The sequence below is a fragment of the Scytonema sp. PCC 10023 genome (assembly GCF_963920835.1).
GTDB lineage: Bacteria > Cyanobacteriota > Cyanobacteriia > Cyanobacteriales > Nostocaceae > Kalymmatonema.
In genome coordinates this window covers 1-57671 of the sequence record NZ_CAWUDP010000023.1, presented here as the reverse complement: position 1 = coordinate 57671, position 57671 = coordinate 1, and the positions used below count along the sequence as shown (strand labels likewise).

The window sequence follows — 57671 nt, the reverse complement described above, 5'->3', positions numbered from 1 at the left end:
TACCGATGCCTGAAAGCGTGACAGAATCAGAAGCAGTTACCCGAATGCTTCCCCCGCGTCCTTGAGCTGCAGGTAGATTTCGTGACGGTCGGAAAAGGCTTGACGAGATTTGAGAGCCATCTGTTACCAACACAGAGCGGGCTTGTATATCAATATCGCCAGCCTTGCCAACACCTCCAGACTCTACACTGGCTCTAATTTGGCTGGAGTTTGTCAGGGAAACAGCATCATTTACCGTCACAGATATGTTACCTGCATCTCCGCGTCCACTGGTAGCGGCATTGATGAGAGCATTATTGGACAAGGAGAATGTTCCGGATTTAACTTGGATATTTCCCCCTTTACCAACGCCACCAGATTCTACTGTGCTGTAAACTCCGCTAAAGCGACCATTGCTGCCTATGCCGTTGAAGGTAATGGCATCGCGAACATCAATAGTGATATCACCCGCATTACCCTGCCCAGCGGTAGCGGCACTGAGTTGCCCACCGTTGTTCAAAAATAAGGAACCAGTTGTGAGCTTGATATTTCCTGCATTGCCTACGCCTCCAGATTCTACTGTGCTGTAGGCACCACTGGAAGCTTGATTGCTGCCAGTGCCATCAAACTTAACAGTATCGCGGGCATCGATGGTGATATTACCGCCATTTCCCCGTCCAGCGCTGCTGGAAAGCAGTTGAGCGCCATTGCCTACTGTAAGGGAACCTGTTGTTAACTGGATGTCTCCTCCCTTGCCCGTACCTTCCAATCCCGTACCTTCCACTAATAATGAGGAAATCCAACTTGAGCTTCCGTTACTGCCTACCCCATCCATATTAATGGCATCACGGGCATTAATGGTGATATTGCCTGCATTCCCCTGCGCGGAGGTAGATATCTTACCACCATTAGTCAATGAGAGGGTTCCAGTGGTCACTAGGATATCTCCTCCATTACCTGGATATCCAAAGGTTTGTGCCCCGCTGTGGCTTCTTCCATTACTAGCTACGCCGTCAAAGGCAACTGTATCGCGGGTATCAATAATAATTTTGCCTGCATTACCCTGCCCGAAGCTATTAGCATTGAGTTGACCACCATTTTTTAAGAACAACGCCCTAGCATTCACGCGGATATCTCCACCATTACCTACACCATTACTTCCCAGCTCAGTGCTTGCACTGCTGCCATAAAGTTTATCCTTTCCTGTGCCTTCAAAGGTAACTGTATCTCGGGCATTAATGGTGATATTGCCTGCATTCCCTCGCCCATCCGTGTCGCTAGATAGTTGAGCGCCATTGGTAACAGAAAGGGAACCTGTTGTCACCCGGATGTCTCCCGCGTTGCCCACACCTCCAGTTATCAAACTGCTTTGGACACCACTAATTGCATTGCCTACTACGCCATCTAAATTAACTGTATCGCGGGCATCAATCGTGATATTGCCTGCGTCACCTTGCCCTGAAACGTTGGTATTCAGTTGAGCGCCATTAGTCAATGAGAGTGAGCCTGTTGTCACCCGGATGTCTCCGCCTTTGCCCACACCGCCAGAAAACACATTGCTTCGGGCATAGCTGCCACCTTCAAAGGTAATCGTATCGCTCGCATCAATCGTGATATTTCCAGCGTCGCCTTTTCCTAAGGTGCTGCTACTAAGAAATGCTCCATTGTTCAATGATAGAGTACCCGTTGTTACCTGGATGTCTCCGGCTTTGCCCTCGCCCCCTTGTCGTACAGTAGTGTTTGCACGGCTAAATATTTGCTCTCCCCTGCCGTCAAAAGAAATGCGATCGCGGGCATTGATGATGATATTGCCGCCATTCCCTTTTCCCGAAACCGTGGTAGACAGTTCACCTCCGTTTTGTACTGTCAGGGAACCAGCGTTAATGTTGATACTACCGCCATTGCCTTGTGCCCCTGTATCCACATTGCTGTAAATGCTGCTATTGTCAAGGGAAACAGAATCAGAAGCTTGGATAAATATACTACCAGCATTTCCTTTACCTGAAGTACTGGCAGTCAGTACAGCACCATCAGTTAAAGAAAAGGTTCCTGATTTGATACTGATGTTACCGCCATTACCTTCTGCTCCTGTTGTTACAGCGCTAAGAATTCCACTGGGAAATCCATCCTTGACCCCAGCAATGGTTACCGCACCACGAACATCAATGTTGACATTGCCCGCATTTCCACGACCTCCTGGGAGGTTATCCTGGGTATCAGCATTACGCAGTATAGTTTGTAGTTGGGCACCATCTTTTAACGACAGTGAAGAGGCAGTAATGTTGATATTGCCACCATTGCCTACTCCTCCAGCTTCTACATTGCTATAAATGCCGGCAAATGAGAGCGAGACAGCATCTCTAGCCTGTATCGAAACACTACCACTATCCCCTTGTCCGTAGGTGCTGACATCCAGTTCAGCGCCATCAGCTAAGGAAACTGAGCCAGCCTGTATATTGAGACTACCTGCCTTACCTACGGCTTGCGATTGTACAATGCTCACGATGGCACTAGCGGATCCGTTTTGATCTACTCCAGCCAAAGTCAGGGCATCGCGAACATTAAGATTTATGTTGCCACCATCCCCTTGCCCATAGTTGTTATTATTTAGGTAACTGCCATTGATAAGCCCAAGTGACCCAGTAGTAATATTGACATTGCCACCTTTACCTACAGATCTTTCTTGGGGAACATTGGCAATAAAGCTGCCATTAGTTAAAGTCGTTGCTCCTGTTGCATTAATGTCAATATCTCCTCCCTTGCTTTGGGGCGTACCCAATCCTGTGTCTATCCCTGCCCGTAATTTACTTTCTCCTGCCAAACTCAAGTTTTGAGTATTGATGGCGATGTTCCCGCCATCTGCACCACGGACATTGATCTCAGCCGCATTACTTAAGGATATATCGGCGCGAGGCAAATCGTTAGGAACACTGAAGCTGAGAGTATTGTCCGCCACATTTAGTCCTACGACTCCCGGTGCCGCCAATCCTGCCAACTCGATACGCCCACCATAAGCCCTGAGTGCGCCACCTTCAACGTTGATGTTTCCACCCCCCAGCAGCAAACTCTTGCCGTCTGGTACTTTCAAACCCGTAACTTCAACGCCCGCCGGATTTGTTCCTGCGGGTGCTATTGAACGGTTGGTAATGGCAGTCGGGAGTTGATTGAACAGCAATGCTGAAGGGTTTATTGTCAGCAATGGAGTGGGTGCATTCGGATTATCAGCGCTGAAAAAGCCAATATTGCCAAATTGGATCGCATTTGCCGTTGTTGCTACAAATGAACCACCAACATTGAGACTGGCATTTGGACCAAAGATAATCCCATTCGGATTAATCAAAAACAGGTTAGCCGTCCCTAAGGTGCGGATCAGCCCATCAATATTAGAAAATGACCCACCTGTGACACGACTAATGATGTTCGTAATGTCAACCGTATTCTTAAAGGAAGCTTCGCCACCAGTGGGAACAGAAAAATCTTTGAAACTGTGGAACAGATTACCGCCAGCTTGTGTTCCGCCTGTGATGTTGAAGATATTCCCGTTTATGTTGACGATGGAATTATTGGGTAAAGTCCCATCTGGTGTGATTTGAGCAACAGCGCAATGTGCATTGAAAGTATTTCCAAGTGCGATCGCAACCCCTAACAAGCAGCCCCAGCGACTTATCCCAAACATCACGCCTCCAGCTTTTTACAGCGTTTACATTATTACTCAGTAAACCATAACTAGTGGTATTTGCCGTAGTTACTTTAACAACTGGAATTGACTTTCAGTAGCAAACAAAACTTAATATTGTCCATGGTGAGGCGATCGCCCTTTAGGATGCTGTTCCTTGGGCGATCGCCTCCCTATCCAAACGGCATAATCTTACTTGTTGGATAATTTTTGCGCCCATTTTTTCGTAAAACTTGATTGCCGGAGTATTATTTACTGCAACTATCCAATCGATTCTTCCACCTTCTATTTTTTGGGTAATTTGACATAAACGTTTTATCAGTGCTTCACCAACTCCAAGCCTACGATATTCAGCTTTGATATATAAATCATCTAGCCAGATTCCTGGCTGAGCAAGAAAGGTGGAGTATATCCGGTGATAGGTTGCAAATCCAATTGCATTTCCGTTCATCTCAGCTAACAAAACAAAGGCAAGTGGATTTTCACAAAATAAAGTATCTTCTAGTTTCTTCGGTGTAGCCTCTAGAAAGTCAAGACACCCTTCAAACTCTGCCATAAGCCTAATTAGCTCCATAAGAGTAGAAATGTCGTTAGGATTCGCGTCTCGAATTAAGAACTGTTTGTTGTCCATAGCGTCAATTCAGTTACACGAAAATTTATTTGTATATTTTATTTTTTTCAAATTCTTGTGGGGTGGGCATCTTGCCCGCCCAGATAATGCAAGTTAAATGCGTCATAGCTTATTTATAAGTTTATTTATAACAAGTAAGGTTATTCAAACTTATCTTTTATCTTCGATTCCGCTAACTTAAATTGAACCCAATTAAACAGCGGTATGAAATATAAATAAACGGCATAAGGAATAAATCCTGAATCAGTCATTAATATAGTTGCTGGTACTAGTCCGGCAATATTCCAAGGAATGAGAGGTGAAAGTACAACAGCAGTGTTTTCGATATCAGTTGCTAATTGATAGTTGTCTAGCCTTTGTTGATACTTTTCCTTCACAAGCTGGTGAGTCATGAGAATCGCGAGCGTTTGAGTGCAACCAAAAGCGGCTGATGCTAACCCAACTATGGTGGTTCCTAAAAATAAGCGACTTCTGGAAGAAGCTTTTTTGATTAAATTCTCTACAGTTGCTAATGTTTTTGTTCCAATGATTAATCCTGATAGCGAAGTCGATAGGATGACGACTATCGAAACTCGGAGCATCGCAAAAATACCTCCTCCTGTCAGAACTTCACTTAAGTTTATTCTTGGTTCTAAATTAAAGCCAAATAAAACAAACTTCATCAGTTGGAAGAAGGAATAGCCTTGGACAAGTATCCCTAAAACGAATCCAATTCCAATACTCACTAGTAATGTGATTTTCACTTCTACTTTAAAAAGACAAAGAACTATAACAGCAAAGGCTGGAAGTAACACCAGTGGGTTAATTTTAAAAAAAGTAGGAATTTCTGAAATCAAATGACTATTTTTAAGTTCAACAGGATTGCTGATTGAAAGGATTAAATAAACAAGGCTAGAAGCCATTAAAGGCAACCAAGCAGTTGATATCATAGCTATTATGTTTTTATGTAGCTTGGTTTTGGTAATGCTAGCAACAAGATTGGCACTAGAAGACATAGGAGAACATCTGTCTCCAAAATAAGCTCCTGCGATGATTGCTCCAGCGACTATGTGAGGATTAATATCCTCTCCTTTCACCATAATCATTAGGGCAACTCCTACAGTACTGACTGTGCCAAAGGAGGTACCTAGTAGTACAGAGATAGAACTACTCAAGACAAAGGCTGAAAGAATGAAATATTGAGGATTGATGAGTTGGGTGCCATAGTAAACTAAAGCAGGTATTGTTCCGGCTGCCATCCAAACGGCTGTCACTCCTCCAATTAATAATAAAATTAGGATGATTGGAAAAGCTTTTTGACTACTGGCGAAACTCATTGCAATTAAATCTCTAACTGGAAATCCTTGTAAAGCAAAATTCAGAATAAGGATTACCAGAGAAAGTAAGAGTGGATAGACAATTAAATATCCTTGAATAACGCTAAACAGCAAAATAAAAAAGCAGAAAAATAGAGAAAATAATCGATTCATCTTCTTGGTAAGGAAATGCTTTATTTACCAACATTAGATAGTCTAGTGATTACGAAATTGGAAAGCAAATTATTCCTTAGATATGTTTTATCGATAAAATCGATAGATAGTCAAAAGCTTTTCTTACCTTGATGAGTGAAGTTAACGACAGTAAGTTAAAAATCTCTCAGTTGCGGGCTTTGGTGGCTATTGCCAACCACGGCAACTTCAGTTCGGCGGCTCTAGAGTTGGGGCTATCTCAATCAACTGTCAGTCATGCGATCGCCACACTTGAAGAAGAACTGGGAATTGTCTTGCTCTTTCGAGGTCGCCACGGTGCAACTTTGACGCCAATAGGAGAGCAGGTGATTCAGGAAGCGCGTCAAGTTTTGCATTTATTAGAGGTGATTCGGGAAAAAGCCAACCAAGAGAAAGGATTACAAACTGGACAAGTTCGGGTTGCTTGTGTTCGCAGCATTGCAACTAACGTACTCCCAAAAGTCATCGCTCGTTTTCGCGAGAAATTGCCAACGATTAGCGTTGTCATGACCGAGTGCGATCGCTATGCAGAGGTAGAACAGGCACTGCGAGAAGGTCAGGCGGACGTTGGCTTCACGTTGCTGCCAACTACTACGGAATTTGAGACGTGGGAGCTATTTCGAGATGAATTTGTTGCCCTGCTACCGCCTGGGTCGATTGCTCCTGGTGTGTCACTCAGTTGGGAACAGTTAGCAAAGTATCCAATGATTGTGAATCTTCGTAGTCCTCAACATAACAAAACAGTTAGCGCTCATTTTTTACAATTTGGTCAAACTCTCAAGATTGACTACGAGCTGAGGGAAGACTCGACGATTCTCAGTATGGTTAAGCAAGGATTGGGGGCGACTGTGATGGCTCGACTTGCGGCTGAACCCATTCTAAAAGAGATAGAAGTGAGGAGTTTGCCAGTACCGCTAGAGCGAGTGATTGGGGTAGCCATCCTAGCAGATGCTTTATTGCCGAGAGCAGTCTTTGCTTTTCTGGATATCGTCAAAGTTACTTGATGTCTTCGCCATAACCGTTGTAGAGACGTGCCATCCGAGAGTTCTACATTGTTTTTTGGAGAGGTCTATTACGTTGACAAGTTAGACGAGTATCAACGACTGGGTATTCCTGAGTACTGGATTGTAGATGATAAGGGCGATCGCCTCGGTGAAACTATCTTGGTAATCCCAAACTCCCGACAGTTTCTGTTTATCGGTTAGTAGGAGGCGAATATCAAGTCCAAAAGTTTACGAGTCATGAGCGCATTCTTTCCCCCACCTTTTGTGAACTAGAATTCACCGAACCTCCTCGCACCGGAAGCCCCTGTTTTCTAAACATGGGGAGGAAGGGGCGGGGGAATTTATTCCCCGTTCAAATATCCTAAAATCCATACGAATAGCCGTCCTTTTTGTGAATTGATATACAAAACCTGTGGCTAATACCTGCAACACGACCACTTTTGGTGGCAATGTCAAAGCTGCCAGTCTTGCGGCATAACACGCGACCAATATATGTACCAACCTTCTTCCCAGAAGTGACAACAGCTTTTATGATGTCGCCAGTCTTGAAACCAAAGTGAATTTGTTTGCGTTCTCTGTGACGGGTCCCAAACCCATACTTATCAGTGCCGCACATTTGACGAGTTCCCGCTCCCAGTACATTTAATCTTCAATGGCTGTTGGGTCAACAGATTCAAATTCTTAACTTCTCCGACACAAGCTGCATCAACCCAATGATGTTTGGCTAACTCAAACCTAGTTCGGTTGCCCACCGTTTGTCCACCCGTCCCTGTCGTCGTGGGTAAAATGTTTTTTAAGGTACGAAACAATGTCCAGCGGGTTGAGTTGACTGCTGCTGCATCTTTTAATGGTTGCTTGGCTTGGCGCTTTATTTTTTCTAACCTAGAGACATCTTTGTGAAGAAACTCGTCAATTGACTTAGTTCCTTTTTTGATGTTGCAGCGCTCACACGACAAAGTTAGATTGCTGACTCGGTTGCTACCACCCTTAGACCTTGCGCGAATATGCTCAATCTGAAGTGGTACACCAACATGATCGCAGTAAGCACACTTTCTACCCCACTTTTCGAGCAAATATTCTCGCACTTCATACCCAGCCAGTTCGCCTTGCTGATATTCGACACCGTCAACCTCCAGTTTTTGCATTTTTTGGGTGTCAAACTTGACTAATTCCATCGCTATTTGAGTAATGGGAGAATACAAACAAAGCCGTTTTACCCAAGTCTCAACAGTGAGAACACGATGCATCAATGATGGAGGTAGCCAGCCATCTGGACGTTTTCGGTTATCAAAACGAGCTTCTCTGTACCGAGTTTTGCGATTACGACGACTACGGCGTAACGAACGTCTAGATTCCAAAGAATCCTTAATCTGCCATCCTCGATGCTCCAATTCTGCCGCCCAAATAACTTTGTTTTCATCCAAAATTGCAATACCCGTGAATCGACTACCGGGGTCGAGCTTGATAGTTAATGGCTTGGGATTGGGGTTATCAACCACGTGTTTCAGAATGATTACAAACGGGTAAACCCGATATACAGCAGCTTTTTGTTTTGTGAGTAACTCTCTTGCCCGTGCTGGAGAGACTGGATTAAGTGGCTGTTTGTTTTGGTCAATAACGAAAACATGATTTTGCATTGCTGCATACTCCTTGCGGGTAAAGTTTGCTTCTCCCAAGGGGAGACGCTGCGCGAACGACATTGTTTAAGGTCGGTACTTTCCGAGCAACACTGGTTTATTCTCCGTAAGCCTGTTTAATTGTTCGGTTCTAGGGTTCAGGACTAGCAAGCATCCTGAAGTAGGTCTTTAACTCTTGCCTTAAACGAGTAGTCTGGTCAGGTGAGTCAACCGACAAGCCCCTGCCGATCTTGCCATGGGGTTGGCACTTAACGAGAGAACCCTGACTGTCGAACAAATTGTTAACGCTAGTCAAATGCGAAAACTCTGACCGAAGAGGGGGAAGGGGAGGGAGGGAGAGAGGGAGGGAAGGAGAGAGGGAGCAAATTCTTCCCTTTCCCCAATTGGTATCTTGCCCGTCCAGTGGCTACAAATTAAATGCACATTAGCTTATGTAAAATATTATTAATATGCTAAATTCCTACCGATAAACAGGAAATTAACAACACAAGTGATTTGGGGGGTCATAACAGTAGACCCATTTGAGAAGATTAGTGTCAAGATTTTTGTGGCGGGAGAAAAATGTGTAACATAAAACCCGCATCAAACTATTTGAAAGGAAAGCTATTATGGCAATTCCAAGCAAACAGGGGAAATCTACTATCGATTTTCGAGACAATCGACGCACCACAACTCGTATTACAGTTCGTATCCCCAAAGAGTTACACGAACAGCCAGTCATGTCACGGCTCATTTCTCATTGCGGCATCACAGTAAATATCGGTGCAGCCCAGCTCAATGGTCATGTGCCGCAACAAGGCTGCTTTGATTTGGAACTACGAGGAACTGTTTTCCAAATTGCCAGTGCCTTAACCTACCTGAATGAACTGAATTTAGAAATTTCGCATCGATTCATTACTGGAGAAGACGGTTGGTAAATAAGTCTTGACAAATAAGTAACGAGTGCTGAGTTAGCCAGCTACTCAGCACTCGGCAACAGCAGTCGCACCCCACTTGCACGCTTCTTGGGGGGGCAGCCCCAAGGGCGCAGTGGCTCCTCATTTACCTGTACTTATGCCATTTGATTTTCAATTGCCCACCGTGCTAGTTCAGTGCGATTGTGGAGATTGGTTTTGCCCAACATATTGGACACATGGCTTTCTACGGTGCGTTGGCTGACATTTAATTCTTCAGCTATTTCGCGATTAGCTAAGCCCCGAGCCACAAATTGCACGACTTTGAGTTCTGTTGGGGTTAACTGCACATCGAAGGGAACTTGGATGCGGGAACCGTTTTCTCCTCCTTTTGCTTGATGTTCTTTCCAGCGAATGGTCTGCTTCAGAGAAGATTCTACTTGTGCTACCAATTCTTCTGGCTCAAAAGGCTTAACCATATACACATCAGCACCTTTATTCAGACCTTTAACTCGGTCTGCGCTTTGTCCCTTAGCTGAAAGGAATAGAACGGGAATCCAGCTGGTGCGTTCGGTTTGCCGGACTTGTTCTACAAAAGTATACCCGTCCATTTCCGGCATCATCACATCGCAAATGATCATGTCTGGAATATCCTGCTCTAAAACTTCCAGTGCTTCTCGACCATTTTCGGCGGTGACGACATTATAACCCCGGAATTCCAAATAATCCTTCACCAGCAAGATGAGGTTAGGGTCATCATCAATAAGTAGAAGTCGTTTGTGATCTTTCATGCTGGGTTCTTTCATAGCAGTGGCACTTATCGCGCTTGATCCATCAAGGTCTTGAATAGTCATCCTCTCTGGTGGATTAAGGAGGTGTCGTGCTTTTTCTCACTTAACTTGCCCTTGCTGCATAAACTCCTAAAAGTGGATGTCACTTTCAAGAAATTCTGTACCAACGGCAAAATTCCAGTAAGGATACGTAGAGCAGTAGTATTCATAATGCGTTATTATATATCGCTTTGAAGGTTGCGGGTTAAAAAACACTGATAAAATAATAATTATTCAGGTTAACAAGTAACTGTTGGTCTCAAAATGCTCCCAAATTACAATTAACCCGCACTTTCATTTGTTTACTACTGTGCCATATCCTTGTTGGATGTTAAGCTTGATTGAGCTTTTTACGACAAACTTGGGAACTTTCTGGCAAAGGATGGGTTAAAAATGCATATTCTTCTACCACATTGTTGCCTAATAAGTGTTCTCGTATAATCCGACAATTACTTCCAGGATTGTTGGGCGATACCGCACAGCATCCGGAGAATCCTCTATTATCAGTCTAGAACAACAAACTTGCAAGCAGTTGGCTTTATTTCTAAAGAGGCAACTAGAATTGCTATCTTGTGGTAGGCGAAGATTGAGCTGTTTGAGGCGCTTTTTCAAGTATTTCCAAAATGGCAAACGAATTTGTTTTGAGAAGCATTTAGAAACTGTCTGGACAGCACAGATGAAAATGTCCGTTTGAATTTTTGACAGTCCTAAAGTTTCTAGAGAAATACTTAGGGCTTTCTTCGCTGGTGATGTCGTGGTCTGTGGTAGCTGAAGGCAGGACTGGATCACTGTAGTGTTACTCAATTCGCGGCTCCCTGATTACTGTTCTATATCAATATCCCAGCTTTGCAAACAAAGTTGCCCATATATCAATATTCGTCCATTACTGAATAAAACCTGAAAGCTAGGAAAAGTTGAGTATTTATACTTGAGTAGGATAGCACGAGCAAAGTTCGGGAACCCGTACAAAAGAAAATGTTGCCATTGCATGCTGGGTTTCGGTAAATTAGCACTCAGGAGTCGAGAGTGCTAACAAGGTGAGAAATTGGTATGGCAGCTGTATCTCTAAGCGTTTCTACAGTTAAACCTCTGGGCGATCGCGTCTTTGTCAAAGTAAGCGCCGCTGAAGAAAAGACCGCAGGTGGTCTGTATTTGCCCGACAACGCAAAAGAAAAGCCCCAAGTGGGCGAGGTTGTCGCTGTGGGTGATGGCAAGTTCAAAGATGACGGTAGTCGTCAGCCACTGGATGTCAAAGTGGGAGAAAAAGTTCTTTACTCCAAGTACGCTGGTACCGACATCAAACTTGGAACCGACGAATACGTCCTGCTCTCAGAAAAAGACATTCTAGCAATCGTTTCATAGTCATGAGTCCTTTGTCATGAATTATTGGCAAAGGGCAAAGGACAACTTACAAATTCGTACTGTTCTTTTCAAAATTCTTTGACAATTATGGCAAAGCGCATTATCTACAACGAAAACGCACGTCGTGCCCTCGAAAAAGGCATGGACATTCTGGCTGAGGCTGTTGCTGTAACCCTCGGTCCCAAAGGTCGGAACGTAGTGCTAGAGAAAAAGTTTGGCGCACCACAAATCGTTAATGACGGTGTGACCATTGCTAAAGAAATTGAATTGGAAGACCACGTCGAAAACACTGGCGTTGCTCTAATCCGTCAAGCGGCTTCCAAAACTAACGATGCTGCTGGTGATGGCACCACAACTGCGACCGTTTTGGCTCATGCAGTGGTAAAAGAAGGCTTGCGGAACGTTGCAGCAGGTGCGAATGCGATTTTGCTGAAGCGTGGTATTGATAAGGGTACCAACTTCTTAGTTGAAAAAATCAAAGAACACGCTCGTCCTGTAGAAGATTCCAAAGCGATCGCACAAGTTGGTTCAATCTCTGCTGGTAACGACGAAGAAGTCGGTCAGATGATTGCCGAAGCAATGGACAAGGTGGGCAAAGAAGGCGTGATTTCCTTGGAAGAAGGGAAGTCCATGACCACTGAATTGGAAATCACCGAAGGGATGCGCTTTGACAAAGGCTATATCTCTCCCTATTTTGCAACTGATCCCGAGCGGATGGAAGCAATTTTCGATGAACCTTTCATCCTGCTAACCGATAAGAAAATCGCTCTGGTACAAGACCTCGTACCTGTCCTTGAGCAAGTTGCTCGCGCTGGTCGTCCTTTGGTGATTATCGCCGAAGATATCGAGAAAGAAGCTTTGGCAACCTTGGTTGTCAACCGCCTACGCGGTGTGCTGAACGTGGCTGCTGTGAAGGCTCCTGGCTTTGGCGATCGCCGCAAAGCAATGCTAGAAGACATCGCTATCCTCACTGGTGGTCAAGTGATCACCGAAGATGCTGGCTTGAAGCTGGAAAGCACCAAGCTGGATGCGCTGGGTAAGGCTCGCCGCATCACGATCACCAAAGATAACACCACCATTGTTGCTGAAGGTAACGATGCTGCTGTCAAGGCTCGTGTTGAGCAAATTCGTCGTCAAATGGAAGAAACTGAATCTTCCTACGACAAAGAGAAGCTGCAAGAGCGTCTGGCTAAGCTAGCTGGTGGTGTGGCTGTCGTTAAAGTAGGCGCGGCTACCGAAACCGAAATGAAAGACAAGAAGCTGCGCTTGGAAGACGCCATCAACGCAACCAAAGCTGCTGTGGAAGAAGGTATCGTTCCTGGCGGTGGTACAACACTGGCTCACCTCGCTCCTTCGCTTGAAGAATGGGCAAACAGCAACCTCAAGGGTGAAGAGTTGACTGGTGCATTGATTGTCTCTCGCGCCTTGGCTGCTCCTCTCAAGAGAATTGCTGAAAACGCTGGTCAGAATGGCGCTGTCATTGCTGAGCGCGTCAAGGAAAAAGAATTCAACATTGGCTACGATGCTGCCAAGAACGAGTTCGTTGATCTGTTCGAGGCTGGTATTGTTGACCCAGCTAAAGTGACACGTTCTGCTCTGCAAAACGCTGCATCTATCGCTGGTATGGTCTTGACCACCGAGTGCATCGTGGTTGACAAGCCTGAGCCAAAGGATAACGCTCCTGCTGGTGCTGGCGCTGGTATGGGCGGCGGCGACTTCGATTACTAAGATTCTTGTTGGGTGGGTTTTGCCCACCTTTGATAAAACAGCTGCTTCCTTTGTGGAGGCGGCTGTTTTTTTGTTTGAAACGAACTTTTTATAGCGGTTCTTACTTGAGTACAATACAAATTTTGTGGGGACGCATTAATCTACACCGAAAGTGCCAACCCGACAACAAATCGAGCGGCATTTTTCGTGAAAGCTTGACAATTTTTTCTAAGAAACCGCTCGATTTGGGGCACTTCACGAGTAATCGTGGAGCGTAGAACGAGTAACCGTAAAAGGGTTGCGCGTTTTGTGCAGGTTTTTTCCACGGGCACTTGCGAGTGTGGGAGTCTTTGCAGAAACAGATCCCGGTTATTTCACTCTCACACCGCTGGCGAATTACCTGCAAAGTGATGTCCCAGATTCCCTAAAAGCGATAGCAATTATGAATGGCGAGGAGCAGTATCGAAGCTGGGGAGACCTGATGTACAGTTTGCAGACTGGGGAGAGTGCGTTTGAGCGTTTGTATGGTATGAATCTTTTCGAGTACTGTGCTCAAAATCCTGAAGCCGCAAAGATTTTGAACCAAGCAATGACCAGTTCTTCGGTGCTGGAAAACGCAAGCGTAGTTTCAGATTATGACTTTTCTAATATCCAAACCTTGGTAGATGTTGCTGGGGGACATGGCAAATTACTGACCGACATCCTCAAAGGTCACCCTAAAATGAAGGGAATTTTATTTGATCTACCCTCGGTGATTGCAGGCGCAACGTCATTAATTGAAGAAGCAGGAGTGTCTGATCGGTGTGAACTGGCGGGAGGTAGCTTCTTTGAATCTGTGCCAGCTGGGGGGGATGCTTATATCCTCAAGCATATTATTCATGATTGGGATGATGAAAGGGCGATTGCCCAAGGGGCAGTGCGCGGAGCGCAATCGCCATTCTTAAGCGTTGTCACGAAGCAATGCCAGAACACGGCAAGCTATTGATTGTAGAGCAAGTCATTCCACCCGGTAATCAGCCTTTTTTTGGCAAGTTGAGTGACCTACATATGTTGGTATTATGTCCGGGTGGGTGCGAACGCACGGAACAAGAGTATCGCACCCTAATGGAAAAGGCAGGATTTCAGCTCATTAGAATTGTTCCTACTCAGTCGCCTATGAGTGTGATAGAAGGTGTGCCAGTGTAAAGATTTTTGGATACAGGGAAGTGTACTGCGTTAAGTACAACTTCCCCTGTTTATATCTTCAAACTTTCATTAGACCTCTTGCATAAATATTATTTTGTTGCGCGCAAAGCCGCAAAGTCGCAAAGAAAAACACTAAGAAAAAGTTCGGAAGTGCAAGAAGTCTATTTTTGAAAGCCTTTGGCTGACTGTTTTTGACTTTTCTCTTTAGGCTTAGATTTGTGGACTTCTACCACAGCTTCTTGAAATAAATTGTTTAGATGTATTGGGACGCTGGCAATTTCTGGTAACTCTGGCTCTATAGGTTTGTTGTATTCTTGCAATAGAGTATCTAAGTCAGTTTGAAGCTGAAATTCTGGACGTTGAAGAAATGTTTGCAGCACTTTTTCTAATTGTGTTGGATATTGTTCAGCTAACCGATGCCAAATGAAGGCATTAATACTTTTGTCTTGTAAATAGAAACGAATCAGTTTTTCAGCACCTTCTACACTTTGCCAATCTTCTGCTTCTAAAATTGCTTTTACCTTAGTATAGGTTGGAAGAAATATTTGCCCCCAACGGGGATGGGATATAGCTGTCACCTGTTCTGCTTTTTTGAGATCAGCAGGCAATTCAACTTTTGGCGTTACCATTTTGCTGGTACCGTTTTTGTTGTTAAACATTTGCGAAACGGCTTGAGAGTCGGTACCAAATTCTTCTGCAACTGCTTTGATTTCTTCTTCTCCAATGCCTGCTTCTTGTGCTACTTCTTCCAGAGATTTTGATGGATCAACGCCTGCTTCTTCCAAGCGCTTTTTCGTTAATATTTCTTGGAATTCTCCATTTTTTTTGTTGAGTTGGTATCCCGGCATTGTGACTTCATCAGCACCAAAAAAGTCTAAAAACTGTTGATGATAAACTTCTACAGACTGCCAAGCTTCCTCTAGTAACTCTGGTGCATCTCCATAAAGATGTTCTTTATAATTCTCTTTAAAATTACCAATGGCTACTGCGAGTTTTGGTTTGCCCAATTTACCCATCTGCGTGTAAGGACCAGAGAACGTCCAGTAGCTATCAGTCACAGGAGAAATGCGAGTCAGTAAAATTTCTCCCTCTTTCAACCGAGACATTTCCTGTAGTTTTTGCGCATTGTTGAACTTGACAGTGTAGTGTTTATCTGTCAGCCAGTTCCTAAGTTCAAAGCCATCGGGTAAGATTTTTGTAATAGCAAATAAGCCAATAAAAGTGCGATGCCAACTTTTGATCAGTTTGCGATCGCTCTCCGACAAATCTTGGTGGCTTTGAATAAACAAATCCAACGGTGAGTCGTCACCAACTCGCCCTTCTGTAATAAATGAGTCAATTATCAGTTCTTGTTGAAAATTATCACCGCTTCCACGCCGGGACTTGACAGCAGCATAGGTTTCCAGTGCTTGTGCGAGTTCATCTTCAGCATCAAAGACAAAATCAGTAAGGTCTTGTTTGAGTTGGTGCGATCGCTCTAAAATTGCATCCACAAGTTAATTTCTCGGATTCGACAGTTGATAGGTTAGAGGTTTCGAGAGAATTTTGGCATCTGGCTATTGCAGGATATGTGGAGATGCTTATCCGTTATTTCCTGATGAATGTTTGGTTGACAGACAACCAGGCATGTAGCATATAATTTGTACCCTTTCACAAGAACGCGATCGCTATGGGCATGACCCTTGTAGAAAAAATTTTGGCGAAAGCCTCCGGTCGGTCAGTCGTCGAACCGGGGGAAAACATCTGGGTAAATGTTGATGTTTTAATGACACACGATGTTTGTGGACCGGGAACCATCGGCGTTTTCAAACGCGAGTTTGGTGCTGATGCCAAAGTCTGGGACCCCGAAAAAATCGTGTTAATTCCCGACCATTATATTTTCACCGCCGACGAACGAGCTAACCGCAACGTTGATATTTTACGTGATTTTGCTAAAGAACAAAGTATAAAATACTTTTACGATATTACAGACCGCGCCAACTTTAAGGCAAACCCAGACTACAAAGGCGTTTGCCATGTCGCCCTAGCCCAAGAAGGTCACACCCGCCCAGGCGAAGTCTTATTTGGTACTGACTCCCACACTTGTAACGCTGGTGCTTTTGGTCAATTTGCCACAGGTATCGGCAACACAGACGCCGGCTTCATCATGGGGACTGGCAAACTGTTAATCAAAGTTCCCGCCACCATGCGCTTTGTATTGGATGGCGAAATGCCTCCTTACCTGTTAGCGAAAGACCTAATTTTACAAATTATCGGCGATATTAGCGTCGCTGGGGCAACCTATCGGACAATGGAATTTGCAGGGGAAGCCGTTGAACAAATGACGATGGAAGAACGGATGACCTTGTGCAACATGGTCATTGAAGCTGGCGGCAAAAATGGTACCATTGCTCCCGATGAAACCACATTTGAATATTTAAGGGGACGTACCAACAAACCTTTTGAGCCAGTATACACAGACTCCGATGCCAAATTCTACAGTCAGCATCGCTATGATGTCTCCAAACTAGAACCAGTCGTTGCCAAACCCCATTCCCCTGATAACCGCGCTTTGGCACGCGAATGCAGCGATGTCAAGATTAACAGAGTTTATATTGGTTCCTGCACGGGCGGCAAAACAGAGGACTTTTTCCATGCGGCACAAGTTCTTAAAGGTCGCAAGGTGAAGGTTCCCACCTACATAGTCCCTGCTACTCAAAAAGTCTACGAAGACCTGTTTACATTGAAGTACGAAGAGCAAACCCTCTCGGAAATTTTCTTAGAAGCAGGTTGCATTGAACCTGCTGCGCCTTCGTGCGCCGCTTGCTTGGGTGGTCCCAAAGACACCTTTGGGCGGATGAATGAGCCAGAAATTTGTGTTTCCACCACCAACCGCAACTTCCCTGGACGTATGGGTCATAAAGAAGCGGGAGTCTATCTTGCTTCCCCCTACACTGCTGCAGCTTCTGCAGTCACTGGGTATGTGACAGATCCGCGTGAGTTTTTGAGTTAGTTTTTGTCTCGCGCCAAGACGTTAAGACGTGAAGAAACTCTTTGCGCCTTTGCGCCTTTGCGCGAAATTAATTCACTATGATTATTCTCGTAATGGGTGTTTCTGGTTCTGGCAAGTCTACCATCGGGCAACTGTTGGCAGACTCTTTACACTGCGAATTTGCTGATGCTGATGCTTTCCACTCGCCAGAAAATATTGAGAAAATGCGGCATGGTATCCCCCTAAATGATTTAGATAGGATGCCTTGGCTGCTTGCTTTACAACAGGCAATACAACAGTGGTTACAAGAGAACAAAAATGTAGTCCTGGCGTGTTCTGCACTCAAAGCCAGCTATCGCCAAGTTCTGGTATTGGATGAGGAACGCGTCAAGCTAGTTTACCTCAAGGGGTCTTTTGAGTTGATTCAAAAGCGCCTGCATATGCGTCAGGGTCACTTTATGTCCGAAGAACTCCTTAAAAGTCAGTTTAATGCCCTTGAAGAGCCATCTGGTGCAATTACAGTGGATATTTCAGAGCCACTAGAGGTGATTGTGCAGCAGATTAGAGTGAGTTTGGGGATTGAGGCGAGTTGATGGGAGAAGTTTCATAACGGCTATGCTGAGATAGTGGCAAGATAGAAGATTTTTGATAATAATTGCTTAAGGCGTAACCGTTATACTCCTCTTCTTTACCTAAAACCTGGGCTAATGCTCGCAAATTTAGCCGCTTGAGTAATTCAATAGTTATTGGTCGCTTATCACTCCAAAAAATCATTGATTCTAAAAACTCTTTGGCTGGCTGCGAATTTAGCAAAGCAGCAAGAAAAGATGCCTCAGATTTAGACCTACACGATAAAAAGTAAACTGTATCGTCAAAAACAACAGGCTGTCCGTCAATCGGATCTACTTGCACAAAGTTAAGAGCTTTGTAAAAGCCTGATATAGCGACTTTCCAAGGTGCAAAAGTATATTTCCCGACGCCAAATATAGAAAATTCTGGACGATTCCGATAAATAGAACTGCTACGCTTTGACAAATACTCTCGATAATTTTGAAGATAGTCCCATACCTTGGGAGCATCAAGCTTTAAGTGTGTTGTATCCTCCCCAATGTACCGCTGAGTAACAAGAACATATTTTCTACAAGTAGATGTACGACTATTTCCAACATCTGAACTTTTCAAAAGCGGGTAAACCCAATCTTGTTCAAGAGAAAAAACATTACCATATCCGTTACGGAATTTATCACCTTCTTGTTCTAATTCCATAACATTGGAACAGTCATGTTTCAAGCCTGAACGCCAAATATAAACTGAGTTAGTTTCTCGTAAATGAGACCAACGCTTATAATCTATTACATTAGAAACGAGTATATTATCTTGGTAACCAATAACGTGTGATGGTTTTTGAGCAGACAAATCCTCGAAAATCTCGCAAGTATTTGATAAACTCCCATCTCCAATCAACAAAACAAAAAAACAGGCATCTACAGATGCATTAAAGTTTTTAAGCGTATCTATTCTATAAATTTGAGCACGGATAACTTTTTGCTTGTACTGCCAAACATGAGTGAGAATTTTTCTGGCAACAGAAGTCTTACATAACATTGCAATTATGCCAGTGCGTTCTTTCAGCCACTCTAAATGCTTTAGCAGCATCCATTCGGAAATATCAAAATTACTTTTGCCCGTTAACGCATCATATCCGCTTTTTCCTTGAAAATTAGATTTTTGCGGTAAGTTAGAACTTTTTAATAAGCCTAGCTCGGAACTTGTCACCCAAGGAGGATTACCAATAATTAGTAATGGTTCGGCTAAGGTGTTAATAATGTCTGACCAATTTAAATTAAAAAAATCACCGTTAATAATTTCTATTGGTGCAGAATACTTTTCGGCTGCAACCCTTTCTTTGAGGTAACTTAGATGTTCTGTACTAATATCAACACCGACAAATTTATTGACCTGTGAAAATACTTGACAAGCAGCCAATAAAAAGGCTCCACGACCACAAGTAGGCTCTAAAACTGACCTTGGTGACACACCTAACCTATTAACGACATTCGTCGCCTCTAAGGCTAGAGTTACTGGTGTCTGAAAATCCCCAAATTCACATAAAATCTTACTTTTGTGTCGTACCATTTCAGTTCATCGCACTCTAATAATACCGCTTACCTCGCCAGCTTGCTGTATAATACGACTATATTGAAGTCGCCATTGTAGAGCATTTGAGATTGTTAAATAACCCTGCTCAGGTGGATTATTAAGTATCTCCTCAGCAATGTTATTTGCTTCAATTTCATCAACTGGTAGGTTGCGATCCATCATGAAGGCAGCAAGGTCGTCAGCATTACCGTCATTTGCAAGAATGCTAAGTATACCACGAGTCATCTGATAGTCAGCAGTACGGCTTTTATCAACGAAGATAGTGTGCTGCATATCGAGCCTACCAGTTCTACGCTAATGATCATCTGTCTTTTCGTAAACAAAAATCAGCAACCCATACCCAAGACCAAAAATTTTTTGCCGAGCAGATTTAAACGGGCATGAAGATTGAGGTTGTCGGATGCTTGTAACTTTCATGTCTACATTTAAATCTGGAAAATCTATTCCAGAAGCCGAGTTACCCAGCATATACTCATACGACAAAGCCAAATAATTCCGAAATTTTTGCTCCAGGTAAGTTCCTACAGCCTTCCCATCAGTAACACCAAACAGCAATGGCTCGTCGTATATACTTTCTATCTCTGAGAACTTAACAGCCTCCTCTAGTAGAATATCAAGTGTTAGAGAAGGCTTCATTGTTCCCCCTTCTCCAATACTCCTGCGACTCATAAATTTTTTCTCTGCTTAAATATTCTTGTTTTATGCCAAGTTTAAAGGTTGGAAAAGGATATTTTGATGGAATAGGAGTAATCAATACTTCCACTTCATCCCTTTCCTTTACATTGTCTGGTAGAACCTCTACTAGAATAATGCTTTGTCCTTTGATATAGCCTTTCATGGTTGTTATTTCTCCATTCCAAGCCGGGAGTAGCAACTAATTATGGCTGATATCCCAGCAACCTGTGCTACGCCCTAAACTTGACGCGAAGCCAGAAAAGCTTCTAGTTGCTCTGCGGTAGGTTGGCAGGCGATACGCGTAGCGTCAAGCCTCTGGCTTATCGCCCCTGCTTTCATTGTCGTTAATGCCCCTATCGTTTGCGCAGCGTGTCCAAAGGACATAGATTTGGTGGTCTACAATCAGGTAGTGGTTCCAATTCCTACCTGATTGCATTCTGAATACTGAATTCTGACTTCTTCTTCAACTGTTCGCTCTCATCATGATGTGAGCTCCCGCTGCACCACTGGCATCTTGTCGAACTTGGGCAGATCCGGGTTCATGTGATCCCACGGTTGGGCACTAGCTGTGTAAAAGTCCATCGTAGGTCGAAACCAACTTGGGTCATCGAGACTCCCTGCCAAAATGCCCATAAGCTCAGGAATTGGGGGCTTGCTAAATAATCGGGAACCGCAGTTTGGGCAAAAACCTCGACCAACAATGCTTCCGCTATCACCAATCACGTCATAGTATTTCACATCTCCGGTGATGGTGACTGCACTTTGCGGCACGAGAAGCCCGGAGGCATACGCAGTTCCTGTCGCCCGTTGACAATCGCGACAGTGGCAATTTCCCATCGCAATGGGTTCGGCTGAACATTCGTAGCGGACAGATCCGCACAGGCAACCGCCAGTAAATTTTATCGTCATAAGAATGTCTCTCCTTGGAACTTCTAAGTTTTGTGACTTCTAGGACGCGGGTGCAGCCAGCATACTTTGCTCACTAAGCAATATCTGACACTTGTGGTACGTCCTGATTTCCAAAGTAGCGATCGCACTCTTATTTGGTCTTACAAGTTTTTGCTTTTTTTACACGTTTGTGCTATTTCTCTCGAACGACCTTAGGCGTGACTCCAAGCAGGCGCTTAAAATGACTGGTTAAATGCCCCTGATTGGCAAAGCCGACTTTATAAGTGATATCCGCGATTGACAAGTCACTTTTGAGGAGGAGTTCACGAGCACGCTCGACCCGGCATTTAATGACAAACTGATGGGGTGAGTATCCTGTTGATTGTTTAAATAATCGAGAGAAGTGCCATAGACTCATCTGGGCTAAGTCAGCCAATTCAGTCAAGCCAATATTACACTCAAGGTTGGCATGGATGTAATCAATGACCTGTTGTAATTTGTACTTAGGCAAGCCACTTGTTGTAATTTGCTCCTTTTGTTTGCCTTGGGCGTAATGGTGGAAAAGATGGGTGGCAAGAAACGTCGCGGCAGATTCTGCATATAAGCGGCTAGAATGCCGATTCTGTTCTAGTTCAGCTTTTAGCGCCAGCCCAATTTGATAAATGAGCGGATCAAACGTCGGAAATTGAGGATGCAGTTCAAGACTACTTAGGTCAATCGATTCAGAGAGAGTGCGCTCAAGAAAGCCGAAATTCAAACCTAAGGTAATGCCTTTGCTTTTGTGGTTGTCTGATTGCCAATAAGCTGTGCCGCGTGGAATGATGAGACTATGACCCGTGACAAGGGAGCTTTTTTGCAAGCGTCCATTAATTCGCGCTTCAACAACGTACCCAGAGGGCATATCTGTATAAATATGAATCGCATTCTCTGGAAAGACTATCTCGTCTGGCAATGCACTTGCGCTCCTGCTTTGAGTGAACTGGAAGCGGATGCCGTTCCAAAACGAATTGTCGTTGGAGAGTAGAGATTGACGATTAAAGCTTTTTAAGATTGCCTTTTCTACAGCGCAGTATTCATGCTCTGTTTGTGACATGACTCTCACCTTTTTGGCTCAGCTAATGAGAACATTCGGAGACAGCAATGACAAATCCGACCAGATTTACCACACTCAATTTCCATATCTTCCCCTACACCCTTACACCCCTATCCCCTAGTTTTGGTCACTAGAGAGATTGAACAATTTTGCTGGGCAAAAGGCGGTGAAGATTTTCTTCCCGCCTTCTTGTTGTACTGTGATTCCAGTTACCTGTGCTACTCGCTAAACTTGATGCGAAGCAAGAAAAGCTTCCACTTCATCTGCGGTGGGTTGGGAGGCGATCGCCCCTGCTTTCATTGTCGTTAATGCCCCCGTTGCACTTGCATATGTCACGATTCTTCTAGCTGTCTGCGAGTCGTTTAAGCTGTGGATACCATGAGTAAGCAACTGGTGGATAAACCCAGCGACAAAGCTATCCCCCGCACCTGTTGTATCAACGACGGGGATGGAAAAAGCTGGTATTTTGCCTTCGTTTTCACCAAGGCAATAAGCGCACCCGTGTTCCCCATCTGTCACCACCACGCCTTCTACGGAATTAAGACGGTAAGTAATTGCCCCTGGATCTGCGGTGTCAAATAGCCATTCGGCTTCTTCTTTTGAAAGTTTCAGAAAATCTACTTGCTTAAATAATTCTTGAATTTTTTGGGGAGCGATGTCAGGATTTGTCCAAAATACCGGACGCCAGTTGACATCCAATAAAATTTTGATATCGTACTGTTCTGCTAACTCAAGCGCACGGTGGACTGCTTGCCCACTTTCAGGATAAGCGAGTTCCAAAGTGCCTAAAACCAGAAAATCTGCTGCTTCAAATAACTTAAGAGGTAATTTATCAGCCTTGAGACGCGTATCTGCAAATTCTGTGGTGTCATGGTCTTTAAACCCGGCAAAAGTGCGATCGCCTGAGAGCGATCGCACAACATTCACTTGGCGTGTTGGTGCTGTTGGATGGCGTTGTACTCCAGTTGTATCCACACCAACTTTTTGTAATAGTTCTACCAGTTCATTACCTGGTGCATCCTCACCCAAGGTGCCGATAAATGCTGCTGGTGTCCCCAGCTTCACCAAAGCACAAGCTACGTTCGCTGGTGCTCCCCCAGGGTAAGCAGTCCATGACTCAATTTCTTCTAGCTTTCGCCCCAGTTGATCGGCTAAACGGTCAAACAAAACTTCACCCAGGCACAAAACACGGGGATTGCTCATTGAATTTCAGATTTTGGATTAGGAATTGCCAGTATAAAACCTACAATAATTTGTGCTACTTTGTCGGCAGTCGTTCATACAATTAAATAGCTATTTTTGTTTCTTAAATCAGCCGTGCATATTGCTCCTTACTGTTCATTTCGCATCAGTATTTTTTGGGCTTTTATTTATTTTAAAGTTCCTTTTTATACTTGTATTTGATTAATATTACCGCTTTGGAACGGGTATGAAGTATAAGGGTATGGGGGATATTTTGAATTTGAAATGTTGATTTTTCTTTTCCCTAGGGCAGTCGGACGGGCGGGGGGATGCCTCCCCTAACTCCCTAAACTGCACTTTTTCTAAAAAGAGTATTTATGCTTACATTTGAAACAACTACCCACAAAAGAATCTTCTAGAATGAGAAAGAGCGATTAAGTACATATACTAAGGAGGATAAAATAACTCATGGCTGGTGGCGAGTCTCAGACCCCCGTTAGTCTGTCAGACAGAGAACTGCAAATTATCGACTTAGTGGCCGCTGGCTTAACTAACCAAGAAATTGCAGCTAAACTGGAAATAAGCAAGCGTACAGTTGATAACCATATCAGCAATATTCTCACCAAGACCGGTACTGACAACCGAGTGGCTCTTGTCCGCTGGGCTTTGCATTGGGGCAAAGTCTGCTTGAATGATGTAAATTGCTGTCCCCTGCCTCTGCCTAACCAGAACGAATAGATGAATTGCTAGTATACTGCCAAGCTCATTTTGACTGGTAACTTATTGTCTCCTCCTCACAACTTACGTATTAAGTGTAAACCTATCAAAATCAAGCACCACAGATTACTGCATTATGTCGTTCTGGATAAAGGTTGTTTTTCCTCAGATTATAAATAAAGATATTTCCTGTGGAAATTGTTTCAACCGTAGGCATAAGGACACTAGTAGCGCGACAGAAAGCTCGACAGAAAGCGCTTTTTGGGTTTGCCCATAAAGCATAGAAGCCAAAGTTTCTCAGCTTTCAAGACGGAAAAACGTCGTTGCCGCTATGTGTCCTTATTAAAATTTTGCCTTTAGTAGACTGAAATAGTTCCGATAATCAACAAAATTTAGCAACCATCCACAGGCTGAAACGCTACATTTAAAAGAAATCTCTATTGCTCCATCAGCTTAGGGAGCAGTGTTGCAATGAATACTTCCGCTTTTGCTAAAGGTGGCTCGTCTCCCTTTGACTTTTTTAGTTTTGATTTTACAGCACCTCAGCCCACACAAGATGCGGATTTACTGAGGCATCTATCGTTTATCCCTGGATTAAAAGAAATTTTAATGGTGCGACAGGTTCATGCGCTGGAACACGCCACAGTTTGGGTTCTGAGTGCATCAAAAAATTTCCAAGCTCGCACAAGAACCCCGACGAGCAATTTTCAAGTTGACAACGAACTCTTAGGGGGTTTGTCTACAGAGCGAGGATTCTATCTATATGGAGAGGTAAATATCAGCAATTTGCGGCGTGCGGTAACACTTGCTCGCCATCGCCTTACTAACGGAGAATGGGATTTAGCTGTGCATCCCCGTTGTGGGACAAATGCATCCGTAGGAATGCTGCTCACAGCTGGGCTAGCAGTGGGAATGCATCTGCTGCTACCGCGAGGACCAATTGAGCAATTGATAGGTTTGGGCTTGGCGGCGACAACAGCCGCTGAACTAGCTCCTGACATTGGTGCTTTGGCGCAGCGTTACCTCACAACTTCAATTCCCTTCAATTTAGAAATTGAAAATATTACACCTACACGTGACCTTTGGGGACGACAGGCGTATTTTGTCGAGGTACAGTGGCGGGAATAGGAGGAGTGAGGGAGGGAAAGAGTGAGGGAGGGAGGGAAAGAGTGAGGGAGGGAGAAACCAATTCAAAATTCGCTCATTCAAAATTCACGCATTAGGAGTCTCTTCCTCATCCCCCTCATCTTCCTCATCCTCCTCATCCCCCTCATCCCCCTCATCTTCCTCATCTCCCCACTTTCCTTGTTTGGGTTGTAAGATGATGGGCTGGTGTGTTAGATACTGTCTGTATATATGTCTTTAGACCCTGATTTTGCCCCTAAACTGCGTGCTTCAGCTGACCGATTGTTCTCCCTGTTAGACAAATTTACCTCTGCACGGGTGCTAGTCATCGGAGATTTGACTCTAGACGAGTTTCTTACTGGTCAGGTGGAAAGAATTTCTCGCGAAGCACCAGTGTTAATTCTCCGCCATGAAACCACCAAGCAAGTGCCAGGAGGTGGGGCGAATGCGATTTACAACTTTGCCCGATTGGGGGCAAACGTTTTAGCAGTAGGACTTTTGGGCAAAGATGAACAAGGGAGGGCGCTACGTGGTCTTTTGGAAGCTGCACAAATCAATACTGATGGTATTTTTGTTGATCCCAATCGCCCAACAGTCACGAAAACACGGATTTCTGGTCATTCGCGTCAATCAGTGACTCAGCAAATCGTTCGGGTAGACCGAAAATCGGACGATTTGCCAGACTTGGATTTGCAAGTGCAGTTGTCTCAATATATTAAAGAACAAATCCATTCCATAGATGCCGTGGTATGTTCTGACTACGGCGATGGAACTCTGACTCAGCCTGTGATTTCGGCGGCGCTGTCTGCTTCCCGAACAATTGTGGACGCCCAAAAACATCTGGAACGGTATCAAAGAGCAACATTATTTACGCCAAATTTGCCAGAAGCAGAACTTGCTGTAGGTTATGCAATTACTGATAAGGCAACTTTAACTCAAGCAGGACAAGATTTGCTTACCTTGACGCAGGCGCAGCATATTTTAATTACGCGTGGCGAGCAAGGAATGAGTTTGTTTGACAGCGAGGGTGGTGAATATCATATCCCAGCTTTTAATCGGACTAAGGTGTTTGATGTGACTGGTGCTGGAGACACTGTGGTGGCGGCATTAACTTTGGGTTTAACTGCTGGGGCGTCGGCATGGGAAGCGACAGTTTTAGGTAATTTAGCAGCTAGTATTGTTGTGCGGCAGTTTGGTACGACAACGACGACGCCTGAAGAAATGAGGGTGGCGTTGCAACGATTGTTGGAGGAAAGTTAACGCTTAAAAATAATGTTCTTAGCAAGCTTGATTAAATTTAGCGATGAAAAATTTGCTGATAGAACAACTCGATGAGTATTCCCGCTTTGCCGTCAATCATATTCTTAAACGCTTTCCACAGTGGGAAAACCATCTTATCGTAGACCAACCCGAAGGTTACGAGAAACCTTATGCAGTTTTCGAGTTACCTTGTTCATCACCTGCAGTTAAACAAGGACTTTGGGTAGCGACTTTCGGTATGGAAATCACAGTTGGGTCTCACACGCATCATACCCACTTCAAATTGCATCCATTCAGTTCATAAGTGTTAAGTAACAAAAGTATAGGTGTTCCAAGGGTATGGCAACATTGAAATAAGAAGACACCCCAAGTAGCCAACCTTTATGTTCACACCTGCTGACTTTCTCAAATACGCCCAGTGGTCGGGTATTGCAACATTAGTATTTGCTGCCTTGACAGTTTTAGCTTTTATTTTGAAATGGGGTATTCGCTTTCGGATTGTGGGTTCTACTGGCTTTATGCTAGTGCTGACGGCTGGTCTATTTACTCTCTCGTTGACGCCCTTGTATCGCACTGTGATTCCAGGTGCAGTAAAATACACTCGGGTTTATGACAACGGATCAACTCAAGCGGTGATTACCATCCCACCACAAATTACCCCATCACAATTAGAAGCTACCTTACGTCAAGCTGCTAGTGATTTGTATTCCTATGGTCGCTTGGGTACATCGGCAGAAAACCAATTGACTATTCGATTGCGTACTCTTGTCCACCCTGAACCAGGAATTTCCGTACCACTTTACCTTGGTCAAGTCAAGCGTAGTCTCAGGTCTCGTGAAGATTCTCAAATGGCGATTGAGATTTACCAGGACAAATTCGCCCAATTACCACAACCCACCTCACAGAAAAGTTAGAGTGATGAATTACGAGTTAAGAGTTGTGCATCCATAACTCATAACTCTTAATTCCTCACCTGACTTTTAGTACTGGAGTACTTTACTTAAGGCACACCAGGTATTTTCTTCCACTACGCCTGTTATCGACAGTTCGCAGCGCCTTTGGAAGCTTGTCAAAGCTGACTCTGTCAGATCTCCAAAATCACCATCAACCCGTCCTATATAATCACAGGTTGTTTTCAGAATGCGCTGCACCTTTTTCACCAATTCTCCGTTGCAGCCTTTACTCAATTGTGGCATATCTACTGGCGCACCTGTGTAAAGCGCACGCCAAGTACGCTCTGCTACAATTCCATCTTCTTTCAAAAAGACTCGACGCTGAAAATTTTTAACACTTTGTTCGGTTTGGTATCCAAACTCACCATCGATTGGTCCTGTATAAATACCCCAAGCAAATAAGAGGTTTTGCAGTTCTTCTACTGCTTTACCGTTGAAGCCTTGCTGCAGGACTGATTGACTTAACTGTATTTGCAACGTCTGTTCCATTGTGTCGCTGGCATCACTGGTAGATGTCATATTTTCTTCCTAAAAAAATTAATGTCTCTTATTTAACAATAGTTTTTTTACTACTGATGCCGCATCACACTTAGGGATATTCTGAGAAGTTCAAAAACCATCTTCATATTAACAAAGACATATTTTTTTTGTGTTAACAAATACAATATTTATTAATGTTTTGTTAAGATAGAAATCTGGTGATTACGGTCACTAGGGTAAAAAGAATAGTCAAAATTTATTGGACTGTGGAATATAGACTAATTACCCGTTACCTCTTCCCTAATAGGGGAAAGTTCTCCAAAATATCTGGAAGTGCTACTGTTAATTTGTTATATGCCTAATCAATCGACTGAAACTTTGTCTACTCAAACCTCTAGTCCGTTACTGGCTCTTTCGGTAGCTCCAACAAAGGTGATTCGTGGCTCACAAATATTAACACAGGCAAGTGATGCGATCGCCCGCTTGGGAAGTCGTCCCCTGATTGTAGCAGGTGAACGTACTCTTGCTGTCACCCAACAGAGTCTACAACCACTGCTGAAACACCAACGGTTGGATATTGCCCAAGCCTTTTATGCTCCTGATTGTAGTGAAGCCAGCTTGAAAGCTTTACACAAAACAGCGAAAGAACATAAAGCCGATATGATTATCGGTATTGGTGGCGGTAAAGCACTGGATACGGCGAAATTAATCGCTCATCAATTGGAGTTACCAGTCGTCACAATTCCCACCTCAGCGGCGACGTGTGCAGCTTGGACTGCCCTGTCGAATGTGTATTCTGATGAAGGGGCATTTCTCTACGATGTCGCATTGGCAAGTTGTCCTGATTTACTGATACTCGATTACGACTTGATAAAAACTGCCCCGCAACGTACGCTTGTAGCAGGAATTGGGGATGCGATCGCCAAATGGTATGAAGCCTCAGTCAGCAGCGGACACTCCGAACAAACCTTAATCATTGCCGCAGTCCAACAAGCACGAGTTTTGCGAGATATCCTTTTCCAAAAATCTGCTGCTGCACTTAAAGAACCTGGTAGCGAAGCTTGGCAACAAGTTGTCGATGCAACGGTTCTCCTGGCTGGTGTCATTGGAGGATTGGGAGGCGCACAATGTCGTACTGTAGCTGCTCATGCGGTACACAATGGTTTAACTCACATTTGTAAAAGTGGCAGCATTCATGGCGAAAAAGTCGCTTATGGGATTTTGGTGCAACTGCGTTTAGAAGAGATGGTACAGGGCAATCAGCTCGCAACCGCTGCACGGCAACAATTATTAAAGTTTTATGCAGAGATAGGATTACCCCAAAAATTGAGCGATTTAGGATTAGGGAACATCACCTTAAACGAATTGCAAAAAGCTGCTGAAATTGCTCTATCTCCTCATTCTGACATCCACCGACTCCCATTCAAAGTTGCAGTAGAACAGTTGATGGCGGCGATGGTTTCCACTACTGCGCCAGTAGAAGGACGCACTCATATGGGTTTGACGTCTGTTGTGAATGAGGCTGAGTGATTGTTAAACGACACCCGACACACAGAAACGACGAGTTGTGAAGAGTGGATACAGCGGTTTTCAGAATTACGGTGGGCATTGTTCACTAATATCTCAAATGTATATCATCATATAAGCTTTTAGAAGCAATGCCTACCCTACGATTTGTGGTCTAATCATAAAAATAAGCGCTGTAATTCATAATTGTGCATTTCTCATCTATAATTCATAAATCATAATTCTTTCGATGACATTAGATTGGATTGCCCCAGCTGAACGCATACAGAAATTACCACCTTACGTATTTGCTCGTCTTGATGAACTCAAGGCTAAAGCACGAGAGCAAGGGTTGGATTTGATTGATTTGGGCATGGGAAACCCGGATGGCGCAACACCGCAACCAGTGATAGAAGCGGCGATCAAAGCTTTGCAAAATCCGGCAAATCATGGCTATCCTCCTTTTGAGGGGACAGCGAGTTTCCGCCGCGCCATCACGAACTGGTATCGTCGTCGTTATGGAGTCGATTTAGATCCAGATAGCGAAGCTTTGCCTCTTCTTGGTTCTAAAGAAGGATTGGCGCATCTTGCCATAGCCTACATTAATCCTGGTGACTTAATTCTAGTCCCTTCTCCGGCATACCCTGCCCATTTTCGTGGTCCAGTCATTGCTGGGGGCAAAGTTCATAGCTTAATTCTCAAACCAGAGAATGACTGGCTGATTGATTTGGCGGCAATTCCTGAGGATGTTGCCCAAAGCGCAAAGATTCTCTATTTTAATTATCCCAGTAATCCGACAGCTGCGACTGCACCGCGTGAATTTTTTGAAGAAATTGTCGCCTTTGCCCGCAAATATGAGATTTTACTCGTGCATGACTTGTGTTATGCGGAGCTCGCTTTTGATGGCTATCAACCCACAAGTTTGTTAGAAATTCTGGGTGCGAAAGACATTGGCGTTGAGTTTCATACCCTTTCCAAAACTTATAATATGGCAGGTTGGCGCGTCGGTTTTGTGGTTGGGAACCGTCATATTATTCAAGGTTTGCGGACACTGAAAACGAACTTGGATTATGGCATTTTTGCGGCATTGCAAACCGCAGCAGAAACTGCATTGCAATTGCCGGACGAGTATTTACATGAGGTACAAGAACGCTACCGTACCCGCCGCGATTTTGTGGTTCAAGGTTTATCACAGCTGGGTTGGAATTTGAGTAAAACCAAGGCGACAATGTATCTGTGGGTTCCTTGTCCGGTTGGCGTCAGTTCCACAGATTTTGCTCTTAAGGTGTTGCAGCAAACTGGTGTTGTTGTCACGCCAGGTAATGCTTTTGGCGTTGCGGGTGAAGGGTATGTGCGAATCAGCTTGATTGCGGAGTGCGATCGCCTAGGTGAAGCTTTGCACCGTTTTAAGCAAGCGAATATCCGCTTTCAATAAAAGTATACGTCTTTTGGGCGACTTTGCGTAGGATACACACACAGATGCTTTTATCTGTGTGCATCTGTGGTTTTATAAAAAAGATGATTTTGTTTCGCGCAAAGACGCAAAGTCGCAAAGAAGAACACTAAAAAAAGTTTGGGAGTGCAAGAAGTTTTATAAACTTGACTTGAAAATAGGAGAGCAAGCAGAGAACTTAGTCCAGAGTCAGATGGCAATTAGAAGTTTCTAAAGCTAAAATTACCGATTAAGCCAATTGTTTTGGAAACATCTCAGCTATTGTGATTAATCAACACTCTGATAACCTTTTCAATCCTCAATTGAAAAAAACATTACTTGAGGGTTACAAATTTGGCTGGTTTGATTGGTTTTGTCTGTGGTATCCTCCTGGTTGGTTGATTATATTCAATCGCCACTGGCAGCATTATCATCAAGATCCAGATGGTTGGAATTGGTTGGAATACGCGTTATTTTTAATTCCTGGCGGATTTTACTTAGCACTTCTTATTCGCTGGTTGCGGCTTGGCTGTCGTTCACCTCGTAGTGAGGTAGGTGAATTTGACCCAAATTATCAAAAAGCCTTTCGAGATGAAGTTATTGCTCCAATTATTAAATATTATTTCCGAGGAGAGTTGCACCAAATTGAAAATTTGCCACAAACAGGACCAATGATTGTGGCAATGAATCATGCAGGAATGTGTTTTCCCTGGGACTTTTTAACGTTAGGTTATCTATTAAGTAAAACACGAGGATGGTTGGTGCAACCGTTAACTGGTGTCTCTTTGTTTGACCATCCTTGGGTCATTTGGTGGTTACCACCGGGATGGTCAAAGGTTATGGGTGGTGTGAGAGCAGAGTTAAATGATTTTGAGGCGGCGATGCAAGAGCGCAAAATTCTCTTGTATGCACCAGAAGGTTTACGCGGACCAAAGAAAGGTTGGACAAAACGCTATCAACTAGAAACTTTTAATTCGAGTTTTATTCAATTAAGCTTACGTTATCAAGTTCCTATCTTGCCTGTTATTTGCATCGGTAATGAAAATTTACATCCTTGGACATTAAATATTAGAAAGTTGCAAAGGCTATTCAATTTACCATTTTTGCCTATATCACCTTTAATACCATTATTTATTCTCTTTCCATCAATGGGAGTTTGGGCGATGAGAAGTCGCCTGCGTTACTTTGTTCAACCTTTGCATACAGCCGAGTTAAATGGCGATAAGACAGAAAGAGCAGAGGCTTATAAAAAAGCACAACAATTACGAGAAAAGCTGCAATGTCAAATGAATCAGTTGTTAAGTATTAAAGTTACAAGTGAAAAGTTTTGAGTTGGTTGTAGGGGTATAACATTGCTTTTGCGTGTCAACAAGTTGCCTCGTTCCCAGCCTCAGGCTGGGAATGCCTACTGGGAGGCTCTGCCTGTCTTATACCAATTTAAAAAATGATTGCGACAGATAGAACCCATATATGAGCCATCATGTGTCGCATTCTTTTTTCAAAACGGTATTACTTGCGTTACTAGCCGCTTCAAGGGCATTTCCAGGTCGAACCTGGAAACGAGATTACAGAAGAGTTTTGGCTTATAGCGGTTCTCTTTCGGGTGGGCATTGCTCGCTGATATCTCAAATGTCCATTACATAAGCTTTTATGGGCAATGCCCACCTTACAATTTGTGGTGAGTCAGCGCTGCGGGAGGGTTTCCCGACAGCAGGCGACTGCGTTCGCGCAGCGTCTCCGAAGGAGATACCCGGAGGGTCTAATCATCTAAAAAGCGCTGTAAGTTGACAGCAATAAGCAAAGTTTCGTGCCCCTACCATATAATTTGTATTTTCTCAGAATGTGGGGGTTTGGGGGAGCTATAAAACCCCGCCCATAATCTTTGATTTGGGTGGGCATACATGGACTCCCCCAAGTTAAAGCAGGGGATTCGATGTCCCCTGCTTTAACATTTAATAGCTATACGATAGCTATTAAATGCTGTATAGTAAAGAGATGCTGACAATTACGCACCGCTACCGCCTATATCCAGATGCCACTCAACAGCAACAGCTAACTGAGTGGATGGAAGTCTGTCGTAGCGCATATAACTATGCGTTGCGAGAGATAAAGGATTGGTGTGATAGTCGTAAGTGCTTAATTGATAGATGCTCTTTGGAAAAAGAGTACATCCTCCCCGCCGATGCAAAGTTCCCCGGTGAACTCTATCAACTCAATAACTTGCCCAAGGCTAAGAAGGAATTTCCTAGACTTAAGGAAGCCCCTTCTCAAGTCCGTAAGCTCGCCATAAAGCAGTTGCATAGAGCCTGGGAATACTTTCAGGAGAGGGGGTTTGGCTTTCCTCGGTTTAAAAAGCAGGCTTCTTTCAAGTCGTTGCTATTTCCCCAGTTCAACGAGAATCCGGTAACGAATCTACATCTTAAGCTGCCTAAGATTGGAAATATTCCCATCAACTTGCATAGACCCATCCCTTCAGGATTTGTGGTCAAGCAAGTAAGAATATTAAGGAAAGCCAGTTATTGGTATGCATCTATCTCGCTTGAATGCAATGTCAGTGTGCCCGACCCTATTCCACACGGTCATCCAATTGGAGTAGATATCGGACTGTCCAAGTTTTTAGCAACTAGTGACGGAGTTCGAGTATCGCCGCCCAAGTTCTTCAAGAAGCTGCAAAGTGAGCTGAGATTGCTACAACGCAGGCTATCTCGGAAACAAAAACGGTCGAAAAACTATGAGAAAGCCCGAATGAAAGTTGCTAGACTTCACCACAAAATCGACAACACCAGGCAAGACTTTCATTATAAGCAGGCGCACGCTCTTTGCGATGCAGGTGACATGATATTCATGGAAGACTTGGATTACCGCATTAGTGCCAAAGGTATGTTTGGCAAACAGATGCTTGACGCTGGTTTTGGACAGTTTAGAAGCATCGTCAACTACGTCTGCTGGAAGCGTGGAAAGTTCTTTGCTGAAGTTGATGCCAGAGGAACTTCTCAGGAGTGCCCAGAGTGTGGTCAAGAGGTTAAAAAGGATTTGAGTGTTAGAGTTCATTGCTGCCCTAACTGTAATTTCACAACTGACCGAGACGTGGCAGCTGGACTCAACATTAGGAACCGAGGAATTAAGTTAATTAGTACCGATGGGCAATCGGGAAACGAAAGTGCCTGTGCAGACGATCTACCGGGGGTTGAGGCAACTCAATCTAGGCAAGTGTCGAAAACCCGCAAGGGAAAAACCAGGAAAACCAAGAAGTGATTCAATGGATACGCCCCACCCGTAATCTTCGATTCGGGTGGGGAGGATGTCACGCAGAAGCACCAAAGCGGTATCCTTTACCGTAGACAGTATGAATTAATTGTGTTTCACCAGCTTGTTCAATCTTGCGCCGCAGCAGACGAATTAATGCAGCAATGACATTGCTGCTAGGTGGTTCGTCATCTTTCCAGAGATATTGGAGAATCTGCGCGTGAGTGAGCAATTGTCCCGTGTTTTCCATAAAATATTGCAAAAGCTGGCTTTCTTTGTCTGATAAGTCGATGATCCTCCCTTGACGATAAGCGACTTGGTTTTCACTATCAAGTTCTAAGTCCGCTACCGTAAGCCTTTGACTTGTTGTACTGGAGCTTGGTGAACTGGAACGACGCAATAAAGCGCGAACTCGTGCGAGTAACTCCCGCAACTCAAAAGGTTTGACCAAATAGTCGTCCGCACCTGCATCCAAACCTTGTACTCGGTCATCCAGAGTATCTTTAGCGGTAAGAAATAACACGGGTGTGGTTTTGCCTTGGCGTCGTAATTCCTGACAAATCTCCAACCCTGTTTTTCCTGGCAGCATCCAATCTAAAATCAGTAAGTCATAACTGCCGCCTTGTGCAAGTTGGCTACCATTTGTCCCATCATAAGCCGCATCAACGCTGTATCCCTCACGAGTTAACAAGCGACTCAAAGGGTCTGTTAATTCAACTTCATCATCAACAACCAAAATTCGCATGGTTAGCCATTAGTTAGCCATCTGTACTTAGCTATCAGATATTATTATTTTGCTGATTGCTCAACGCTGACTGCTACTTATGCTAACTGTTGCATTGCCGAAAGGGGAACTTCTCAAAAATAGCATCCGCATCTTACAAGATGTGGGATTGGATTTTAGTGCTTTTTTGGACTCAAGTAACCGCCAACTTCAGATTTCCGACTCTAGTGGCAAAGCCAAAGGGCTACTAGTGCGCGCACAGGATGTGCCGGTTTATGTAGAATATGGTCAGGCACAGCTAGGCATCGTCGGTTACGATGTCTTGCGGGAGAAAAAGCCGCAAGTCGCCCACTTGGTTGATTTGCAGTTTGGACATTGTCGAATGTCGGTGGCGGTAAAGCAATCAAGCCCTTACCGTTCGGCACTAGAATTACCAGCTCATGGTCGAGTGGCTTCTAAGTATGTCAATAGTGCGCGAGAATATTTCCACAGTTTAGATTTACCTGTGGAAATTGTACCGCTATATGGTTCGGTGGAACTCGGTCCGATTACGGGAATGTCAGAGGCGATCGTGGATTTGGTTTCGACAGGGCGAACCTTACGCGAAAATGGTTTGCTTGAAATTGAAACTTTGTTTGAAAGTACAGCAAGATTGATTGCTCATCCTTTGAGTTATCGGTTGAACACGGGTAATTTGCTTGGATGCGTCGAGCAACTGCGCTCAACAATTCTGTCTACAGTTTAAATCTACGTAATAGTTATGTCCAATTGGAATGCACAGGATGACCACAAAAATTCTTCTCTACGAACGCAATAAAATCTGACAATCTTAGCAAAAATACTACAAATCAATGTCAGAAAAAACTATAGATTTTGACGCCAACCCGCCAGTTGGTACTAACGAGTACGACAACATGGCTCAGATGGCTTTACCAGGTTATGAGGCAATGCATACAATGGCTTTGTCTTGTTTGAAAGCGCACTTAAGCGAAACATCTAATTTGTTGATTGTGGGTGCTGGTACTGGGATGGAGTTAGTCAAGTTTGGTCAGGACAATTCCCAGTGGCAAATGTTAGGTGTAGACCCATCTGCTAATATGCTATGCATTGCCCAAGAGAAAATACAGCAGCACGGCTTAGCTGAACGAGTTAAGCTATTTCAAGGATACACGCACGATTTGCCTGTGACTCCCCTGTATGATGCAGCAACTTGCATTTTAGTTATGCATTTTCTCCCAGATGATGGCAGCAAACTGGCATTACTTCAAAGTATTGCTCAGCGTTTGAAACCATCAGCTGCTTTTATCTTGGTTGATGTGTTTGGTGAAAAAGGCACTCGTGAATTAGAGCAGATGATTTTCATTTTGAAAGTCTTTTGGGAAGAAATGGGCATGAAGCCAGAAAGGATGGCTCAATTGCTAGAAACATTCAACAAAGGTGTTTACCCTATTCCAGAGGCGAGAGAGTTAGAATTATTACAGCAAGCAGGCTTTGGAAATATTATCAGATTTTATACAGGGCTTTGGGTTGGCGGTTGGGTAGCAACTAAACTAGGTTTAGCAAGCATTTCAACTGCAAAATAAATGCAATTTAAATGTGTCAACAGTTACTATAGCAATGCGTGTAGGAATTGTGACCATATGCGTTAAGGTACTCATGAGTCATTAGTAACTATTAACTATTGACAATGGACGAACTAGATGAGTGTTTTACAACTCAAATAGGAGTGCTATATGATGTTTGCTTCATTGCTGATAATAAAACTTATTTGTAGTAAGGATAAGAGCCCTTGCTTTGCCAGTAAAGAGGACTAAAGTCCTCACTACGAACTTCCGCACGGTTATATAAACGGACATGATATTATAGGCTCTCTATACTAAGATTTGTTGCAAACATTGATGTAACTAAATAGAGGCGGTAAGTTGCATCTACCAAAAGTAGTATAAAATATAAGAAGCATCAACATACAGTGATCAAAATCAGCTAGTTTTGTAACTAGATAAGGCTAAGCGTTGAATAATTTTAAAAACTTTTAATAAATATTTATGCTAGCGATAATGACTCATAACGAAGCGGCGAGACTTGAAGCCCTGCGTCAGTACCGAATTCTTGACACTGAACCAGAAGAAGCCTACGACAATATTGCCCAGTTAGCTGCCTACATTTGTGGGACTCCCATAGTCTTAGTCAATTTTATCGATGAAAACCGTCAATGGTTTAAGGCAAAAATAGGTTTGGATGTCGCAGAAATGCCGCGTAGCGTCGGATTGTCTTACCTTTGCCAGGAACGACAGGACGTAGTGGTTATTTCTGATACTTGGGTTGATGAACGCTTCGCCAAGAATTCAGTCGTTGTGTCATATCCATATGTGCGGTTTTATGCAGGTGTACCCCTAATTACCCCGAACGGAGATATGGTGGGGACTCTTTGCGCCATTGACCAAGTGCCACGCCAACTGAGCGACAAACAAGTGGAAGCGCTTGTGGCGCTAGCCCGCCAGGTGATTAGCGAACTCGAGCTTCGGCGTAATTTAGCTGAGGCGTCGCGTGTTACCGAGGAACTCAAGCGTACGGAGGAAAAACTGGCGCATAGCGAAAATCTTCTCCGCACAGTCATTGAATCAGAACCAGAGTGTGTAAAATTGCTTACCAAAAACGGCACACTACTGGAGATGAACCCGGCTGGACTGGCGATGATTGAAGCTGATTCCCTCAATCAAGTGCGGGGAGAATCCCTTTATCCCATAGTCGCTCCTGAGCATCGTCAAGCTTTTAAGGCACTTACCGCAAGCGTTTTCAAGGGCGAATCAGGAATACTGGAGTTTGAAATTGTTGGACTGAAAGGCACTCGTCGCTGGTTGGAAACCCACGCCGTCCCCCTGCGCGATTCTGATAGACAAATTATTGCCTTGCTAGCAGTGACGCGCGACATCACTGAACGCAAGCGAACTGAGGCATCTTTGCGCGAGAGCGAACAACGATTGAAGCTGGCATTGCACGCTGCTAAACTCGGTTCCTGGGAGCTTGATTTGAAAACGGGCGAGTTATATTCCTCCAACGAGTGCAAGGCAAACTTTGGTCTACCCCCCCAAGCAGAGTTTTCCTATACTGCGCTGTATGAATACATTCATCCTGAAGACCGCGCCTACGTGCAGCAGGCTGTGAAACAAGCTTTAGAGCAACGGAAAGATTATGAAACAGAGTACCGCAATATCTGGCTCGATGGCAGCGTTCACTGGATACTAGCACGAGGTACTGGAATTTACGATGCTGATGGTAGCCCAACTCGCATGATTGGTGTCATGCTTGACATCACTGATCGTAAGCAAGCAGAAGAGGAATCAAAGCGTCAAAACAAACGTTCTCAAGTATTTTCCGAAATCACCCTCAAAATTCGTCAATCTTTACAACTTGAGACAATTCTGCAAACTGCAGTGACCGAAGTCCAAAAACTGCTGCACGCTGACCGAGTTCTGATCTTTCGGCGGTGGGGAGATGGTTCGGGAACTGTCGTGCAAGAGGCAGTGCTGCCAGGTTTTCCTGTAGTCTTGGGAAAAGATCTCCTCGACCCTTGCTTTGAAAGAGATTATCAAGAACCTTATCGTCAAGGAAGAGTTAGTGCGATCGCCAATCTGGAAACAGCAAACATTCAACTTTGTCATAAAGAATTTCTTGCACAGTTTGGTGTCAAAGCTAACTTGGTAGTACCGATCCTGCAAAGGGACAACCTGTGGGGTTTGCTGATTGCTCATCAATGTGAGCGTCCGCGAAATTGGAACACCGCAGAAATTGAGTTGTTGCAACAGTTGGCAAACCAAATAGGCATCGCCCTATCTCAATCGCAACTTTTGGAACAAGAAACCCGCCAACGTCAGGAACTGGCTCGTTCCAATGCGGAATTGGAACAATTTGCCTACGTTGCTTCTCATGACTTGCAAGAACCGTTGCGAATGGTGGGGAGTTACTTGCAGCTTTTGGAGCGACGATACAAAGACAAGCTTGATGATCGGGCGAATGAGTTTATCGACTACGCTGTAGACGGAGCACGCCGGATGCAGACGCTCATTAATGACTTGTTGAGCTATTCGCGTGTCAGCACTAGGGGTCAGCCCTTTAAACGAGTTGATTGTAATGCTGTGCTCAACAACGCTCTCGCCAATCTCAAATTTGCTATTGAAGAAAGCGGCGCAGTCGTCACCCGCGATACTTTGCCGGAAGTGATGGCGGATGCAACGCAACTGTCGCAGTTGTTTCAGAACTTGATTGCTAATGCTATCAAATTCAAGAGCGAACAACCGCCCCAAATTCATATTGGGGTTGAACGCACAGGGCAAGAATGGCGATTTGCAGTGCGCGATAATGGTATTGGCATCGAACCTCAATATGCGGAGCGCATTTTTATAATTTTTCAGCGCTTGCATACCAGAGATAAGTACCCTGGCACAGGCATCGGCTTGGCAATATGTAAGAAAATTGTGGAACGCCACGGTGGAAATATCTGGATTGAGTCGCAACTGCAACATGGTGCAACTTTCTTCTTTACAATTCCTGATCGAGCGGCAAACCAATTGTGAACTTTGAAGTGATTATGCCTATTGAGGTTTTGCTAGTAGAAGACAACCCTGGCGATGTGGAGTTAACCCGCATAGCCCTAGAAGATAGCAAAATCTCCGTGAACCTGAATGTAGCGGTTGATGGCGTAGAGGCTATGGCATTCTTGCATAAACAGGCAAATTATGCTAATATGCCTACCCCCGATATTATCCTGCTTGATTTCAATCTGCCTAGAAAAGACGGGCGAGAGGTGCTGGCAGAAATCAAAGCAGATAAAATCCTTAAGCGGATTCCTGTGGTTGTTTTAACAACATCTGGAGCGGAGGAAGATATCCTGAGAGCTTACAGCCTCTGTGCCAACTGCTACATCACTAAACCTGTTGACTTTGATCAGTTTGTCAAAATTGTACATTCTATAGAGAACTTTTGGTTCACTGTTGTCAAGCTACCACAGGAGTGAGGGAGTGAGGGGGATGAGGGGGATGAGGGAGATGAGGGAGATGAGGGGGATGAGGGAGATGAGGGGGATGAGGGAGATGAGGGAGAAACTAACGACCAATAACAAATAACAAATGACAAATGACTAATGACAAAAAATAATGAAAATTTTATTAGTGGAAGATAATCCGGGTGATGTTCGGCTGTTGCAGGAGTTTTTATGGGATGTCACCTCTGTGAAGCTTCACCTGAAGCAGGCGCAGGAATTAGAAGAGGCGCTGCGCTTTTTGGAGCAAGAAAGGTTTGATGTCATTCTGCTAGACCTTTTACTTCCGGATAGCGAGGGACTAGAAACGTTTATCAAAGTCCATCATCAGGCTCCTACTATTCCGATTATCGTGTTAACAGGTTTTGATGATGATACCTTGGCGACTAGGGCAATGCAAGAGGGAGCTCAAGATTATTTGGTCAAGGGACAGGTGAATGGTGACTTACTGGTGCGCTCAATGCGTTATGCTATTGAGCGTCAGCGAACGGAGGAAGCTCTGCGACAGAGTGAGGAGCGATTTCGGGTTGCTCTCAAGAACTCTCCTATCTTTGTCTTTAATCAAGATAAGGAGTTACGCTACACCTGGGTATATAATCCAAGTTTTGGGTTGACGGCACAAGAGATATTAGGCAAGCGAGACAGCGATTTTATTTGTGCTGAAGATGCAGAGCGTTTAACCACTATTAAGCGTCGTGTACTCACCACGGGTATAGGAACTCGAGAGGAAGTTTCTATTACAACGGCTCTTGGGACGCGGTATTACGATTTAACTGTAGAGCCATTGCAGAATGAGTCGCAAGAAGTCGTAGGCATCACCTGCGCTAGCATCGACATTAGTGAGCGCAAACTTGCTGAAGAGAAAATCCGCCAACAAGCGGCTTTACTTGATGTTACTACTGATGCGATTATTGTGCGAGATTTAGAGAATCGCATCTTATTCTGGAACAAAAGTGCAGAAAATTTGTACGGTTGGCAGGCTCAAGAGGTATTTGGCAAAAATGCCAACAAGCTTTTGTACAACGAAGTACCACCAGAAGTGGAAGCAGCTCTTGCAACCGTTATCAGCAAAGGTCAGTGGCAGGGTGAGGTAAGTAAAGTTACTAAGAGCCGTAAAGAAATTCTCGTACAAACCCGTTGGACATTAGTCTGTGATGAACGAGGAAAGCCCTTATCCATTCTCAGCGTTGACACAGATATCACCCAGAAAAAACTCTTGGAATCACAATTGTTCCGCGCCCAACGCTTGGAAAGTATTGGTACCTTAGCGAGTGGTATCGCCCACGACCTAAACAACATTCTGACGCCAATTTTAGCAGTGGCTCAATTGTTACCCCTGAAATTCCCTGACGTCTACGACCAAGATAAGCACCTGCTGGAAATACTAGAAAACAGCGCCAAACGTGGAGCAGACTTAGTTAAGCAGGTTTTGTCATTTGCGCGAGGCGTGGAAGGGAAGCGCATGGCTTTACAACTCAAACACCTGATCCGCGAAGTGGTGAAGATTCTCAAAGAGACGTTCCCTAAATCCGTTGAAGTTTCTATTGACATAGCGCCAGATTTGTGGTTGGTCTCTGGAGATGGTACACAACTTCATCAGGTGCTGATGAACCTTTGTGTCAACGCCCGCGATGCTATGGTTAATGGCGGAACTTTAAGTATCCGTGCCGAAAATCTGTTTATTGATGAAAACTTTGCGCGGATGCACTTAGAAGCTAAAACCGGACCGTACACTGTGACGACTGTTTCGGATACAGGAGTTGGCATTCCTCGTGAAGTTTTAGACAGAATTTTCGAGCCATTTTTCACAACTAAAGAACAAGGTAAAGGCACGGGGCTAGGTCTTTCCACTGTTATTGGTATTGTCAAAAGTCACGGTGGTTTTGTCAACGTTTATAGTGAGGTGGGATCTGGCACGAGTTTTAAGATTTACTTACCAGCAGTGCAGGAAATGGAAGCACAGCCAGTAGAGGAAGTGGAAATTCTGGGGGGACATGGAGAATTAATTCTGGTTGTGGATGATGAACCCTCGATTCAAGAAATTACCAAAGCTTCTTTAGAAACATACAATTACAAAATTCTTACTGCTCATGATGGCATTGAGGCGATCGCCTTGTACGCCCAACATAAGCACGAAATTAGTGCTGTGTTGATTGATATGATGCTACCTGCCTTAGATGGTTTAACTGCAATGCGTACTTTGCAAAAAATCAACCCACAAGTCAAAATGATTGCTTCGAGTGGGCTGATGTCTAGCAGTAAGCTGGCAGCAGTTATGGACAGTGGTGTCAAAACATTTTTGTCGAAGCCCTATACACTCAAGGAATTACTGCACACTTTACAGGTAGTTCTTAGTGAAAAGTATGGTTGACGGTTGCAATTAGGTGCGCGATTATCTGAAAAACAATCCGGCGTTGCTGCCTCGCGAGTATGAATTTTGTTATGCCTACGAACGTCGGCACACACTCGCGTATGCCTGCGGCACGCAGGCATACGCGCACTACGCTTTAGACGCAAAGACAAAGGTTTTGAACATTAAGTTTTGAAATTTCATCTCTCAATTCAGCAACGCCTTGTGTGAAGATATCGAAATTCAAAAGTGAACTCCCACATTATAGCTATTAAGGGTGGTGTGGGTTACAGGTTCAACAGTAGACGGAAAGCACAGAAGACTTGCTCTTTGCAAGCACTGTTTTCCCTAGTCGAAAGGCGTCTGGAATCCAGCAAATTCCTTCAAGTAGGCGAGAATAGAAGTGCCATTTTCATCTTGAGAAACCTGGTTATTAAGCAACAGGTTGACAACCCCTCCTTCGCCACGCAAATGGGCAGCTGCAAGAACTCCGGATGTGGTGATGACTACTCCTCCTCGTTGTTGTCCGATAAATTCTTTTATGGAACGTCCATTGAGTTGATTTTTGATCAGGTTCCACTTGTATTCAAAAGCCTCTTTAATAGCTATGTCTTGCACATTGTTCTTATTATTAAGGAAATCTTGCTTACTATTAATCCCATTTTTTCCTGTCCATCTGCCCTGCCAATTGTTCTTAGCTACACCATTTCCTCCACCGATATAGGGATTAGGGGTGTCATAATAGCCAAGGTCTTTCAGCAAGGCTTCTCCGAATTGGTACTTGCCTATAAAACCCAACTGGTTCTCAATGTTAGTAGGTGGATTTTGTTGTCCTGTTTCCCTTCTTGCAAGTGCTATCAAAAAGTCTTCGTAACTTCCCCTAACCCCATTCTGCTTTGTTTGTGCGACATAATCGCTTTTGTTGAAGACACTGTTAGCGTAGCTAGATTCGGGTGCGAAAAATGATGTAGTTAAAAGTGAACACGCCACTAGTCCTACAGCAGAAAGTTTGTTGATTTTAGGACTTACGCATTGACAAAATTTTGATTGTGTGGGTTTTGCCATAGTAGACAGAAATCACCTCAACTAAGTAGGGTTTTGAACTAGGGAGGATATAAGCCCTCCTTCTACTTCTTATATAGGTGTAAGTGAAATCAATTTATGCACTGGCGGAAGATAGAACGTGGATTGTAGATAGCTGAAAAATTTTGCAGCCCTCACGAGTAAACTTTAATTATCAGACCTACTTATCATCTGATTGCCATTCTGTGCGTGATATGGCGTAATACACGACATCATAACCGTAGTAGCGAGTATTCTTTTGATACTTCATTCCGACTTTTTGAATCACACGTACGGAAGCAATGTTTTGTGGTATGGCAATAGCGACAATTTTATCTAGCTTGACTGACAAAAACCCATACTTCAAAGTGGCACACGATGCTTCTGTCGCAATTCCCATGTTCCAATAAGACTTGTCAAACACATAACTAAGTTCAACTTCTGGGGTATTTTGCAAGAAACCAAGCCCGCAACGACCAATCATTTTACCACTGTCTTTGTGAATGACTGCCCACATTCCAAAGTTCTGTTCTTGCCACTGTTTGATATGTTTGGACAAGCTTGTTTGCGTTTGTTCTTTTGTTTTTGGCGATAGATATCTCATGACTTCTGGATCGCTGTAGAGGCGAAACAAGTCATCAAAATCGTCTGGGGTAAAGTGTCTTAACCGCAACCGTGCGGTTTCAATCTCTGGCATTTTCTAAAATGTAAGGGGAATTATCGGGTTGCCAGGCTTTTCGCGTAAGGGCATAGTACACCACATCTAAGTTGTAGAAGTGGGCATCTTTTTCATATTTCAACCCTGCTTTCTCCATCACACGCCGCGAAGCCAAATGTTCTGGTGCGGTGATGGCAACAATTTTATCTAGCTTGACTTCCTCAAAACCATATCTCAGGCTTGCTTTTGTCGCTTCCGTAGCAATGCCTTGATTCCAGTAACCTTGATCCAACCGATAGAGGACTTCAACTTCTGGGCTGTTTGGTAAAAAATTTAATCCGCAATGACCTAGTAATTTACTAGTTGCTTTGTGAACAACAGCCCAAACCCCAAAGCCGTGCTGCTTCCAATGTTGGATAAAAAACTCTAAAATTTCCTGAGTAACTTGTTTTACCTTTTCTTTTGGAATTGATCCTCTAGGTGAGTATTTCATCACTTCTGGATTGCTGAGAATCACACCGAGTTCTTCCAAATCGTCTTGGGTATAAGGTTTAAGCCGCAGCCGTGCAGTTTCAATCTCTGGCATGGTGTCAACGTAGGAATGAAAACACTACATTAGGGAGATGTGCTTTTTGTGTTGTAAAAATTAATATAATGCTCTTATTATGAGCAGTTCCAAACCCCAAAAAAAAATTCACACAGGTTACCGTCGGCGTGAGAATGACTGGCGGTTATTTTTGCGTCTCGTACCTTATGCCCGTCGTCATAAGCGATCGCTCTTCGTTAGTATTTTGCTGCTGGTGCCAATAGCAGTTGCTAACGCTGTGGAACCGCAGCTGATTGGACAGGTTATTTCCCTGATTCGCAAAGAACCGAACACCTATGAGTTTCTCAAGAATCGCCCGTTGTTACAGGGGCTAAATATTATTGAAGGGTTGTTGCTGATCACGCTCAGTGTACGACTGCTATTTACAGGTTTTCAGGGTTATTTGGTACAAAAGCTAGGTCAGCAAATCACTGCGGAAATTCGCCAAGACTTGTTTCATCATGTCACATCTTTGGCGGTGCGCTTTTTTGACAAAACAGCCGTAGGTAAATTAATCACCAGACTCACCAGTGATGTGGAAGTCTTGGGAGATGTCTTTTCCACTGGAGCGATCGGCATTGTCTCAGATTTGTTTTCCATGCTGGTGATTCTTGGTTTTATGTTTTCTATGCAGTGGCAACTTGCTTTTTTGCTACTGATAGTTTTCTTGCCAGTTGCCTGTATTATAATATACTTGCAGAAACAATATCGCCAAGCCAATTATAAGGTCAGGGAAGAACTTTCTCTACTCAATTCTCAGCTACAAGAAAATATCATTGGCATAAATGTCGTGCAATTGTTCCGGCGGGAAAAATTCAATGCAGAGTTGTTTCGCAGGAACAATCAACGTTACGTCCACGAGGTAGATAATACTATCTTTTATGATTCAGCGGTTTCAGCAACCCTGGAATGGATTGCCTTGATTGCTGTTGCAGGTGTTTTGTGGGTGGGCGGTTATTTACTACTGGGAAAAAACTTGACTTTCGGCACGTTATCTGCATTTATCTTCTATGCCCAGCGCTTATTCGACCCTTTACGGCAGTTTGCGGAAAAATTCACTGTGATTCAATCTGGTTTCACCGCTATAGAACGCGTGAGTGAAATTTTAGATGAACCGATAGAAATACGCGATCGCGGTAATCCCAGATTCTCAATTTTGGATTCTCGCTTGGGTTATATAGAGGGAACCACTCATAATTCTGAGTTACCAACGGAAAATTCACAAGCTGAACTCGGAGAAATCCGCTTTGAACACGTCTGGTTTGCTTACAAAGACGATGATTATGTGATCAAGGATTTGGACTTCATCATTCATCCTGGTGAGAAAGTCGCATTAGTAGGTCCTACAGGTGCGGGTAAAAGTTCCATCATCCGTCTTTTGTGTCGTCTTTACGAACCAAATCAAGGACGTATTTTGGTGGATGGGATAGATATCCGGGAAATACCCCAAGCAGAACTGCGGCGTTACATGGCTGTGATTTTGCAAGAAGGTTTTTTGTTTGCTGGTGATGTTAAAAGCAACATTACGTTAGGCGACAGCTACAGTTTTGAGGAAATCCAACAAGCAGCAGCGAAAACCAATATCACTCAGTTTATTGAACAACTCCCCCAAGGTTATGATACCCAACTCAGAGAACGGGGTACAAACCTTTCGAGTGGTCAAAAGCAACTTTTAGCATTTGCGCGTGCTGCAATTCGCAACCCAGAAATTTTGATTCTGGATGAGGCAACTGCTAGTCTGGATGTTGGGACAGAAGCTTTAATTCAGGAAGCTTTAAATAAACTTTTAGTAGGACGTACCGCCATCATTATTGCTCACCGCCTGTCTACAATTCGCAATGTGGATCGGATTTTTGTACTTAAGCGCGGAGAATTAATAGAACAGGGAAGTCATGAAGAGTTGCTGCAAACAGGAGGAATGTACGCCACTTTGCACAATTTACAAATGTTAGGAACTTGAAGAATTTTGAATGTTAGATTTTAAATTTTCATTTAACTGTACCGAACGTTTTAAGTTAACTTTGGTTGCCCATTGCTAACAAATGCTCCCTCCATTGCAGGAGTTCAGGACGTTCTACCAATGCCTTAAGATATATCCCAAGGCTCCCATTCAAATCTCTTGGCAGTGTGTGACCACAGCTAGGACATTTGAATTTTTTGTTTCCACCCAATTTGGTGTGAATATGTCCACACTTTGTACAGGTTTTCGATGTGTAAGCTTCTGACACTTCAATGACCTGTGTCTTCCATTCTTGTGCTTTGAACTTTAGATATTCCTTGAATCTATAATGTGACCAATTGAGCATTGCTCTTGCTGTCTTTGACCTGAGCTTTCTAGACTTTTTCACTACCATTTCTGATGTTTCAAAGCTAGGTAATAGAATCACATCAAATTGAGAGCACAAGATATGAGCAACTTGCTTATGTGCTTCATCTACAATATTACGAATGCGTTCTCTCATTCTTCTAGAAGCTTTAAGCATTCTATACTTTGGAGTGCCTTTCGCTTTAGAGATACGACTGTACAAATTATCTAGATAAGCGCATAGCCTTACGATTCTACCAATGTCTAAGTTTCCAAAATCACCATTCAAATGAAGACTGAAGAATGTTTGAAATGTTCTTACACCAGGGTCTAGAGCAACTAAGCCTAATCTTTGGTTCTCAGATTTTTTTGACTCAAATACCATAGGAATTATGATGTAAAACTTCCCATTCTGATGCACTAACTTACAATCAAACTCTATGTCTGGAAAAACTTCAGCAGGTTGTAAAGACTTACCTAAAGAAGTTATATACACCGATGACGATTTCACAGAACCTTTCGGAATATAGATGCTATCCCGTCTCTCTTTTTTCGAGCGAAATTTGACGAGTTGAATCTGTTTTGTCTGCTGGAATTTTTTCTTAGCATTTTTCACAGCATCGCAAGCGTCTTTAATCGCAATTGATTTTATCTGATAAGGTGTTTCTTTCGACCATTCAGGTAAAGATTGAATGATTCCTGTTTTGATTGCTTTCCAATCAGCCTTAGTATCTGGTTTGTTCAGGTATGCGATAGTTTGATTAAACACATATCGAGCCGTTCCCATCCATTTCTTCAGAGTCACCGTTTGTTGTTGGTTTGGGAATATCCTTATCTTCTTTGATTTCACGTTGGTACTTTCTGAGTCCATGCATTCTGCATGAGAAAACATGGATGATCGAAAGCAAATCCCTTGTAAGTTCTTCTGTGGGTGAAAGTTTATTCTCGTCGAGAACCACGATTTCACAGGAGAATTTTTTACCAAACCATTCGATAAGGTCAAACCCAAATCTAACGAGTCTATCTCGATGTGCGACAACAATTTCACAGACAGTTCTTTCGCTAACCCAGTCCAATATGGATATAAGACCTTTTCTTTTAAAGTTGAGTCCTGACCCGATGTCTGTGATAATTTCGTGATTTGGGTAGCGTCGGCGCATGAACTCAACTTGTCGCTCAAGGTCATCTCGTTGCTTGTGACTGGAGACTCGACAGTAGCAGATTTTCCGCCGTTTTTCCCCCTCTTTTTCCTTGAGGTAGGAGTCAATATCGAACAATCGTTGATTCCCTTGTGTTCGGATACTTGGCAATTGTCCACTATCTGCCCACCTCCTTATCGTGTTTGCATGAACCCCTAGTCTGTCACAAGCAACACGTAAAGGCACGTACTTAGACATCACTAAACTTTACTGTTGCTCACTGAAATTAGTCTAGCAAGCTTTGGTAAGCTTTTGTGAGTAATAGTTATATTTTACTTAACTGTTGAAAAACCTCCTGATCAGAATTGGCGATAGTCCTTCATAATACTTGTGGGGTGGGCTGTCCAGCCATTGGTGTCAACTTAAGCTATGGAAGCTCAGCATTACAGCATTTTATTGTTAAAATGTCGCCGCTACATTTTTCCGAGACTTAACCGGACAACCTTGGCAAAAAAGGCGGGGTTTTTTGTCAACAAGTACGAATAATTGAGAATCACCGCCTATGCATGCCCCCACCACAGATATCTGTGGGACCTTAAGGAGTACTCGTGGGGGATGTTGTCCTGTTTTGTCATGGTTTCACCCAACCCCCAATTTTGCACAGAACCCCACCCCGGTTTTGTCTTGCGCCAAAACCTCCCCTCCCCGCTTGCGGGGAGGGGATTAAGGGGTGGGGTGAAATCAACGTGGAATTAAGGGTTGATCGTGATTGTTGACACGTATGGCATCTTACCCGCCCTTACCTATTTTTATCTATAAGCTCGCACATTTACTATAAGTTGCCAGTTTATTAGAAGCAAGACGGAAACTATCCACAGCATACTTAGGGCACACTGTTTCTTGCGTAGCATTGCAAGAAGCCCGAAGTTTTACACTTTGAGTTTCATCTTTGACCAGCTTCGCTTGATAACAGTATAGACCATCTGGTTTTTCAACATTTAATTCAGCAAGAATCACATTTTTGTCTAAGTTTTGCTGAATGATTTCGCCGGCTACTTTGTAGTTAAACCAATCCCATCCGTGGCGAAGGATAAGTTCTCTTTCTAAAACTTGAATTGGGTTTGGCAAAATTCCCCAACCTCTATAAACTTTCTTCAATAATGTAATGTCACCAGTACGAGTCAATATCGAGTGAAATGATTCTTGATCCAAAGCTCCATAGTATCTTCCCTCTGGGAAATCTATAGCTGTTGGTGCAAACCGATGTCCACCAAAATGGCTAGATTTCCAAATACGAACATTGTCTAATTCCAAACTAGAAACGATAGATGTAGCGTTAAAGTAAAACGGATTGCCATACCGAGCACAGCACCTATCATGGCTACCATGAGTACATATGAGAATATCTCTCGTTACACTTGTTTGTGCATCATAATCAGAAAATCCGCCCCGTAACCATTTTCTGACAACGGGTGCTACTAGCTCAATATTTGCCAACTGGAATTCTTGCTTACGATACCCATTGCTCAAACCCTCTTTTCTTTGATAAATCAACAGGGTTGTGCTATCTACTTTATGCGATAAATTGTTGGCGATCAACAGAAACTTGATAGGTAACTTATTTCGTTTCGCCTCCTTGATCAAAATCTGCAAATTTTCCGGAACCCACCTAGAGTTAAAAGCTTCCGATGTCCAAGGTGGAGGACATTCCACTAATATATAAGTTTGCTCATTAGTGGCACTACCAATAATATTTTCTCCTGCTTGTCGCGAATAGTCGGAACAAAAGAAAGTATTCATCTAACTGTACTGTACTTAATTAATGTGTTTTACGAACAAAGGATATTACAAACAGAGATGGTGTTATTAGCTACCAAATTCCCGAATAACACCTTGGGCTGTCAAGCATAACAACAGAAGATATTTATCTTCCAGTCAAAACACGGTAGCTCATTGCTTACAAGGCTTTTCGTAGAAACTTTTACGTTCAAAAAGCTGACAAGTCTTTTAATGTGTACTTTCTTGTCTGCGATGATAATTTGAGATATCCAGCAATAGAGTCTCTTTATACTCCTCTTTTTCTGGGCTTTCCACTGCTGGAAGAACTTAGTGTTTGTGCTTTTATTTAGTAATTTTTCATTGAAAGTAAAGCACATGTTCAAATACTTGAGTTGATGGAAGTTCAAAATAGATGAAATATCTTTCCCAGAAAAAGAGCTAGCAATTTTATTTTGCCCTTCAGTAAATAGAAAAACTGCTTCTTGTGTACAATTTTTTTTAAAAAGCTCTTTCAATCTAAATAAGTTTCCCAAATTTATTCGCTGTTTCATATTGATAAACTTTCTCAATTGTTATTTAAAAAAAGAAAAGGCAAACTAACTATTACAAATTATTAGCATCAAGACACAGTACAAAATTTCATATCTTGCACCCTTTTTTGTATGCTTAATACTAAATATTAGCAACTATTGATTCCTAATGTCAGTTTTTTTCAGGATTAACATTTAACTTATAAGAGGTACTTTTACTTAGTGGTGACAGGGCAATTTCCTCCATAGTAATGTGAATATGACTGGTACGGTACTGCTTTCCGGCAGATTTTGCTCATTCTTATGATATATTTTGACTCAGACTATCTTAAGCATTTTTTCACCTTCTTTAACAGAGTGAAAATTGTATCAGGGCTGAAGTAGGGCGTCTGCTATGACTCTAACTGAAGTCAATAACAAAAGCAAGTATTTGCTAATTTTTCTAATCATCACTAGCGCTCTAAACTGGGAGATACGAGTGAATGCAGGATTTCCTAGCATCCAATAGCTGACAATAGTTACTGGAAGAAGGTTCTACCTTCCGGATAGGATACACAATTATTCTTGTTTCGTAGAAAAATATTGCAAATACTTTAAGGAAGTCACCTTCTCTCATCCTTGGAGAAGATTTCAGAATTTTTCAGCTAGAACTTAGAATGATTCTCAGGATAAATTTGGGTAATTCACAAAGAAAAAACTTGTTGTCTTTATGAAGAAATTCTAGGGTTGCAGCTTAGTTCCATCTAGCCTTGCAGCATTTTCAAGCTTAATGATGACTCCTAGGTTCTTTGTTGATGATAACTTTTATCTTCGTGGAACCAAGTTAGTATAGTGAATAATAGAAATTTTACACTTGGTTGTTATGGCTTCTGCTTGTTTCCGCTTTTATGCAGAGTTGAACGATTTCTTACCATTGCATAAAAAGCAGATGAAAATAGATCATAATTTTCCTGAAAGAGCCTCAATTAAGGACATGATTGAATCTTTTGGTGTCCCTCATCCAGAAGTTTATTGTATTGAAGTTAACGGAAGATTTGTAGATTTTTCTTACATTGTCCAAGATGGGGATACTATCGATGTCTATCCAATTTCTGCTACAAATATAGTTACATCCACCATCTCTATTAGACTTGAACCCCTAAGTATCATCCGCTTCGTTTTAGATATTCACTTGGGCAAGCTAGCAACATCTTTACGGCTGTTAGGGTTTGATACGTTATACCGCAATGACTATGAAGATGAAGAATTAGCTCACATCTCCAGTACCCAAAACCGAATTCTGTTAACTCGCGATCGCGCTTTATTAATGCGAAGTATTGTGACCTATGGCTACTATGTAAGAAATACTGACCCACAGAAACAAATTGTTGAAGTCATGCAACGCTTCGACTTGTATAAATTAGTGTCACCCTTTCAACGGTGTTTACGCTGCAATGGATTATTAGAACCTGTAGCAAAAGAATCAATTGTTGACGAAATACCAGAAAGTGTCAAATTGTACACGAATGAATTTCATCGCTGTCAAAACTGTAACCAAATTTACTGGAAAGGGTCGCATTATGAAAGATTGCAACAGTTTATCGACTTGGTAGTGGGTAATAAGTGATGGGTATTGCGTAGTGGGAAAACAACTAACCACTATGGTGCAGGATGTGAGGGAGGTTTTGAGAAACGAACCGCCAAGACGAGCCAGCGCTGCAGGAGGGTTTCCCTCCGCAGGCGACTGGCGTCGCCAAGGACGCCAAGCAGGAGACATTCTCAGAGAGTTGGTGGGAGATAATTTGGAGTTGGTGACCGTTTTTTGAATTCGCTCATTCGCGATATTCTTAGTTCAAAATTTAAGAAAAAATTTTGAATTGACAGTTGGGATACAAGACAGGAGGATGCGCGACATGGAAAACAAAAAAAAGCGCAGCATCCTTGCTTCAAGCCCCTGGATGCGCGCCATGGGGTATTATTTTTGAATTTTGAATTTTGAATTGTTTTGACGGGGAAGGTGGTGAGTGAAGCTGCGGCGGCTGGTGATGATTTGGCTCAGGAAATTTTGTACACGGCTGGTTGGGCGCTGGGTGTGGGTATTGGTAATCTGGCGAATTTAATCAACCCGCAGCGGTTTGTGTTGGGTGGTGGTGTGACGAAGGCGGGTGAGAATTTCTGGGATGTGTTGCGGAAGTTGGCGCGGGAGACGGCGTTACCTGAGGTGAATTTTGAGATTGTTGCAGCAGCACTGGGGGATGATTACATTAACATCTAACTAAGAGTAAGAATTAATGAAAAAGTGGCATTCTACAGGGGGAGGTATAATGTTGACAGGACCAGAATTCTTAGTTCTCTGGGGAGTGCAGAATACTGTAGGGTTCCTATTTAAAGAGGTATTTGTCAAACTAGCCCAGGATGCTATACAGGATGGTTTGAAAGATTACCTTAAAGATTTTTTTCAAGGCATTTTTAAAGATGGACTAGATTTAGCTAAACTAAGAGCTCTCATAGTGGCTTACGGGAAAGCTAATAAATTATTTGTAGAATTATGGCAAGCTGAGCTTGAAGAAACAGGAATTAGTGAATCGGAAATTCAGCATTATAGCGATGCAATAGATAAATTCATTCGCGCTCAACCAGTGAGAGCAGCCCTTGGTAAACCCTTACAAAAAGCACTAGGCATAACATTATTAGATGATACTCCGGCTCTTGATGCTGAATTAAACGAAAATTGGAATAAACTCAATTTAGACGGTTTACCTGCAGAATTTAAATGGCAGAATGTAGCCAAGAAGTATACTAGAAGAGTCAAAGCTCTTGCGGCGGATTCAGATGAATTACGTCCATTATTCAATTCGGAGACTCAAGAAGAGATTAAGGAGATAATTCAGCAAAATGCTCCTATCGCACCTGATTTTAATTTTAGTCGTTATCAACAGGGTTTAATAGACGCTTTTAGTAACCTCAAACTGGACTACTTGGATACTAGTGGTTATAAGTACACTTTGCAATTATGGAATATATTTGTACCAACAAATGTGCAGGAACAGAATGTTTCACAACCAACTGTCTGCTCAATTTTAGATATATTTCATGATTGGCAACTTTACAAACCTACATACAAACATACAGTCATCTTAGGTAATCCAGGTTCTGGTAAGTCTACTTTAGTACAGTATAAAGCTTTGCAATGGGCAAGAACGCGAGGAAAGAATCTGTCAACACAAGAATTGCCGTTATTAATTGAACTACGGAATTACGTTGAGAATCGAGAAAAGAATGTTTGTAAAAATTTTTTGGATTATTTCCATGACGCAACTGGGGTAGTTGGTGGAAATCTTAATCAACAAGAACTGGATAAATGGCTGAGGAATAATCAAACCATTGTGATGTTTGATGGTTTAGATGAGGTGCTGGATACCAGGGAACGAGAAAATGTCATAATTGATGTTATTAACTTTACTAAAAGATATCCCGGAGCGCGAGTTATAGTCACCTCTCGCGTCATTGGTTATCAACCGCAGGGTTCTGAGTTCCGCCGTGCTCATTTTCGCGAGTTCATGCTGCAAGATTTCGATGAAGAGCAAATTCGCGCATTTGTCAACCAATGGCATGAATTAGCTTTTGAAGATGAAAATGAAAGAAAGAAAAAATGTCAGCGCCTACAAAACTCGCTTAGCTCCCCCGCTTTTCAAGAACTGGCTGGAAATCCCTTGCTACTCACGATGATGGCAATTCTGAATCGACATGAAGAATTACCAAGGGATAGATCCACTCTGTATGAACACGCCTCAGAAGTGCTATTGCACCGTTGGGACTATGAAAGGAATTTACGAGCATATAGCGAATTAGATTCTGAAGTAAATAAGTATATTGATTATCAAGATAAACGAGAAATGTTGCGTCTGGTAGCTCACCGGATGCAAGCATCTACCAACACTCTGGCTAATAATATCAGTAAGCAAGATTTGGAAGATACTCTGGCTCACTATCTGCAAGATAAATTCCCTCACAAAGCTAAAATTGCAGCCAGAGGTTTGCGGGAAATTCTCACAACTCGCAGCTTTATTTTATGCTTTTTTGGAGGCAATTCTTATGGGTTCGTGCATCGGACTTTTCTAGAATATTTTTGTGCTGTGTATTTTGTTGAACAATATAAGAAAGAACGAACTATAGATTTGGACTTTCTGAAGCAAGAAATTTTTCGCAAGCGATGCTATGATGCATCTTGGCATGAAGTTCTTACCCTGATTGTTGCTCAACTTTATGTTAAGTTTGCTGGAGAGATTATTGATTATCTAATAGAGCTTGATGAGGATGCAAAGCATTTTAAAAATCTCTTTTTAGCACACCAATGTCTTTTAAATGTAAGAGATTACCACCAGTTGCAATCAAGCGCTCATAAACTCTCTGAAAAATTAAAACAGCTAGCAGAAACTCAGAATGGAGTTACAGATGACATTCGCCAACAGGCTGAAGAAGCAATAAAATCACTGACAGCTTTAGCGTAAATTATATTACTTGAACCCTTACTTGAACGATATTACAACTGGAGTTATACCATTTCTCTAAAATCCTGACTTTTCACGCCATGTAGAAAAACCAACGTGAAACCTAACCCCCTAGCCCCCTTCCCTACAAGCGAAGGGGGAAAAATCAAGGTTCTTCTCTCCTACAAGCGAAGGGGGAAAAATCAAGGTTCTTCTCTCTTACAAGCGAAGGGGGAAAAATCAAGGTTCCTCTCTCCTTGTAGGAGAGAGGAATGGAAGCGAGGTTTTCCAGATACCGTGAAAAGTCAGCACAACTATAGGACTCCTCCGCAGATTTTTGAACGACACGTAAGGTGGGCAGTGCGAACGCAAAACCCGGATGTAGTGGGCAAAATACGGTAAGCACTGCCCACCCTACAATACTTAAGATTTTTCAGAAATCCTGCGCGGATTGCTATAACAAAGTGTAGCTTTAATTTAGAGAACTGGTATTAGGAACAAGAAAAGAATAGAGTTAAAAAAAAGGAGTAAAGTAACAACCATGAACCGCGTAGTTGCTTGGGGAATAAGCAGTACAATTGGGTTTGTTTTTAAGACTGTCCTAGAAGAACTTGCGCGGGAAGAGTTACAAGAATATACTAAAACCTTTTTCCAAAAGACTTTTCCAACTTTGCAAGAACTTCAGGTACAGGATAAGTTAGAACTTGCTTTCGGACAAGCTTTGAAGGAATTATTACAGCTAGTACAGGATGAGTTAGAAAATGCAGATTGCTCTGACGCAGAAATAAAGCAGTACATTTATCCTTTAAAAAAATTTATCCGCCATAGAATTGTATTGGTGGAACTAGGAAAACCATTTGGCGCTGGTATTTGTCATGCTGACTCTTTTGCAAAAACTTGGTGCGAGTTGAATTTAAAACCATTACCAGATGAATTTGCTTGGGAAGAAATTATTAAGCGGTATATCAAACAGGTAAATGCTATCCGCAAAGAATCGCATGATTTGCATACTCTCTTCAACTTGCCAAATAAAGCAATCGAGCAAAACAGAAAAGAAAATGCTGCATCTGTACCGAATTTTGGCTTATTTGACTTAGAGGATTACCGCAAGACAATTGAAAAAACTTATGGTTATCTTAAACTTGATAGCTTTGCTACTGATGGCTATAGTTATAAGTTAAAGCTAGAGAAAATGTTTGTTCCTCAAAATGTGCGTGAAGTACAAGAAGCATTTCCACAAGTTTATGAGCGACCTAAAGAACATTTAGAACGGCTAGAACGGCTGAAAAAAAACAATCAACTCGAAGAATATGAAGAATATGCAGAATATGTAGATATTTCGCCAGAAGTCTTAGAGCGTTATAAACAAGCTTATCGTGAACAAACAACCCGTTCTGTTGAAGAAATGATTGAGGATGAAAGAAATTATCAGTATACCGTCATTTTGGGAGATCCTGGTTCTGGGAAGTCGAGTTTATTGCAGTATTTAGCACTTAAATGGGCGGAAGCACCCATTGAAAAAGTCTCTGCAATGCCAATTCCCTTACTTGTTGAATTACGCACTTATGTGCAGAATCGAGATAACCAAAAATCTCAAAATTCTTTAGATTTTTTCCAGCAATATAAGGGCTTCATCTATTCCATAAACCTGCAACAATTAAGTCATTTTCTCCAAACTGGCAAGGGTTTTGTCATGTTTGATGGATTGGACGAAATCTTTGACCCAAATCAACGCGAAGAGGTCATTATAGATATTATTAATTTTACCAAAACTTATCCTGGCGTGCGGGTTATAGTCACATCTCGTGTCATTGGCTATAAACCACAACTCTTGGGTAATGCTAAATTTCGTCATTTCATGCTACAAGATTTGGAGTTAGAACAAATTGAGCATTTTCTTGAAACATGGCATGATTTAGCTTTTGGTAATAGCTATGAAAAAGAACGAAAAAGAGAGCGCTTGCGTGCAGCAATTCACGCATATGCTCCTATTAGGGAGCTAGCTGGTAATCCCTTGCTTCTAACAATGATGGCAATTCTTAATCGCAATCAAGAATTGCCAAGATTCCGTGCTGAGCTTTACAACAAAGCTTCACGAGTTCTTCTACAACAATGGGATGTCGAAAGAGCATTAGTAGATAAGACTATATCCGTTGATTATAAAGATAAACAAGCGATATTGCGTCAGGTTGCTTATCATATGCAAACCAATAAAAAAGGGGGGGCAGGTAACCTGATTAACTCGGAAAAGTTAGAAAGAATTCTCAATAGTTATTTGCAAAAGATAAAAGTAAATAATTCTACTAATGTTGCAAAATTAATTATTCAGCAACTTCGAGAACGTAACTTTATTTTATGCTTTATGGGTGCAGATTACTATGCTTTTGTGCATAGAACTTTTTTAGAATATTTCTGTGCGACGGAGTATGTTTGGCAATTTGAGGAAGAACGAAGTATTACACTAAATGAACTCAAGACAGACATTTTTGGCAAATACTGGCAAGATGAATCTTGGCATGAAGTTCTACGCCTCATTGCTGGAATGCTGAATGCCAGATTTATAGGTGAGATTATTGACGAACTGATGGAAAAAAATGGTGAAGCCCAGAAGTTCAGTAACCTATTTTTAGCTGCTCAGTGTTTTTCAGAAGTTAAAGATAGCGAAAGCATCTCGCCAACTGCTACTCGATTACTTGAGCAGCTCAAAAAATTAACTAACTACGATCTCCATTACTATTACGATCCATATGCTCTAGAAGAGACAAGCCTAGTCTTTAAAATTCGCACCCAAGCAGTTGCAGCAGTTGCAACAACTTGGAAAGATGACCCTGAGACATTATCCTGGCTCAAAACTCGCGCCACAAGTGATGAAGATTATGATGTGCGAAGAGCAGCAGTCGAAGAGTTAGCAAAAGCATTCAAAGATGACCCAGAGACATTAACCATTCTCAA

At 43.0% G+C, this 57671-nt stretch carries 49 protein-coding genes and 3 pseudogenes (1 of these 52 running past the window's edge); 29 read left to right on the top strand and 23 right to left on the bottom strand.

Annotation, left to right across the window (positions count from 1 at the left end):
• The 3 genes from ACM0OZ_RS15965 to ACM0OZ_RS15955 form a co-directional block, all read right to left on the bottom strand.
• Positions 1-3655, bottom strand: the 5' portion of a protein-coding gene (locus ACM0OZ_RS15965) for a filamentous hemagglutinin N-terminal domain-containing protein (RefSeq protein WP_414583797.1). The gene continues 1334 nt to the left of window position 1, outside the view; only the first 3655 of its 4989 coding nucleotides appear in the window; it begins with the start codon at positions 3653-3655; the stop codon falls past the left edge of the window.
• Between the two features lie 142 nt (positions 3656-3797).
• Positions 3798-4286, bottom strand: a complete 489-nt coding sequence (locus tag ACM0OZ_RS15960) for an N-acetyltransferase family protein (RefSeq protein ID WP_414583796.1) — start codon at positions 4284-4286, stop codon at positions 3798-3800.
• Between the two features lie 140 nt (positions 4287-4426).
• Complete coding sequence (locus ACM0OZ_RS15955; protein WP_414583795.1) at positions 4427-5755, bottom strand: Na+/H+ antiporter NhaC family protein; 1329 nt, start codon at positions 5753-5755, stop codon at positions 4427-4429.
• Positions 5756-5886: 131 nt separating this feature from the next.
• Between ACM0OZ_RS15955 and ACM0OZ_RS15950 the strand changes: the two genes are divergently transcribed.
• A complete protein-coding gene (locus ACM0OZ_RS15950) occupies positions 5887-6777 on the top strand; it encodes a LysR family transcriptional regulator (RefSeq protein WP_414583794.1) in 891 nt (296 codons plus the stop codon).
• 27 nt (positions 6778-6804) lie between these two features.
• On the top strand, positions 6805-6978 hold the full coding sequence (locus ACM0OZ_RS15945; protein WP_414583793.1) for a hypothetical protein: 174 nt from the start codon (positions 6805-6807) through the stop codon (positions 6976-6978).
• Between the two features lie 160 nt (positions 6979-7138).
• Here ACM0OZ_RS15945 and iscB read toward each other — a convergent pair.
• Positions 7139-8414, bottom strand: a pseudogene (iscB, locus tag ACM0OZ_RS15940) (RNA-guided endonuclease IscB).
• Between the two features lie 608 nt (positions 8415-9022).
• Here iscB and ACM0OZ_RS15935 point away from each other — a divergent pair.
• Positions 9023-9331: an NIL domain-containing protein gene (locus ACM0OZ_RS15935; protein ID WP_414583792.1), complete on the top strand. Its 309-nt coding sequence runs from the start codon at positions 9023-9025 to the stop codon at positions 9329-9331.
• Positions 9332-9465: 134 nt separating this feature from the next.
• On the opposite strand, the gene ACM0OZ_RS15930 is transcribed toward ACM0OZ_RS15935, so the two are convergent.
• Complete coding sequence (locus tag ACM0OZ_RS15930; protein ID WP_041038172.1) at positions 9466-10113, bottom strand: response regulator transcription factor; 648 nt, start codon at positions 10111-10113, stop codon at positions 9466-9468.
• 444 nt (positions 10114-10557) lie between these two features.
• Entirely contained in the window at positions 10558-10941 is a 384-nt protein-coding gene (locus ACM0OZ_RS15925) for a ferredoxin (RefSeq protein ID WP_414583791.1), read from the bottom strand.
• Between the two features lie 246 nt (positions 10942-11187).
• Here ACM0OZ_RS15925 and groES point away from each other — a divergent pair, with 246 nt between their 5' ends.
• The 4 genes from groES to ACM0OZ_RS15905 all read left to right on the top strand — a co-directional run bounded on the left by groES (position 11188) and on the right by ACM0OZ_RS15905 (position 14391).
• Positions 11188-11499: a co-chaperone GroES gene (gene groES / locus ACM0OZ_RS15920; RefSeq protein ID WP_073627568.1), complete on the top strand. Its 312-nt coding sequence runs from the start codon at positions 11188-11190 to the stop codon at positions 11497-11499.
• An 87-nt stretch (positions 11500-11586) separates the two neighbouring features.
• The gene (gene groL / locus ACM0OZ_RS15915; RefSeq protein WP_414583790.1) at positions 11587-13227 is read left to right on the top strand and encodes a chaperonin GroEL; all 1641 of its coding nucleotides are present in this window, start codon (positions 11587-11589) and stop codon (positions 13225-13227) included.
• Positions 13228-13513: 286 nt separating this feature from the next.
• On the top strand, positions 13514-14191 hold the full coding sequence (locus ACM0OZ_RS15910) for a methyltransferase (RefSeq protein WP_414583789.1): 678 nt from the start codon (positions 13514-13516) through the stop codon (positions 14189-14191).
• Positions 14167-14391, top strand: a complete 225-nt coding sequence (locus ACM0OZ_RS15905) for a methyltransferase (RefSeq protein WP_414583788.1) — start codon at positions 14167-14169, stop codon at positions 14389-14391. Before ACM0OZ_RS15910 ends, ACM0OZ_RS15905 begins: the two co-directional genes overlap by 25 nt.
• Before the next feature lie 161 nt (positions 14392-14552).
• Here ACM0OZ_RS15905 and ACM0OZ_RS15900 read toward each other — a convergent pair whose 3' ends face one another.
• Positions 14553-15884, bottom strand: coding sequence for a hypothetical protein (locus ACM0OZ_RS15900; RefSeq protein ID WP_414583787.1), 1332 nt, complete (start codon positions 15882-15884; stop codon positions 14553-14555).
• A gap of 176 nt (positions 15885-16060) precedes the next feature.
• Here ACM0OZ_RS15900 and ACM0OZ_RS15895 point away from each other — a divergent pair, with 176 nt between their 5' ends.
• Positions 16061-17383, top strand: a complete 1323-nt coding sequence (locus tag ACM0OZ_RS15895; protein ID WP_414583786.1) for a 3-isopropylmalate dehydratase large subunit — start codon at positions 16061-16063, stop codon at positions 17381-17383.
• A gap of 77 nt (positions 17384-17460) precedes the next feature.
• Positions 17461-17955, top strand: a complete 495-nt coding sequence (locus ACM0OZ_RS15890) for a gluconokinase (protein WP_414583785.1) — start codon at positions 17461-17463, stop codon at positions 17953-17955.
• Here the strand turns inward: ACM0OZ_RS15890 and ACM0OZ_RS15885 are convergent.
• The 6 genes and pseudogenes from ACM0OZ_RS15885 to ACM0OZ_RS15860 all read right to left on the bottom strand — a co-directional run bounded on the left by ACM0OZ_RS15885 (position 17924) and on the right by ACM0OZ_RS15860 (position 23381).
• Complete coding sequence (locus tag ACM0OZ_RS15885) at positions 17924-19498, bottom strand: SAM-dependent DNA methyltransferase (RefSeq protein ID WP_414583784.1); 1575 nt, start codon at positions 19496-19498, stop codon at positions 17924-17926. The two genes, ACM0OZ_RS15890 and ACM0OZ_RS15885, sit on opposite strands and share 32 nt — an antisense overlap.
• Positions 19499-19504: 6 nt before the next feature.
• A pseudogene (locus tag ACM0OZ_RS15880) lies at positions 19505-20158 on the bottom strand (restriction endonuclease).
• Positions 20136-20360, bottom strand: a complete 225-nt coding sequence (locus ACM0OZ_RS15875; protein WP_414583783.1) for a hypothetical protein — start codon at positions 20358-20360, stop codon at positions 20136-20138. The pseudogene ACM0OZ_RS15880 and the gene ACM0OZ_RS15875 overlap by 23 nt, the downstream one beginning before the upstream one ends.
• A 317-nt stretch (positions 20361-20677) precedes the next feature.
• Positions 20678-21106, bottom strand: coding sequence for a GFA family protein (locus tag ACM0OZ_RS15870; protein ID WP_414583782.1), 429 nt, complete (start codon positions 21104-21106; stop codon positions 20678-20680).
• 172 nt (positions 21107-21278) lie between these two features.
• On the bottom strand, positions 21279-22178 hold the full coding sequence (locus ACM0OZ_RS15865) for a helix-turn-helix domain-containing protein (RefSeq protein ID WP_414583780.1): 900 nt from the start codon (positions 22176-22178) through the stop codon (positions 21279-21281).
• A gap of 225 nt (positions 22179-22403) precedes the next feature.
• Positions 22404-23381, bottom strand: a complete 978-nt coding sequence (locus ACM0OZ_RS15860) for a carbohydrate kinase family protein (RefSeq protein WP_414583779.1) — start codon at positions 23379-23381, stop codon at positions 22404-22406.
• A gap of 447 nt (positions 23382-23828) precedes the next feature.
• Here ACM0OZ_RS15860 and ACM0OZ_RS15855 point away from each other — a divergent pair, with 447 nt between their 5' ends.
• The 5 genes from ACM0OZ_RS15855 (at position 23829) to ACM0OZ_RS15835 (ending at position 27376) form a co-directional block, all read left to right on the top strand.
• Positions 23829-24098 (top strand): helix-turn-helix domain-containing protein, encoded by a 270-nt coding sequence (locus tag ACM0OZ_RS15855; RefSeq protein WP_073627546.1) that lies wholly within the window; start codon positions 23829-23831, stop codon positions 24096-24098.
• Between the two features lie 450 nt (positions 24099-24548).
• Positions 24549-25205 (top strand): DUF6391 domain-containing protein, encoded by a 657-nt coding sequence (locus ACM0OZ_RS15850; protein WP_414583778.1) that lies wholly within the window; start codon positions 24549-24551, stop codon positions 25203-25205.
• 228 nt (positions 25206-25433) lie between these two features.
• Entirely contained in the window at positions 25434-26462 is a 1029-nt protein-coding gene (gene rfaE1, locus ACM0OZ_RS15845) for a D-glycero-beta-D-manno-heptose-7-phosphate kinase (protein ID WP_414583776.1), read from the top strand.
• Positions 26463-26505: 43 nt separating this feature from the next.
• Positions 26506-26766: a hypothetical protein gene (locus ACM0OZ_RS15840; RefSeq protein ID WP_414583775.1), complete on the top strand. Its 261-nt coding sequence runs from the start codon at positions 26506-26508 to the stop codon at positions 26764-26766.
• Positions 26767-26845: 79 nt separating this feature from the next.
• Positions 26846-27376: a Ycf51 family protein gene (locus tag ACM0OZ_RS15835; RefSeq protein WP_414583774.1), complete on the top strand. Its 531-nt coding sequence runs from the start codon at positions 26846-26848 to the stop codon at positions 27374-27376.
• A gap of 66 nt (positions 27377-27442) precedes the next feature.
• On the opposite strand, the gene ACM0OZ_RS15830 is transcribed toward ACM0OZ_RS15835, so the two are convergent.
• Entirely contained in the window at positions 27443-27934 is a 492-nt protein-coding gene (locus tag ACM0OZ_RS15830; RefSeq protein ID WP_414583773.1) for a peptidoglycan-binding domain-containing protein, read from the bottom strand.
• Between the two features lie 315 nt (positions 27935-28249).
• Here ACM0OZ_RS15830 and ACM0OZ_RS15825 point away from each other — a divergent pair, with 315 nt between their 5' ends.
• The 4 genes from ACM0OZ_RS15825 to ACM0OZ_RS15810 all read left to right on the top strand — a co-directional run bounded on the left by ACM0OZ_RS15825 (position 28250) and on the right by ACM0OZ_RS15810 (position 34088).
• Positions 28250-29425 carry an iron-containing alcohol dehydrogenase family protein gene (locus ACM0OZ_RS15825; RefSeq protein WP_414583772.1) on the top strand — a complete coding sequence of 392 codons (1176 nt, stop codon included), beginning with the start codon at positions 28250-28252 and terminating at the stop codon, positions 29423-29425.
• Between the two features lie 226 nt (positions 29426-29651).
• On the top strand, positions 29652-30836 hold the full coding sequence (locus tag ACM0OZ_RS15820) for an aspartate aminotransferase (RefSeq protein ID WP_414583771.1): 1185 nt from the start codon (positions 29652-29654) through the stop codon (positions 30834-30836).
• Positions 30837-31117: 281 nt separating this feature from the next.
• Positions 31118-32164 (top strand): 1-acyl-sn-glycerol-3-phosphate acyltransferase, encoded by a 1047-nt coding sequence (locus tag ACM0OZ_RS15815; protein WP_414583770.1) that lies wholly within the window; start codon positions 31118-31120, stop codon positions 32162-32164.
• A 646-nt stretch (positions 32165-32810) separates the two neighbouring features.
• Positions 32811-34088: an RNA-guided endonuclease InsQ/TnpB family protein gene (locus tag ACM0OZ_RS15810; protein ID WP_414583769.1), complete on the top strand. Its 1278-nt coding sequence runs from the start codon at positions 32811-32813 to the stop codon at positions 34086-34088.
• A gap of 49 nt (positions 34089-34137) precedes the next feature.
• Here the strand turns inward: ACM0OZ_RS15810 and rppA are convergent, their stop codons facing one another.
• The gene (gene rppA, locus ACM0OZ_RS15805) at positions 34138-34824 is read right to left on the bottom strand and encodes a two-component system response regulator RppA (protein WP_414583768.1); all 687 of its coding nucleotides are present in this window, start codon (positions 34822-34824) and stop codon (positions 34138-34140) included.
• Positions 34825-34903: 79 nt separating this feature from the next.
• Here rppA and hisG point away from each other — a divergent pair, with 79 nt between their 5' ends.
• The 4 genes from hisG to ACM0OZ_RS15785 all read left to right on the top strand — a co-directional run bounded on the left by hisG (position 34904) and on the right by ACM0OZ_RS15785 (position 39817).
• Positions 34904-35548 carry an ATP phosphoribosyltransferase gene (gene hisG / locus ACM0OZ_RS15800; protein ID WP_414583767.1) on the top strand — a complete coding sequence of 215 codons (645 nt, stop codon included), beginning with the start codon at positions 34904-34906 and terminating at the stop codon, positions 35546-35548.
• Positions 35549-35654: 106 nt separating this feature from the next.
• Positions 35655-36386 carry a class I SAM-dependent methyltransferase gene (locus ACM0OZ_RS15795; RefSeq protein WP_414583765.1) on the top strand — a complete coding sequence of 244 codons (732 nt, stop codon included), beginning with the start codon at positions 35655-35657 and terminating at the stop codon, positions 36384-36386.
• A 462-nt stretch (positions 36387-36848) separates the two neighbouring features.
• Positions 36849-39377, top strand: coding sequence for a GAF domain-containing protein (locus ACM0OZ_RS15790; protein WP_414583764.1), 2529 nt, complete (start codon positions 36849-36851; stop codon positions 39375-39377).
• Positions 39378-39391: 14 nt separating this feature from the next.
• A complete protein-coding gene (locus ACM0OZ_RS15785) occupies positions 39392-39817 on the top strand; it encodes a response regulator (protein WP_041038184.1) in 426 nt (141 codons plus the stop codon).
• On the opposite strand, the gene ACM0OZ_RS15780 is transcribed toward ACM0OZ_RS15785, so the two are convergent.
• A complete protein-coding gene (locus tag ACM0OZ_RS15780) occupies positions 39748-39936 on the bottom strand; it encodes a hypothetical protein (RefSeq protein ID WP_414583763.1) in 189 nt (62 codons plus the stop codon). The genes ACM0OZ_RS15785 and ACM0OZ_RS15780 overlap by 70 nt on opposite strands.
• A gap of 20 nt (positions 39937-39956) precedes the next feature.
• Here ACM0OZ_RS15780 and ACM0OZ_RS15775 point away from each other — a divergent pair, with 20 nt between their 5' ends.
• The gene (locus ACM0OZ_RS15775; protein WP_414583761.1) at positions 39957-42212 is read left to right on the top strand and encodes a response regulator; all 2256 of its coding nucleotides are present in this window, start codon (positions 39957-39959) and stop codon (positions 42210-42212) included.
• A gap of 327 nt (positions 42213-42539) precedes the next feature.
• Here the strand turns inward: ACM0OZ_RS15775 and ACM0OZ_RS15770 are convergent, their stop codons facing one another.
• The 3 genes from ACM0OZ_RS15770 to ACM0OZ_RS15760 form a co-directional block, all read right to left on the bottom strand.
• Positions 42540-43256 carry a hypothetical protein gene (locus ACM0OZ_RS15770; protein WP_414583760.1) on the bottom strand — a complete coding sequence of 239 codons (717 nt, stop codon included), beginning with the start codon at positions 43254-43256 and terminating at the stop codon, positions 42540-42542.
• A 178-nt stretch (positions 43257-43434) separates the two neighbouring features.
• Positions 43435-43950, bottom strand: a complete 516-nt coding sequence (locus ACM0OZ_RS15765; protein WP_414583759.1) for a GNAT family N-acetyltransferase — start codon at positions 43948-43950, stop codon at positions 43435-43437.
• Positions 43937-44497: a GNAT family N-acetyltransferase gene (locus ACM0OZ_RS15760; protein WP_414583758.1), complete on the bottom strand. Its 561-nt coding sequence runs from the start codon at positions 44495-44497 to the stop codon at positions 43937-43939. The genes ACM0OZ_RS15765 and ACM0OZ_RS15760 overlap by 14 nt, the downstream gene beginning before the upstream one ends.
• Positions 44498-44576: 79 nt before the next feature.
• On the opposite strand from ACM0OZ_RS15760, the gene ACM0OZ_RS15755 reads away from it, so the two are divergent.
• Positions 44577-46457, top strand: a complete 1881-nt coding sequence (locus ACM0OZ_RS15755) for an ABC transporter ATP-binding protein (RefSeq protein WP_414583757.1) — start codon at positions 44577-44579, stop codon at positions 46455-46457.
• A gap of 55 nt (positions 46458-46512) precedes the next feature.
• Here the strand turns inward: ACM0OZ_RS15755 and ACM0OZ_RS15750 are convergent, their stop codons facing one another.
• The 4 genes from ACM0OZ_RS15750 to ACM0OZ_RS15735 all read right to left on the bottom strand — a co-directional run bounded on the left by ACM0OZ_RS15750 (position 46513) and on the right by ACM0OZ_RS15735 (position 50271).
• Positions 46513-47607 carry an RNA-guided endonuclease InsQ/TnpB family protein gene (locus ACM0OZ_RS15750; protein WP_414583756.1) on the bottom strand — a complete coding sequence of 365 codons (1095 nt, stop codon included), beginning with the start codon at positions 47605-47607 and terminating at the stop codon, positions 46513-46515.
• Positions 47564-48199: an IS607 family transposase gene (locus tag ACM0OZ_RS15745; RefSeq protein WP_414583755.1), complete on the bottom strand. Its 636-nt coding sequence runs from the start codon at positions 48197-48199 to the stop codon at positions 47564-47566. The genes ACM0OZ_RS15750 and ACM0OZ_RS15745 overlap by 44 nt, the downstream gene beginning before the upstream one ends.
• A gap of 555 nt (positions 48200-48754) precedes the next feature.
• Entirely contained in the window at positions 48755-49741 is a 987-nt protein-coding gene (locus tag ACM0OZ_RS15740) for a sucrase ferredoxin (protein ID WP_414583754.1), read from the bottom strand.
• Between the two features lie 101 nt (positions 49742-49842).
• A complete protein-coding gene (locus tag ACM0OZ_RS15735) occupies positions 49843-50271 on the bottom strand; it encodes a hypothetical protein (protein ID WP_414583753.1) in 429 nt (142 codons plus the stop codon).
• An 841-nt stretch (positions 50272-51112) separates the two neighbouring features.
• Here ACM0OZ_RS15735 and ACM0OZ_RS15730 point away from each other — a divergent pair.
• The 5 genes and pseudogenes from ACM0OZ_RS15730 to ACM0OZ_RS15710 all read left to right on the top strand — a co-directional run.
• On the top strand, positions 51113-51856 hold the full coding sequence (locus tag ACM0OZ_RS15730) for a Mut7-C RNAse domain-containing protein (protein WP_414583752.1): 744 nt from the start codon (positions 51113-51115) through the stop codon (positions 51854-51856).
• 13 nt (positions 51857-51869) lie between these two features.
• A complete protein-coding gene (locus ACM0OZ_RS15725; RefSeq protein WP_414583751.1) occupies positions 51870-52055 on the top strand; it encodes a hypothetical protein in 186 nt (61 codons plus the stop codon).
• Positions 52056-52231: 176 nt separating this feature from the next.
• Positions 52232-52504, top strand: a pseudogene (locus ACM0OZ_RS15720) (ROK family protein); the annotation flags it as partial.
• 16 nt (positions 52505-52520) lie between these two features.
• On the top strand, positions 52521-54740 hold the full coding sequence (locus tag ACM0OZ_RS15715; RefSeq protein WP_414583750.1) for an NACHT domain-containing protein: 2220 nt from the start codon (positions 52521-52523) through the stop codon (positions 54738-54740).
• A 520-nt stretch (positions 54741-55260) separates the two neighbouring features.
• Positions 55261-57671: NACHT domain-containing protein (locus ACM0OZ_RS15710; RefSeq protein ID WP_414583749.1), on the top strand; the 2411-nt coding region annotated here is incomplete at its 3' end.

Bases quoted from the DNA above. Each gene is read 5' to 3' on its own strand.
- groL (WP_414583790.1), top strand. From the start codon at position 11,587: ATGGCAAAGCGCATTATCTACAACGAAAACGCACGTCGTGCCCTCGAA.
- ACM0OZ_RS15905 (WP_414583788.1), top strand. From the start codon at position 14,167: ATGCCAGAACACGGCAAGCTATTGATTGTAGAGCAAGTCATTCCACCC.
- ACM0OZ_RS15935 (WP_414583792.1), top strand. From the start codon at position 9,023: ATGGCAATTCCAAGCAAACAGGGGAAATCTACTATCGATTTTCGAGAC.
- ACM0OZ_RS15865 (WP_414583780.1), bottom strand. From the start codon at position 22,178: ATGTCACAAACAGAGCATGAATACTGCGCTGTAGAAAAGGCAATCTTA.
- ACM0OZ_RS15740 (WP_414583754.1), bottom strand. From the start codon at position 49,741: ATGAATACTTTCTTTTGTTCCGACTATTCGCGACAAGCAGGAGAAAAT.
- ACM0OZ_RS15870 (WP_414583782.1), bottom strand. From the start codon at position 21,106: ATGACGATAAAATTTACTGGCGGTTGCCTGTGCGGATCTGTCCGCTAC.
- ACM0OZ_RS15760 (WP_414583758.1), bottom strand. From the start codon at position 44,497: ATGCCAGAGATTGAAACTGCACGGCTGCGGCTTAAACCTTATACCCAA.
- ACM0OZ_RS15885 (WP_414583784.1), bottom strand. From the start codon at position 19,498: ATGGTACGACACAAAAGTAAGATTTTATGTGAATTTGGGGATTTTCAG.
- groES (WP_073627568.1), top strand. From the start codon at position 11,188: ATGGCAGCTGTATCTCTAAGCGTTTCTACAGTTAAACCTCTGGGCGAT.
- ACM0OZ_RS15830 (WP_414583773.1), bottom strand. From the start codon at position 27,934: ATGACATCTACCAGTGATGCCAGCGACACAATGGAACAGACGTTGCAA.
- ACM0OZ_RS15855 (WP_073627546.1), top strand. From the start codon at position 23,829: ATGGCTGGTGGCGAGTCTCAGACCCCCGTTAGTCTGTCAGACAGAGAA.
- ACM0OZ_RS15875 (WP_414583783.1), bottom strand. From the start codon at position 20,360: ATGAAAGGCTATATCAAAGGACAAAGCATTATTCTAGTAGAGGTTCTA.
- ACM0OZ_RS15835 (WP_414583774.1), top strand. From the start codon at position 26,846: ATGTTCACACCTGCTGACTTTCTCAAATACGCCCAGTGGTCGGGTATT.
- ACM0OZ_RS15810 (WP_414583769.1), top strand. From the start codon at position 32,811: ATGCTGTATAGTAAAGAGATGCTGACAATTACGCACCGCTACCGCCTA.
- ACM0OZ_RS15755 (WP_414583757.1), top strand. From the start codon at position 44,577: ATGAGCAGTTCCAAACCCCAAAAAAAAATTCACACAGGTTACCGTCGG.
- ACM0OZ_RS15790 (WP_414583764.1), top strand. From the start codon at position 36,849: ATGCTAGCGATAATGACTCATAACGAAGCGGCGAGACTTGAAGCCCTG.
- ACM0OZ_RS15775 (WP_414583761.1), top strand. From the start codon at position 39,957: ATGAAAATTTTATTAGTGGAAGATAATCCGGGTGATGTTCGGCTGTTG.
- ACM0OZ_RS15950 (WP_414583794.1), top strand. From the start codon at position 5,887: ATGAGTGAAGTTAACGACAGTAAGTTAAAAATCTCTCAGTTGCGGGCT.
- ACM0OZ_RS15825 (WP_414583772.1), top strand. From the start codon at position 28,250: ATGCCTAATCAATCGACTGAAACTTTGTCTACTCAAACCTCTAGTCCG.
- ACM0OZ_RS15840 (WP_414583775.1), top strand. From the start codon at position 26,506: ATGAAAAATTTGCTGATAGAACAACTCGATGAGTATTCCCGCTTTGCC.
- ACM0OZ_RS15860 (WP_414583779.1), bottom strand. From the start codon at position 23,381: ATGAGCAATCCCCGTGTTTTGTGCCTGGGTGAAGTTTTGTTTGACCGT.
- hisG (WP_414583767.1), top strand. From the start codon at position 34,904: ATGCTAACTGTTGCATTGCCGAAAGGGGAACTTCTCAAAAATAGCATC.
- ACM0OZ_RS15890 (WP_414583785.1), top strand. From the start codon at position 17,461: ATGATTATTCTCGTAATGGGTGTTTCTGGTTCTGGCAAGTCTACCATC.
- ACM0OZ_RS15955 (WP_414583795.1), bottom strand. From the start codon at position 5,755: ATGAATCGATTATTTTCTCTATTTTTCTGCTTTTTTATTTTGCTGTTT.
- ACM0OZ_RS15795 (WP_414583765.1), top strand. From the start codon at position 35,655: ATGTCAGAAAAAACTATAGATTTTGACGCCAACCCGCCAGTTGGTACT.
- ACM0OZ_RS15730 (WP_414583752.1), top strand. From the start codon at position 51,113: ATGGCTTCTGCTTGTTTCCGCTTTTATGCAGAGTTGAACGATTTCTTA.
- ACM0OZ_RS15735 (WP_414583753.1), bottom strand. From the start codon at position 50,271: ATGAAACAGCGAATAAATTTGGGAAACTTATTTAGATTGAAAGAGCTT.
- ACM0OZ_RS15930 (WP_041038172.1), bottom strand. From the start codon at position 10,113: ATGAAAGAACCCAGCATGAAAGATCACAAACGACTTCTACTTATTGAT.
- rfaE1 (WP_414583776.1), top strand. From the start codon at position 25,434: ATGTCTTTAGACCCTGATTTTGCCCCTAAACTGCGTGCTTCAGCTGAC.
- rppA (WP_414583768.1), bottom strand. From the start codon at position 34,824: ATGCGAATTTTGGTTGTTGATGATGAAGTTGAATTAACAGACCCTTTG.
- ACM0OZ_RS15765 (WP_414583759.1), bottom strand. From the start codon at position 43,950: ATGCCAGAGATTGAAACCGCACGGTTGCGGTTAAGACACTTTACCCCA.
- ACM0OZ_RS15785 (WP_041038184.1), top strand. From the start codon at position 39,392: ATGCCTATTGAGGTTTTGCTAGTAGAAGACAACCCTGGCGATGTGGAG.
- ACM0OZ_RS15770 (WP_414583760.1), bottom strand. From the start codon at position 43,256: ATGGCAAAACCCACACAATCAAAATTTTGTCAATGCGTAAGTCCTAAA.
- ACM0OZ_RS15960 (WP_414583796.1), bottom strand. From the start codon at position 4,286: ATGGACAACAAACAGTTCTTAATTCGAGACGCGAATCCTAACGACATT.
- ACM0OZ_RS15745 (WP_414583755.1), bottom strand. From the start codon at position 48,199: ATGTCTAAGTACGTGCCTTTACGTGTTGCTTGTGACAGACTAGGGGTT.
- ACM0OZ_RS15895 (WP_414583786.1), top strand. From the start codon at position 16,061: ATGGGCATGACCCTTGTAGAAAAAATTTTGGCGAAAGCCTCCGGTCGG.
- ACM0OZ_RS15715 (WP_414583750.1), top strand. From the start codon at position 52,521: ATGAAAAAGTGGCATTCTACAGGGGGAGGTATAATGTTGACAGGACCA.
- ACM0OZ_RS15820 (WP_414583771.1), top strand. From the start codon at position 29,652: ATGACATTAGATTGGATTGCCCCAGCTGAACGCATACAGAAATTACCA.
- ACM0OZ_RS15850 (WP_414583778.1), top strand. From the start codon at position 24,549: ATGAATACTTCCGCTTTTGCTAAAGGTGGCTCGTCTCCCTTTGACTTT.